Source organism: Streptomyces cellostaticus, assembly GCF_001513965.1.
In the GTDB taxonomy this organism is placed as follows: domain Bacteria; phylum Actinomycetota; class Actinomycetes; order Streptomycetales; family Streptomycetaceae; genus Streptomyces; species Streptomyces cellostaticus.
Genome location: NZ_KQ948027.1, coordinates 1 through 53708, shown reverse-complemented (window position 1 = coordinate 53708; position 53708 = coordinate 1). Strand labels below are relative to the sequence as shown.

Sequence of the window (53708 nt, the reverse complement as noted above, 5' to 3'; positions counted from 1 at the left end):
CAACGGCGGCAAGTGACCCGCGGAACTTCGGCGGCCGCTGAGAGGCAACACCTGTGACTGACATCGACAAGACGGCCGGGGAGCAGCCCGCTCCCCCGGCCGGCCCGGAGGCCATCAGGGCCATCCCGGTCCGGCACTACGGACGATACGTTTCCGCCGTCATCGCGATCGCGCTCCTCGTCGCGATCGTCTACGCGTTCGGCCAGGGCCAGATCAACTGGCACGCGGTTCCGGACTACTTCTTCGACGACCGGATCATGACGGGTGTCAGCAAGACGCTCCTGCTGACGGTCCTGTCGATGCTGATCGGCATCGTCGGCGGCATCGTCCTTGCGGTGATGCGCCTGTCGAAGAACCCGGTGACCTCGTCGATCGCCTGGTTCTACATCTGGTTCTTCCGCGGCACCCCGGTCCTGGTCCAGCTGTTCCTCTGGTTCAACCTGGGCCTGGTCTTCCGCTACATCAACCTGATGCCGCTCTATAAGGACGAGTGGTCGAACTTCATGACGCCGTTGCTGACGGCGCTGCTCGGCCTGGGTCTGAACGAGGCGGCGTACATGGCCGAGATCTGCCGGGCGGGCCTGCTCGCGGTGGACGAGGGCCAGACCGAGGCGGCCCACGCGCTGGGCATGAGCTACGCCAAGACGCTGCGCCGGATCGTCATCCCGCAGGCGATGCGCGTGATCGTGCCGCCCACGGGCAACGAAGTGATCAACATGCTGAAGACGACCTCGCTCGTGGCGGCCGTCCAGTATCCCGAGCTGTTCCGCTACGCCCAGGACATCGGCCAGAACTCCGGCGCCCCGGTGGAGATGTACTTCCTCGCCGCGGCCTGGTACCTGATCATGACCTCGGTGCTGAGCGTGGGCCAGTACTACATCGAGCGGTACTACGCCCGCGGCTCCAGCCGCCAGCTGCCGCCGACCCCGTGGCAGAAGGTGAAGGCCAACATGCTGTCGCTGGGCCGCCCGAAGGGAGCGGTGGGCGCATGACCGACAAGCTGAGCAAGACGGACTCCGTGCCGAAGCAGTCCTCCGTCCCGATGGTGAAGGCGGAGGGCGTCCACAAGTCCTTCGGTCCCGTCGAGGTCCTCAAGGGCATCGACCTGGAGGTGAAGCCGGGCGAGGTGTTCTGCCTCATCGGCCCCTCCGGCTCCGGCAAGTCGACCTTCCTGCGGTGCATCAACCACCTCGAGAAGATCAACGCCGGGCGCCTGTACGTCGACGGCGAGCTGGTCGGCTACCGGCAGCACGGCGACAAGCTGTACGAGCTGCGCGACCGCGAGGTCGCGATGAAGCGCCGGGACATCGGCATGGTCTTCCAGCGCTTCAACCTGTTCCCGCACATGACGGCCGCCGAGAACGTCAGCGAGGCGCCGGTCCAGGTCAAGGGCGTCGGCAAGGCCCAGGCGAAGGAGCGGGCGATGCAGCTCCTGGAGCGGGTGGGCCTCGCGGACAAGGCCGGGAACTACCCCTCGCAGCTCTCCGGCGGCCAGCAGCAGCGCGTGGCGATCGCCCGGGCCCTCGCGATGGACCCGAAGCTGATGCTGTTCGACGAGCCGACCTCGGCCCTCGACCCGGAGCTGGTCGGTGACGTCCTGGACGTCATGCGCGACCTCGCCGAGTCGGGCATGACGATGGTCGTCGTCACCCACGAGATGGGCTTCGCCCGTGAGGTGGGCGACAGCCTGGTCTTCATGGACGGCGGAGTGGTGGTCGAATCCGGACATCCCCGCGACGTCCTGACGAACCCGCAGCACGAGCGGACGCAGTCGTTCCTTTCCAAGGTTCTCTGACGCTCCACCGGGAAAAGGGCGGTACGGACTTCTCCGTACCGCCCTTTTCCAGGAGATATACGGCGCACCTCGGAACCTCTTATGCGCTCAGGACCTTCCTGATGCCCCGGCCCCCTTCTCCCTCGCGGGAGAAACGCGATTCAGGAGTTCACCCGCGAGGGTGTTGAGGAGGCCTTCTTCCGGTTCGTCGTCGGCAATCCTGTCAGCCTTGCCGTCCGTACTGTCGGCGGCAGGCGGCCCAGGCTGGGGGGCCGGCTTCCCGATGGGAGGCTTTTGCCAGGTGGCCGCGGATGCACCGGTCATTCCGATCGTGGCGAGCAGGACAGGGGTGGCGATCACGATGGCCAGGACTCTACGTGCGCGCATGGTTTCCGCCTCGGCTAGGACAACAATTCGCCGCCAAGCTACCCTGGCATTCCTTCCGAAAAACCGCTCACCCAACTAACCACTCGCACGGCCGAGCACCTCCCACCCCACCTCTTGATTTACGGCTGTAATCAGGATCGCGAGCAGTCAAAAGAACTGACTTCTCTTCACGATTCCGGGTGATCGATTCAGGGTGATGCTCTGCGTGGCTGACTACGTGGCCGACTCGGCTACTTGAGTCCGAGGAGCAGCGTGTCGGACGGCGAGCACCACACCGCCCGCGCCTCCCCGAACCCCTTCTCCTTCAGGACCCGCGCGTGCCAGGCCGCCGAGGGCGTGTCCCCGTCGGCATGCTCGCCGTAGATCTCGAAGCGGCGGGCGGTGGGCTCGGCGAGGACCGGGTCCTGGGCCGCCAGCTGCCACCACTCGGCCCAGTCCAGCGCACCGTCCCGCTTGGCCTGATCCATGCGGGCGTGCCGCCGGGCGTGCTCCGCCGCATTGATCCGGGGCGTGCTCTCATCGATCATGTGGTCCGCGTTCATGAAGACACCGCCGTCGCGGACCAGCTCCGCGACCTGACCGTAGAGGGCCGCGAGGGGTTCGCTGTGCAGCCAGTGCAGGGCCGTGGCGGTCAGGACCGCGTCGTAGGAGTCGTACGGCAGTGTCGCCCGCCACTCGGGATCCTTGAGGTCGGCGGTGACGAAGGAGACGCGGTCGTCGCCCTCGAAGGTGCCGCGCGCGATGGCGAGCAGGGCCGGGTCGAGGTCGACCCCGGTGCTGGTGGCCTCGGGGAACCGCGCCAGCAGGCGGGCGGTGATGCTGCCGGTGCCGCAGGCGAGGTCGAGCACGCGCGGGGCCGTGCCGACGAGCGCCTCGACCATGATCCGGAACCGCTCCTCGCGGTCCGGCATGTACCACTCCTGCTGTCGGTCCCAGCTCTCCTGCCAGGCGGCCCAGTCGGTTCCGGTACTGGTGGTCATGGAATCCCCGTCCCCTCACGCGCACGTAATACCCTGGAAGCACGACCGGCTGTTACCCGACCGCAGACACGACCATAGAGCGCCCCGGTAAGGACTACAAGTGGAACTGGCCTATTACTCGGATTACGCCGTACGCCTCGTCAACAGCGAGGAACCGGCCCGGGGCAAGGACTCACTGACCTCGGTCGAGGCCATCCGCGACCTCTTCGGCGTCAACTCTTCGGCGGCCCGCCGCGCCACCGACGCCGACGTCACGCGCTTCCGCTCGGTACGGGGCAGGCTGCGCTCGGTCTTCGAGGCGGCGGACACGGGCGACGAGACGCTCGCCGTGGACCTCCTGAACTCCCTCCTCCTGGAGTTCCCGGTCAGCCCCCAGATCTCCGGGCACGACTACCGCGACGAGGACGGCCGCCCGCTGTGGCACATGCACCTGGCCGACCACCCGTCCAACGCCACCGCCGGCTACGCGGCGATCGCGGCGATGGGCCTGGCCTTCCACCTGACCGAGTACGGCGTCGACCGTCTGGGCCTGTGCCAGGCCGCCCCCTGCCGCAACGCCTACCTCGACACGTCCACGAACCGCTCCCGGCGCTACTGCTCGGACCGCTGCGCGACCCGCGCCAACGTGGCCGCCTACCGGGCCCGCAAGCGCCTGGAGGCCGACCGGTCGGGCAGCAGCGGCCTGGCGGCCGAGAACACCCAGCGCGCCAGCGCCACCGGGGAGCGCTGACCGCGCCCCCTGAGCGGCCGGTACCGGAACCACGCCTTGCCGAGGATCAGCTCCTCGGGCACGACCCCGTAATCAGTGCTGTCCCCGCCCGCGTACGGGTTGTCCCCGAGCACCCACCAGCCGCCCTCGCGCCGCTCCACGGCACGCTTGACGACCAGCAGGTCCTGCTGGAAGGGATGACGCAGGACGACGATGTCCCCCGGCCTGACCGCGGCCCCGTACTGCAGCAGCAGCCGGTCCCCGTGATGCAGCGTGGGCACCATGGACGGGCCCGTCACCTCGGCCAGTCCGAAGAGCGCCCCCGTCCTCCCCCGTTCGGTCTCCTGCGACAGCTCCGGCATCCCCGGCACCTCCCCGGTCCGTTCCTCCACCAGTCTCAGTCTGACCCTGGACTTTTGTCCTAAGCCCTAGGGGGCACTCGCGAAAACCCGTCCCTCAGGGAGTAATGTCCCACCTGAGAAGACGATCACGAGGAAGGAATGCTCCATGCTTTCCCGCCTGTTTGCCCCCAAGGTCAAGGTCAGCGCCCACTGCGACCTGCCCTGTGGCGTGTACGACCCGGCCCAGGCCCGCATCGAGGCGGAGTCGGTGAAGGCCGTGCAGGAGAAGATGGCCGCCAACGACGACGCCCACTTCCAGGCACGCGCCACCGTCATCAAGGAGCAGCGCGCGGAGCTCGCGAAGCACCACGTCTCCGTGCTCTGGAGCGACTACTTCAAGCCCCCGCACTTCGAGAAGTACCCGGAGCTGCACCAGCTGGTCAACGACGCCCTGAAGGCCCTCTCGGCCGCCAAGGCGTCCACGGACCCGGCCACGGGCCAGAAGGCGCTGGACTACATCGCCCAGATCGACAAGATCTTCTGGGAGACCAAGAAGGCCTGAGCATCCCGCCTTCTGCTCTGCACTGCCTTCAGTTGCAGCGTTTGCTTACCCGCACCCGGTCCCCGCGCCGCCCAGCAGGCGTGCCTGACGGACCGGGTGCGGTTTTTTCTGCTCACCCCCGCTCAGCGACGTCGGACCAGAATGGCGCCGGGCAGTTCACGGAATGAACTTCACCTCTGGGAAGGCCGCGCTCGGGCCGTCGAGCAGGTGCCCCCGGCGGCGCAGGTGCAGGTCGAAGAACGCGAGCGGATACGCCTGCTGGATGCGTACTGCCCGGGCCGGATCGAGGGTGCCGATCCAGCTCTGGAGGTCCGCGTCGCTCATCCCGAGGGCTGGTGCCAGCTGGGGGATCAGGACCTGGACGTCGCAGTACGACGAGTGAACCGCGCCCTCCGCCTGGACGTTGAGCCGCCATCCCCGCAGGTGCGACCAGAACTCGGCGACGCTCGGCTGCGTGGCACGGGGGTACGCGGCGGTCATCAGCATGAACGGCCGGTCCAGGTCGGTGGTGATCATCGGTTGCATCGGGCCGTCGAAGCTCAGCCCGGCCCGGACGCGCTGGTCCTCGCTCATGACGAAGGCGGTCGCCGTCGCGCCTTTCGACCAGCCGAACATGCCGATGCGATGCGGATCGAGGGCGTTGCACAGGCCGGCCGGGAGCGGCCGGTGTCCGGCGTCGGGGTTGCGCCCGGCGGCGAGGTCCTCGATGCGGTCGAGCACGAACCGGATGTCTGTCGCGAAGTCCCGCGGTCCCAAGGCGGGGTGGTCGAGCGGGACCGTGAGCCGGCCGTCGGGGAACTCGCTGAATGCGTCGTAGGTGTGGTCCACCGTGACCACCACATACCCGTGGCTGGCGAGCTCCTGAACCACGATGGTGGTGTCCGCACGATGATCGTGCGCGCCGTGCGAGAAGACGATGACGGGCAACCGTCGGCGGGTTCGCCGTACCGGGGCGCTCTGGTGGCCCGCCGTGAGTGGCGCCACTGCCACATCGGCCGGGAAGTCCGCCGCCGTGAGGAGTGCCCGCGTCACGGCGGGGGACGTCCAGGGGGCGAGCGGATACCGCCCGACGTCACGGGCGGGATACCAGACGCCGGCCATCAACGCGCGGTGATGCCCCGGGCCGGCCACGGGATCCGGACGTGAACCGTCGACGAGGTGCAGCGACACCGTGCCCACCGGGTACGGTCCGGTGGGCGCAGGCAGTGTGAGCTGCGCCGGGCTTCGGGTGACCGCAGCCGCCGACGTGTGGCTCGCGAGGCCGAGGGGTAAGACGACCGCGCCTGCCAGCACGGCTCGGCGTGTCAGTGGTGTGCGGCCGATGGATGCCGTGATGGTCATGGACCCTCCCGAGTCTGGGTTTCTTGAACAGAACCGAACTCGCAGCCCGTGCCGCTGGGGGACGGGCCGTTCTGCTACGCCGCGCTCGGCGGGGTTGCCCGGGCGCGGAGGAAGGGCACCGCGCCGCTGAGCAGGACCACGAGCAGGGCGCCCGCGCCCGCGGGGGAGAGCGGGTGCAGCAGCGGCACCGTCGTCTGCAGCGCGGCAGGGAGCACGGCCACCGCCAAGCCCGCGGCGGGCAACCGGTGACGCCTGGTGAAGAGCAGGGTGATGGCGAGGACCCCGGCCCAGAGTGTGTGGGTGGTGCGGGGGCCGCCCAGCGCAGGGGCGTGGTAGATGTCGCCGAGCAGTTGTGCCCCCCACAGCAGGACGGCCAGGGCGGCGGTTCCCGTCATGGCGGCGCGTTGCGGCTGGGAGGTTCCGAGCAGGTCCTTGGGCGCGGCGAGGACGAGGGCGCCGGTGAGCAGCGGCACGGTCAGGTTCAGCACAGCGCCCGTGTAGATGCCGTGGAAGTCGAAGTGGGCGAGCAGGAGCAGGGGGAGGTCGGCCAGCCGGAGCAGCGTCGCCGGCACGACCAGTGTCCGGGCCACGGTCCAGCGCCCGGTCCAGACGGCCGCGAGTGCCGCGAGCCAGATCAGTGGCACGAGGCCCTGGTCGGCGAGGAGGAGCACACCCGGGAGCGAGGACGAGGGCAGGGTCCGGATGCCGGGGGTGAAGAGCCACAACAGGCTCGCCACGCCGCTTCCCGCCGCGACCGCGACAGTCAGCGGTGCCGCCTGCGCCAGGATCTGACCGGCAGTCCGGCCGGAGCCCAGGCCGGTGCGCTGCCGCAGGCCGTGGCCGGCGATGTCGAGCGCCTCGCGCAGCCGGCCGAGCGAGCCGGCGTCCTCCGTGGCCTCGGCGTAGATCGCGGTCAGCTCGGCCTCGTGCTCGGCGCGGTAGGCGGCGGGGTGACAGCGCAGCGCCCAGCGGAGGGCGCGCGGCTGGTGTCGCTCCGTCATGCCAGGGCCCCTTTCGGGCCGGTGGCGAAGGCGCGCCTGGTGGCCATCCGGCGCTCCGCCTCGGCGACGACGGCGCGCAGCCGCTCCGTCTCGGCGACCAGCGCGGAGCGGCCGGCCTCGGCGAGGGCGTAGACCTTGCGGGCCCGGCCGTCGACGACCTCCTCGCGCTCGACCCGGATGAGGCCCTGCTGGAGCAGCCGGTCCAGCGCGCCGTAAAGGGTGCCGGTGCGCATCCGCACGCGGCCCTGGGAGATCGCGTCGATCTCCTGGATCAGTCCGTAACCATGCCTGGGCTCGTCGGCCAGGGCGGTGAGCAGGAGCAGCGTCGGCTCCTGAAGCGGTCGGTCACTCATGCCACCTATATATATCGGTGACCGTCATATATTGTCGAGTGACGTATCAGCTCTCCCGCTCGGCAGCCCGGGCTGCGGCTTTCACGACGGGCGGTCCCGGTCGTCCTCGCCGGCCTCCAGGAGGCCCGCTGCCGCGCCGACGACGCGGGGGTCGGGCGTGCCGACCACCTCCTCGTCCTTGTCGGCGTACGCGAAGCGCGCCAGCACGCTGCGCATCGCCTCGACCCGGGCCCGTTTCTTGTCGTTGCTCTTGACCACGGTCCAGGGGGCGTGCTCGGTGTCCGTCGCGCCGAACATGGCAACCTTCGCGGCCGTGTAGTCGTCCCAGCGGTCCAGCGAGGCCAGGTCCATCGGGCTGAGCTTCCACTGCCGTACCGGGTCGACCTGGCGGATCGTGAAGCGGGTGCGCTGCTCGCCCTGTGAGACCGAGAACCAGAACTTGACCAGGTCGATGCCGTCGTCGACGAGCATCCGCTCGAACAGGGGCGCCTGACGCATGAAGCGCCGGTACTCGTCGTCCGTGCAGAAGCCCATCACCCGCTCCACACCGGCGCGGTTGTACCAGGAGCGGTCGAAGAGCACGATCTCGCCGGCGGTCGGCAGGTGTTCGACGTACCGCTGGAGGTACCACTGGCCCCGCTCGCGCTCGGTCGGCTTCTCCAGCGCCACCACGCGTGCGCCGCGCGGGTTCAGGTGCTCGGTGAACCGCTTGATGGTGCCGCCCTTGCCGGCCGCGTCCCGTCCCTCGAAGACGATGACGAGCCGGCGGCCGGTCTCCTTGATCCAGCTCTGCAGCTTCAGCAGTTCGATCTGCTGGAGCCGCTTGTGCCACTCGTACTCCTTGCGCTCCATCCGGTGGTCGTACGGGTAGTTCTCCCGCCAGGTGTCCACCAAGGTGCCGTCGGGCCGGATCAGTACGGGGTCGTCGTGGTCGGTGTAGTCGACCCGCAGGCCCTCCGTCATCAGAGGTGTCATCTCGTCCGCCCTCGCCTGCGTCAGTGGAACTGCGGAACGATCAGATATATCCCGTACGCCACCACCGCCGCGCACGCCAGGAAGCACAGCGCCGCCTGCGTGAGGCCCAGGGCGCGGGCGCCGTCCGGGTGTTCGCGCGAGTCGTCGGTCCGGGCGAGGCCGAGGACGCCGAGGGCGAAGACGCAGACCACGGCGACAGTGACGCCGATGCTCACCGCGGTGACCTGGCCGAGTGCGGTCCAGTCGAGATGCATGGGGGGTCTCCTTGGCTCAGGTCGGCTCAGGCGGCCGTGCCGACGTGGGTCGGCGCGGCGGTGCGGAGGGTGACCGCTTGGTCGTCGTTGACGTTGTTCGCGTGCACCGGGTTGCGGCGCGAGGCGAGGACGATGACGGTCGCGAGGGCGAGTGCGACCAGGGCGATCACCGCCGTGCCGGCGTTGCCGCCGTGCTTGACCACGCTCGCGGCGAGCCCGCCGACCAGCGCGGCCGCGGGCAGGGTGATCAGCCAGGCGGCCACCATGCGGCCCGCGACGCCCCAGCGGACCTCCGCCAGGCGGCGGCCCAGACCGGCGCCGAGGATGCTGCCCGAGGCGACCTGGGTGGTGGACAGCGCGAAACCGAGGTGGGCGGAGGTCAGGATCACGGTCGTGGAGGCCGTCTCGGCGGCGAAGCCCTGCGGGGACTGGATCTCGGTGAGGCCCTTGCCCATCGTGCGGATGATCCGCCAGCCGCCCAGGTAGGTGCCGAGGCCGATGGCGAGGCCTGCCGAGGCGATCACCCAGACCGGCGGGCCGGCCTCGTGCCCGAGGGCGCCCGCCGAGATGAGGGTGAGGGTGATGACGCCCATCGTCTTCTGCGCGTCGTTGGTGCCGTGCGCCAGCGAGACCAGCGAGGCCGAGGCTATCTGGCCGATCCGGAAGCCCTTGGTGACCGTTTCCTTACGGGCCCGCTCGGTGAGCTTGTAGGCGAGGTAGGTGGCGATCAGCGCCGCGACGCCCGCCACCACCGGCGAGGCCACCGCCGGGATCAGCACCTTCTCGACCACCTTCTCGAAGTGCACGCCGTCGGCCCCCGCGCCGACCCAGACGGCCCCGATGAGCCCGCCGAACAGGGCGTGCGAGGAACTGGACGGCAGTCCGGCGAGCCAGGTCACGAGGTTCCACAGGATCGCGCCGACCAGCCCGGCGAAGATCATCGCCGGGCTGACGAGTGTGTCGTCCACGATCCCGCCGGAGATCGTCCTGGCGACCTCGGTGGACAGGAAGGCACCCGCGATGTTCAGCATGCCGCTCACCAGAACGGCGGTCCGTGGTTTCAGCGCCCCGGTCGCGATGGACGTCGCCATCGCGTTCGCCGTGTCGTGGAATCCGTTGGTGAAGTCGAAGGCCAGCGCCGTGACGATGACGACCGCCACGAGGAACGTGATGTGGTCCATTCCCCGAGGGAAGCAAGCACAGGCCAATGCCAGGCGAACTGGAGGCGAAGGGAGTGTCGAAGTCGGGGGATTGTGTTGTGCGTTCCTGTCCGAAAGCGTTCGGTCTGGCCTGCGTGAAGCGCCCCATGCCCGACTGCCACGCAAGCGTTCGACGCCTGCCTGCGCGAACGCCTCCGTGCCAAGCTGAGCGAATGACCCTGGAGGACCTGGTGCGGCTGCGGCGGGTGCGCGACCGCATGGACCGCGAGTACGCCGAGCCGCTCGACATGACCGAGCTGGCCCGTGGCGCCCACATGTCGCCGGGCCACTTCCAGCGCAGCTTCCGCAAGGCGTACGGGGAGACGCCGTACAGCTACCTGATGACCCGCCGGGTCGAGCGGGCCAAGGCGCTGCTGCGCCGCGGCGACCTCACCGTGACCGAGGTGTGCTTCGCCGTCGGCTGCACCTCCCTCGGCTCGTTCAGCTCCCGGTTCACCGAGCTGGTCGGCCAGACCCCGAGCGCCTACCGGGCCGGCTCCCACGAAGAGAGCGCGATGATCCCGTCCTGTGTGGCCCGCTCGTTCACCCGCCCGCGCCGCAGGCCGTACTGAAGCACTCCCGCGCACGGCGGCCCGGCTGGGCCTAGCGTGAGGCCATGGACCTGAAACTCAAGCAGTGCTTCATCGCCGTGGACGACCACGACAAGGCACTCCACTTCTACTGTGACGTGCTCGGCATGGAGGTCCGCAACGACGTGGGCTTCGAGGGGATGCGGTGGGTCACCGTGGGCTCGCCGCTCCAGCCGGACGTGGAGATCGTGCTCGAGCCGCCCGGCGCGAGCCCGGACATCTCCCCCGCCGACAAGCAGGCGATCGCCGAGCTGCTCGCCAAGGGTCTGCTGCGCGGTGTCATCTTCACCACCGCCGACTGCGACGCGTTGTACGAGCGGGTCCGGGAGGCCGGCGCAGATGTGCTCCAGGAGCCGACGGACCAGCCGTACGGGGTGCGCGACTGCGCCTTCCGCGACCCGGCCGGGAACATGCTGCGGTTCCTCGAGCGGCCCGCGGACTGAGCAGCCCGCGGACTGAAATTCCGCCGGCGCGGCGGGGACCGCTGCCTACGATCCCCGCCATGAACACCATCCGCTGGACCTACGCCTTCATCGACCGCCCCGCCGCCCGCCTCGCCGGGGCCCTCGCCTTCTGGACGGCCGCCACCGGCACCCGGCCGTCCGAACCGCGCGGTGAACAAGGCGAGTTCATGACGCTGCTGCCCGACGGGACCGACGCGTGCGTGAAGCTTCAGGGGGTCGCCGAGGGTGCGGGCGGCGCGCACCTCGACCTCTGCGTCGAGGACCCGGCGGCGCTGGCCCGGGCGGCCCGCGACCTCGGCGCGGACCTGGTCGCGGACCACGGCGACTGGGCGGTGCTGCGCTCGCCCGCCGGGCAGCTGTTCTGCGCCGTGCCGTGGCACGGCGAGACGGTACGGCCGCCGGTGGCCGACGGCAGCCGGCTGGACCAGGTGTGTCTGGACGTCCCGCCCTCCGGGTACGACGCCGAGACCGCCTTCTGGGCCGCGCTGACCGGCTGGGAGCTCCGGGAGGGTTCCCTGCCGGAGTTCCGGGTGCTCAGGCCGCCCGCGGGGCTGCCCGTCCGGATCCTGCTCCAGCGGCTCGGCGACGAACGCCCGCCCTCCGCCCACCTGGACCTCGCCTGCGCGGACATCGCGGAGACTCGCGCCCGGCACGAGCGGCTGGGCGCCACCCGCGTCCACCAGGGCCCGCACTGGGCGGTGATGCGCGACCCGGCCGGTGGCACCTACTGCCTGACCGGCCGGGATCCCGAGACGGGCGGGCTGCCGGCGGCGGCTGTCAGGGAGCCGTAGTCGCGTACGCGCGCCCGGTCACTGCCAGGGTTCCACGTCCACCACGGCGTCGACCGGCACCGGCCCGTACACGTGCGGGAACTCCTCGCCGTTCGGCGGCATGGCCTCGTACTTCACCGGCACCTGGAGCCGGACCGGGTCCACGACCAGGACGACCAGCTCGTCCGGGCCTTCGTAGTCGCCGTACAGGAAGGCCGCGATGCGCGGGAGCTGCTCGCGGGTGGAGAAGTGGACGAAGCCCTCCTCCTGGAGGGTGCGGCCGCGGGTGGACACCTCGTAGGTGCCGGACTCGCGGGCCGCCTCCCACAGGGAGCGCTCGGTGATGTGGACGATGTGCGGAAGTTTCGGCATGCGGCCACGCTACGGACCCAGCCGGGCCGCCCGCATCCGCACATAGTGCCGCCCCGGCAGGCTGAGGGGCACGGCGGCTGCCGACGCGTAGGCGGCGCGGGCGCGGTCGTAGGCGCCCGCCCGCCCCCACAGGTGCCCGCGCGCCGCGTCCAGCCGGTGGGCTCGCGCCCAAGTCCCGCTCCAGTCCTTCCAGTTCCGCGAGGCCGGCCTGTGGGCCGTGCACCATCGCGAAGGCCACAGCGCGGCCGAGGCTTTCCGCCGCGCCCGGGACCCGGCGGGCGAGGAGGTCGTACGGACCGAGGATCTTCCGCCAGTCCGTGGCCTCGGCGGAGGGTGCCTCGTCGTGTACGGCGTCGGCCGAATCACCTCACCGGCCAGGTCGCGCCGCTGGAGGGCGGTGCCGGAGGTCGCGGTGCAGCCCTCGTTGAAGAACAGGTAGAGGGTGTGCGGGAGGGCGGGCAGCCGCGGTCAGGTCGGGGTGGAAGCACAGGAAGTGCAGGCTGGGGGTGTCGTCCTCGCGGGGCGCCCGGTCGGGCGGGGCATCACGGACAGCGAGGGCCGCCGCGAGCAGGGCTTCCTGTACGGCGTCCTCGGCGGCGTCGAAGGGCCCGTAGCGCCGCACCAGCGCGCCGAGGACCTGCGGGCGCATGCAGGCGCAACAGCTCCTCGATGCCCGCCGCAGCGGTCATGGGGGGTCAGATGTCCCCGGCGCCGTCCATGACCGGCCGGATCACCACGGGGTATTCGGTCAGGCCCTCGGGGCCGGGGCAGCGGGTGACGCGCTCGGCGATCTCGGTGACCCGCTCCAGGCTCGCGCAGTCCACCACCCAGTAGCCGGCCATCAGCTCCTCGGACTCGCCGTACGGGCCGTCGGTGATCACGGTCTCGCCGTCCTTGCCGCGCGCGACCAGCCGGGTCCGGGCGGGCTCGGCCAGGCCCTGGGCGTCGACGAGTTCGCCGGACTCGGCGAGGTCGTCGCTGATCGCGCCCATGTACAGGTACATGGCCTTGAGCTCCGCCTCGGTCCAGGCCGGGGCGTGCTCGGAGGGCCTGCCGTGCAAAGCGTCGTAGTCCGCCTGGGTGCCCTGCACCATCACCAGGTACTTCATGGTCCGCTCCTTCGGCTCGGGGCCGCCCTCTCAGGGCGGCTCTCGCAGGGAACGTCGGAGCCGGGCCGGGCTTCTCGACACGGGCTCAGGATTTTTCCGCGGCGGATTCTCCGGGGTGCGGTTGCGCGGTCCCGGCGGCACGGGCCGCGGGCTCGGCCGGCTCCCCGTAGGCCGCGCAGCCGGGGTTGCGGCACGGCCCGGGGCCCCACACCGGCACCCAGGCGCCCAGGGTCTTGTGCCGCCCGACGACCGTTTCGACGGGCTGTCCGCAGACGGGACAGACGTGTCCCTCGCTGTCCATGCCCTCAGGGTAGGGCGGGCCGGGGGTCAGCGCTTCCTGTGGTACGTCCGCACGAGCGCGCCGTTGCCGAAGGTGCGCACCGAGTCCAGGGTGAACTCCTTGATGTCGAGGCCGGTGCCGAACATCGGCATGCCGGTGCCGTAGACGATCGGGTAGGTCTTGATGACGAGTTCGTCGATCTCGTCGAGCAGGGCTCCGGCGACCTGGGAGCCTCCGCAGAGGAAGATGTCCAACCCGCCGTCCTCCGCCTTGAGTTCGCGGACCCGGCCGGTCAGGTCGCCGTCGACGATCTCGACGTGCGGGTCGGGCGACGTGCCCAGGGTGCGCGAGGCGACGTACTCGCGCAGGTGGGCGAAGGGGCTGGTGATGCCCTCCTTCAGCGCCACCTCGTAGCTGGCCCGGCCCTGGATGACGGTGTCGAACCGCCGGTTCTCCAGGTGGTCCAGGCCGAGCTGCCGGCGGACGTGGGTGGGCAGGGTCTCCGCGAACTCCGCCTTGAGGAAGTCGAAGTACTCCTCGTCCAGGAAGCGGAGCATCGCGGTGCCGTCGCCGTGTTCGTCGCCGATGAAGCCGTCGAGCGAGCAGGCGATGAAGTACGTGAGCTTTCGCAAGCTTGGTCTCTTTTCGTAGGCTGCGGAGCGGCGAGATAACCACTCCGGTTGAAGTGCTTCATTTGTAGTACTCCACCTGTAGTGGTGGCAAGGCATTTACGGGATGCAATCGGCACCGAGGAAAAGTGAGGGAAGGGATTCCGTATGGCGGGCAATCCGGAACGGCGGGCGGCGCTGGTGGACGCCGGGATCACGGTGCTGGCGCGGGAGGGTGCGCGCGGGCTCACCTTCCGCGCGGTGGACAACGAGGCAGGCGTGCCCACCGGTACCGCCTCCAACTACTTCACCAGCCGCGACGATCTGCTCCGCCAGATCGACGCCCGGCTGCACCTGCGGCTCGCGCCGGACCCCGAGGTGATGGAGGCGCTGCTGCGCGGACGGCGCGACCGCTCCCTGGTCGCGGCCTTCATGCGGGACCTCATGGACCGCGCGACCCGCGACCGGACGGGCTACCTGGCCCTGCTGGAGATGCGTCTGGAGGCCACCCGGCGCCCCGAACTGCGCGCCTCCTACACCGAGTCGGTGCGCGGAGACCTGGAGCAGGGCATGGAGTTCCACCGGCAGGCGGGCCTGCCCGGCGGCGACGAGACCGTCACCGTGCTCTATCTCGCGATGCTCGGCCTCATCCTGGAACACCTGACCCTGCCCGGCGTCCTGGACGGCATCCTGAACGGGGTGAGCGTGCCGGACGGCCTGGTCGAGAGAATCGTGACGACGATCGTCCCTGAGGCGTAGGGAAGCAGCCGTAACGCGGTGGACCACGGCCCGCAGGCTGGTCGGGCGAGAGCCTCAGGGTGGGGCCATGAAGTGCGCCGGGCCCCGCGCGCCGTGGGGATGCGCGGGACCCGCCGGGCCGGAGCCCCCGGCAGCCGTGCGGGGTCAGGAACCGCACGGCCCCGGTGGCTCCGGGGTCTTTCCTCGGCCGCCGGTCACGGCAGCCTCGGATGTTCGTGGAGGCCGCCCTCCCCGAGGGCCGGCGGACCCGCAACGCCTCCACGGAGACCGACCACACAGCGTGGATCCGCCCCGGGGAGACCACCTCCCGGCACGACCAGGGCGTGTCGGCCGTCGGCCGTCGGCACGGCAGCCGCAGCCGCAGCCGCTGTCGACCGCCCGGACCGGCAGCCTCGGATGTTCGTCGTGGCGGGTACGGCCAGGGCGAGCCCGCTGTCAGTCGCCTGCCCTGACCGGCAGTCTCAGACGGTGCGTCGGGTCACGAACTCGGCCAGGGCCAGCAGGCCGCCCGCATCCTCCGGTGCGGGCACGGCGCGGGCCAGCTCCTGCATCGCCAGGCTCATCCGGTCGGCCGCCTCGGCCTGCGCCCAGTCCCGGCCGCCGGCCCGCTCGACGGCCAGTGCCGTCCGGGCGATCTCACCGCCGTCCCCGGCCTCCCCCTTGACGTACGGCTTCCCGTACAGCGCGGCCAGTTCGGCCGCTGCCGGGGTGCCGGAGGCGAGGGCCGCCACCACCGGCAGGGACTTCTTGCGGACCGCGAGATCCGCACCGGCCGGCTTGCCGGTGCGCTGTGGGTCACCCCATATGCCGATCACGTCGTCGATCAGCTGGAAGGCGAGCCCGGCCTGGCGGCCGAAGCCGTCCAGCGCCACCACGTCCTCGTCACAGGCGCCCGCGTACAGCGCGCCGAGGGCGCAGGCACAGCCGAGCAGCGCGCCGGTCTTCGCCTCGGACATGGCAAGCACCTCGTCCAGGGTGACCTCGTCGGGAGCGCGCAGCTCCATGGCCGTGTCGGTGTGCTGCCCGGCACACAGCTCCACGACACAGTCGGCGAGCCGGGCCGCCGCCGCACCGGAGGCCGGGTGCGGATCCTCGGCGAGCAGCCGCAGGGCCAGTGCCTGCAGGGCGTCCCCGGCGAGGATCGCGTCGGCGTCGCCGAACACGGTCCATGCGGTGGGCCGGTGCCGGCGGGAGGTGTCCCGGTCCATCACGTCGTCGTGCAACAACGTGAAGTTGTGGACCAGTTCGACCGCGGCGGCCGCCCGGACGGCCGCCACCCTCGCCCCCGGCCCGCCCAGCGCGGCGGCCGCGGCGAGGACCAGGGCGGGCCTTATCGCCTTGCCCGCGTTGCCCGCCGCCGGGCTGCCGTCCACGTGCTCCCAGCCGAAGTGGTAGAGCGCGACCCGGCGCATCGAGCCGGGCAGCGACTCGACGGCCGCCCGCAGCTCCGGGTCGACGAGGGCCCGGGTCCGCTCCAGCAGTGCCGCCGCCTCCTGCCCGTCGAGCGGACCGGCCCCGGCGTCACCCCCCGCCCCACCGGACCGCGTCGCCCCGGGCGAACGCTGTTTGGTCCCCGTCATGAACTCGGCCATGAGCCCCCCTCGCACAGTCCGCGGACCGTGGCGCTTCCGCTCCGGCTGGACGCATACCCCGAGGATGTACCCGCCCCGAAGGGCGGGAACACGGCCGCGAAGTGCGGAAACGTCACCTCCACCGGCCGATCTCGACGTTTTCCAGCACCCCGAGCGCGTCGGGCACCAGGACCGCGGCCGAGTAGTACGCCGTCACCAGGTACTTGATGATGGCCTGTTCGTTGATGCCCATGAACCGCACGGACAGGCTCGGCTCGATCTCGTCCGGGAGGCCGGACTGCCTGAGCCCGACGACGCCCTGGTCGGCCTCGCCGGTACGCATGGCGATGATCGAGGTCGTACGGGCCTCGCTGACCGGGATCTTGTTGCACGGGTAGATCGGCACACCGCGCCAGGTGGGGATGCGGTTGCCGCCGATCTCGACGCTCTCCGGGACCAGCCCTCGCTTGTTCAGCTCGCGCCCGAACGCGGAGATGGCGCGCGGGTGGGCCAGGAACAGCTTGGTGCTGCGCCGACGGCTGAGCAGCTCGTCCATGTCGTCCGGGCTGGGCACGCCGTCGTGCGGCTGGAGCCGCTGGTCGTACTCGCAGTTGTGCAGCAGCCCGAACTCCCGGTTGTTCACCAGCTCGTGCTCCTGGCGCTCCTTCAGCGCCTCGACCGTGAGCCGCAGCTGCTGCTCGGTCTGGTTCATCGGCTGGTTGTACAGGTCGGCCACGCGCGAGTGGATGCGCAGCACGGTCTGGGCGATGCTCAGTTCGTACTCGCGCGGCCGGGCCTCGTAGTCCACGAAGGTGTGCGGGATGTCCGGCTCACCGCTGTGGCCGGCCGCCAGCGCGACCTCTTTCTCGCCGTACTTGTTGGTCTGCTGAGCGGGAATCGAGCGCAGCCGCTGGAGGTGTTCGCGCAGCGAGTCGGCGCGCTCGGCGACCTGCCCGAAGTCCTGGCGGCTGAGGATCAGCACTGTGCACGCGGTGTCCGCGCGGGCGGTGTACTCCCAGATGGCGTCCGGGTCCAGCAGCGCCTGCTCACCGAAGTAGGAGCCGTCGGCGAGGACCCCGAGGACCGCGTCGTCGCCGTACGGACCCGTGCCGATCTTCTCGACCCTGCCGTGGGCCAGCAGGTACACCTCATTGGTCTGGTTGCCGAAGTCGGCGATCACCTCGCCCGGCGCGAAGTCGCGCTGGCGGCAGCGCCGGGCCAGCTCCGTCAGCACCTCGTCGTCCTCGTACGACCGCAGGGCCGGCAGCTCGCCGAGCTCGGCCGGGATGACCTCGACCTGGTCGCCGGTCTTCACGAAGGTGATACGGCCGTCGCCGACGGCGAACGTCAGTCGCCGGTTCACCCGGTACGTGCCGCCCTGTACGTCCACCCAGGGCAGCGTCCGCAGCAGCCAGCGGGAGCTGATCTCCTGCATCTGCGGAACGGACTTGGTCGTGGTGGCCAGGTTCCGCGCCGCCGAGGTGCCGAGAGACTGCTGCGGCTTGCCCTGTTCGGTGCGGACCTCATCGCCTACCGACATAAGAAAATGCCCTCTCCTGTATGCCCGGCGCCGCATTGCACACCGGTCTCACGAGCGAGCCTTCCATCACGGACCGCACCCGCACCATTACCCGAACGAGCGGGAATGGATCATCGCACTACTGGGCAGAAAGAGGGACCTTGTCCACCTCCCGCTCGATGCACCTTCTGTCCGGATCGGCTCGCACAGCATCCGAACGATTTAGCCAAAGACGTCCGGTTTCGGTAGAAGCAGCGGTACGAGAAGGCCGCGACCGGCGGCCACCGGGCACGAAGGAGGGCGGCCATGGCCCCACCCATGTCCGCAAGCGGGTTCCTGGACGCGCTTCGAGCGGAGGGCGTCACCGTCGTCGAGGTCGGCGACTGGCGGAACCACAACCGCAACCACAAGGGCCCCTGGGGGCCCGTCCACGGCGTGATGATCCACCACACGGTGACCCACGGCAGCGCGCAGACCGTGGAGATCTGCCGGGACGGTCACACGGAGCTGCCGGGCCCGCTGTGCCACGGCGTGATCACCAAGGACGGCACGGTCCACCTGGTCGGCTACGGCCGCGCCAACCACGCCGGCGCCGGCGACGACGACGTCCTGCGGGCGGTGATCGCCGAGCAGGCGCTGCCGCCGGACAACGAGGCGAACACCGACGGCAACCGGCACTTCTACGGCTTCGAGTGCGAGAACCTGGGCGACGGCGAGGACCCCTGGCCCGAGGCGCAGCTGGAGACGATCGTGCGGGCGGCCGCGGCCGTGTGCCGCCGCCACGCCTGGTCGGCACGCTCGGTCATCGGCCACCTGGAGTGGCAGCCGGGCAAGGTGGACCCGCGCGGGTTCACGATGCAGCGGCTGCGCGAGCGGATCGGCGAGCGGCTCCAGGAGGCCTAGGACCGGCCTAGGACCTGTCCGCCGGATCATGCCGGAATCGGCGGGGCCTGCCCGATCCGCCGGACAGGCTCTGGCCGCAAGGCGGCGCCGGGCGACAATGAGGGCGTGACCAGCACCGACTCGCTCGCCCCGCGCCTGCCGTCTCCCCTTCAGGAGCTGCGGGACGACCGTTTCTCCCGGCACGGCGTCCGGCTGCTGCTCAAGCGGGACGACCTGATCCACCCGGAGCTGATCGGCAACAAGTGGCGCAAGCTGGTGCCGAACATCGAGGCGGCCCAGGGCCGGGCGCTGGTCACCTTCGGCGGGGCCTACTCCAACCATCTGCGGGCCACGGCCGCCGCGGGCCGGCTGCTCGGGCTGGGGACCACCGGCGTGGTCCGCGGCCAGGAGCTGGCCGGCCGCCCGCTCAACCCGTCCCTGTCCCGGTGCGCGGCCGACGGCATGCGGCTGCACTTCGTCGACAGATCGACGTACCGGCACAAGAGCGAGCCGGAGACCCTGGCCGCGATCCTGCGCGCGGCCGGCGCGGAGGGCGCGTACGTCGTCCCGGAGGGCGGCAGCAACGCGCAGGCCGTGCGCGGCTGCCGGGCCCTCGGCGAGGAGCTGCGCGGCCGCGCCGACGTCGTGGCCGTCGCCTGTGGCACGGGCGGCACGCTCGCCGGACTCGCCGCCGGGCTGGCCGCCAGGCAGCGCGCCCTCGGGATACCGGTGCTCAAGGGCGGTTTCCTGGCGCACGACATAGAGGCCCTCCAGGAGCGCGCCTTCGGCGCCCGCACCGGCGCCTGGTCCCTCGACGACCGCTTCCACTTCGGCGGCTACGCCCGCACGGCCCCCGCACTCGACGCCTTCGCCGAGGACTTCGAGCAGCGGCACGCACTGCCCGTCGAGCGTCTCTATGTCGCCAAGTTGCTGTACGGACTTGTGGCCCTGGCCGAGGAGGGCGCCTTCGCGCGCGGGACGACGGTCGCGGCGGTCGTCACCGGGCGGCCGTTCCCGCAGCCCTAATCGACCTCCCTGTAGGCGGCCGCTTCCTCCAGGTCGAGCCTGCGCAGGAGCGCGCGGAGCATCTCGTCGTCGATGTAGCGGTGGTCGCGGAGCTTGACGAAGACCTCGCGCTCGGCACTGATCATCTCGCGGGACAGACGGCGGTAGGTGTCGTCCACGGACTCGCCGGTGATGACGTTGACCTGGCCGAGCCGTTCCCAGACGGCGTTGCGGCGGCGCTCCAGGACGGTGCGCAGGCGGTCGGCGAGCGGCGGGGGCAGGGCGTTGCGCTCGTCGGCGAGGAGATCGTCCAGGCGGCCCTCGGCGGCCCGGGAGGCCTGTGCCTGGGCGTTGGCCTCGGCGAGCGTCTCGGCCTGCCGGTCGCGGCCGGGGAAGCGCATCAGGCGGATCACCAGCGGGAGCGAGAGGCCCTGCACGACCAGCGTGCCGATGACGGTGGTGAAGGTCAGGAAGAGGATCAGGTTGCGCTGCGGGAAGGCGCCGCCCCCGTGCACCGTGGCCGGGATCGAGAAGGCGATGGCCAGGGAGACCACGCCCCGCATGCCGGCCCACGACGTCACGGCCGGGGCCCGCCAGGTGGGGTTGTCCTCGCGCTCCCGGATGCGTCCGAAGAGCATCCGCGGCAGGAAGGTCGCGGGGTAGACCCACACGAACCGGGCCGCGACGACCACGAGGAAGACGGCGACCGCGTACCAGGCGGCGTCGACGCCCTCGTACTCGCCGAGGCCCTTGAGCACCCGTGGCAGCTGCAGGCCGATCAGCGCGAACACCGCCGACTCCAGGAGGAAGGCGACCATGCGCCACACGGCGTCCTCCTGGAGCCGGGTGGCGAAGTCGACCTCCCATGCGCGGTGTCCGAGGTAGACCGCGACCACCACGACGGCGAGGACGCCGGAGCCGTGCAGTTGCTCGGCGACGCCGTAGGCGACGAACGGGATCAGCAGCGAGAGGGTGTTCTGGAGCAGCGCCTCCTTGAGGTGCGTGCGCAGCCAGTGGATCGGCACCATGAGCACGAGTCCGACCGCGACACCGCCGACCGCCGCCAGCAGGAACTCCTCGATCCCGCCCGCCCAGGTGGCGCCCGCGCCGACGGCGGCGCCGAGGGCCACCTTGTAGGCGGTGATCGCGGTGGCGTCGTTCAGCAGGGACTCGCCCTGGAGGATCGTGGTGATCCGCGACGGCAGCCCGACCCGGCGCGCGATGGCCGCGGCCGCGACCGCGTCCGTCGGCGCCACCACGGCGCCGAGCACCAGCGCCGCGGGCAGCGGCAGCCCCGGAACGACCAGGTAGGCGGCCCAGCCGACGACGAAGGTCGCGAAGAGCACGTACCCGACCGACAGCATTCCCACGGGCCGCATCTGGGCCCGCAGGTCGAGGTACGAGCTCTCGGTGCCCTCCTTGTACAGCAGCGGGGGCAGCACCAGGGGCAGGACGACGTCGGGGTCGAGCGTGTAGTGCGGGACACCCGGCAGGTACGAGACCGCGAGGCTGACCGCCACGAGCAGCAACGGCGCCGGCAGCGGGGTGCGCCGGGCGGCCCCCGCCACCGCGGCACTGCCGGCCACCAGCAAAAGCAGCGGCATCACGTCCATGGTCCTCGCCCGCCCTCTTTTTCCGCGCGGTCACCCGCACGCCCGTCGTAATCTGGCAATCATGAAACAGTGCACGCATGCCGACGCGCTGCCGCACCCGGACCCGGAGCCGCGCAGCGAGACCTGCCCGGAGTGTCTCGCCGACGGGACCCATCCGGTGCAGCTGCGGATCTGTCTGACCTGCGGCCACGTAGGCTGCTGCGACTCCTCGCCGGGGAGGCACGCGACGGAGCACCACGCGACGTCCGGTCACCCGGTGATGCGGACCTTCGAGCCCGGTGAGGACTGGCGGTGGTGCTTCGTCGACCACGTTCTCGTGTGACACTGCACTGACGCGGCACACACGGCCGCGACCGACGACGGTTCGGGTGTCTGACACCGGGGTACGTCAACCCGGCGCGCGCTCTTCCCATTTGGGCCCGCAAACCCTCTAGACACGGAGCGTATCCACAGCTTTACTGTGAGTGACGCCAGGGGGTTGGGGCCCCGGGGACAGGACCGTTCGGAGCGCGATAGCGTCACCGCGGAACCACGTACGCGTTACCCCGGGGGGCGACCCTCGGCCCCGTAAAGCTTGTACCACCATGGAGGTGAGGGTGTCCCAGATCGCAGGCGAGCCCGCGACCCAGGACTTCGTGGAAGTCCGGCTGCCGGCTGCGGGTGCCTACCTGTCGGTGCTGCGGACGGCCACGGCCGGTCTGGCGGCCCGTTTGGACTTCACCCTGGACGAGATCGAAGACCTGCGCATCGCCGTGGACGAGGCCTGCGCGATCCTGCTCCAGCAGGCCGTGCCGGGCTCCGTCCTCAGCTGCGTCTTCCGGCTCGTCGACGATTCGCTGGAGGTCACGGTGTCGGCGCCGACCACCGACGGCCACGCCCCCTCACGGGACACCTTCGCCTGGACGGTGCTCTCGGCCCTCGCGGGCAAGGTCTCGTCCGCCGTGGACGAGGACAAGACCGTGTCGATCAGCCTCTACAAACAGCGCGGCGCGGGCCCCGGGCCGGCGTGAGGAACGGGGACGGGCCGGTGCGGGACGAAGAGCGCGGCACACGGGAGCTGCCGACGGGGGCCACTGACCCCGCGGACGGTTCCCGACGCATGGCGGACGGCATCGACGGCATCCCCGAGCAGGCCAGACCGCATCCGGAGGACGACTCCGCGCAGGCCGGCCGGGACGGTGCCGTGCAGAGCGCGCCTTCGGAGGGACGCGGCGGGGTCGGGTCCGCCACCCCCGCGGAGGCGAGGGCTCGGGGAAGGGCTACGGGCGGGACGATGAGCGAGCACGAGCGATACGCCGAGGACGAGGCGCGGGGCGCGGAGGCCGTGCAGGCCACCCGGCACGACCCCCAGGACCGCAGCGGGGCGCGTGCGATGTTCATCGAGCTGCGCAAGCTGAACCAGGGCAGCCCCCAGTACGCGGAGCTGCGCAACCAGCTGGTCCGTATGCACCTGCCGCTCGTCGAGCACCTGGCGCGCCGCTTCCGCAACCGCGGCGAGCCGCTGGACGACCTCACCCAGGTCGCCACGATCGGCCTGATCAAGTCCGTCGACCGCTTCGACCCGGAGCGCGGCGTGGAGTTCTCCACGTACGCCACCCCGACCGTCGTCGGCGAGATCAAGCGGCACTTCCGCGACAAGGGCTGGGCGGTCCGCGTGCCGCGCCGCCTGCAGGAGCTGCGGCTCGCGCTGACCACGGCGACGGCCGAGCTGTCCCAGCTGCACGGCCGCTCCCCCACGGTGCACGAGCTGGCCGAGAAGCTCGCCATCTCCGAGGAGGAGGTCCTGGAGGGCCTGGAGTCCGCCAACGCGTACTCCACGCTGTCCCTGGACGTCCCCGACACCGACGACGAGTCCCCGGCGGTCGCCGACACCCTCGGCGCCGAGGACGAGGCGCTGGAGGGCGTGGAGTACCGCGAGTCCCTCAAGCCGCTGCTGGAGGACCTGCCGCCGCGCGAGAAGCGGATCCTGCTGCTGCGGTTCTTCGGGAACATGACGCAGTCGCAGATCGCACAGGAGGTCGGCATCTCCCAGATGCACGTCTCCCGGCTGCTCGCCCGGACCCTGGCCCAGCTGCGGGAGAAGCTCCTGGTGGAGGAGTAAGGAGTGGCTACTCGGCCCGGCCCGGTCCCTTGATCCCGAGGGCCTGGGTCGTCGCCGGGTGCACCAGCAGCACCAGCGCGGCCACGGCGACCACCGCGAGGGCGATGCCGCCCGGGATGGCCATGCTGTCGGCCTTGAGCAGGTTGTAGGCCACCGGGAGGGCCATGACCTGGGTGATCAGCGCGGGGCCGCGGCTCCAGCTACGCCGCAGCAGCAGTCCGCGCGCGGCGAGCAGCGGCAGCAGTGCGAGCGCGACCAGCGTGATGCCCAGAGTCACGGCCTGCTGCCGGCCGTCCGGGTCGCCGGTGAGCCCGAGGACGAGCACCCACAGGCCGCCGGCCACCAGCGCGACGCCCTCCAGCGCGGCCAGTACTGCGGCGTACGTCAGCCGACGCGGACGGGTTCCGGCGGCACCGGCTTCAGCGGTGACCGGGGCGGTGTCCGGGGCGGTGTTCTGCTCACTGCTCACCCCAGCAGGGTAGCCGTCGGCTCCGCCGCGTGGGCGCGGCCGGCCCTCCACGGACCCGCACCCGGCGACGTCCGCACGCCCGCGGCGCGCCGCCGTGTCCAGGCTCACGCCCCCCTCTCTTACCGGATCCCTACCTCGGGCTGGGCCGGGTACCCCCCAGTAGGTACGCTGCCATCCATGCGTGCACTTCTCGTGGTCAATCCGGCGGCAACCACCACCAGTGCACGCAGGCGTGACGTGCTCATCCACGCGCTGGCGAGCGAGATGAAGCTGGAGGCGGTCACCACCGAGTACCGCGGCCATGCGCGCGACCTGGGCCGGCAGGCGGCCGAGAGCGACGACATCGATCTGGTCGTGGCCCTCGGCGGCGACGGCACCGTCAACGAGGTCGTCAACGGCCTCCTGCACGCCGGCCCCGACCCGGACCGTCTGCCCGGCCTCGCCGTGGTCCCCGGCGGCTCCACCAACGTCTTCGCCCGCGCCCTGGGCCTGCCCAACGACCCGGTCGATGCCACCGGAGCCCTGCTGGACGCCCTGAGCGAGGGCAGCGAGCGGCTGGTCGGTCTCGGTCTGACCTCGGGCACGCCCGGCACCGAGGACGAGGCGGTCCCGGACCGCTGGTTCACCTTCAACGCCGGACTCGGTTTCGACGCGGGTGTGGTCGGCCGGGTCGAGCAGCAGCGCGAGCGCGGCAAGAAGTCGACGCACGCGTTGTACGTACGTCAGGTGGTCCGGCAGTTCCTCGGCGAGCAGCACCGCCGGCACGGCCCGATCACCCTTGAGCAGCTCGGCGCGGACCCGGTCACCGATCTTGTCGTCGCCATAATCTCGAACACGTCCCCGTGGACGTATCTCGGCAATCGCCCGATGTACACGTCACCTAAGGCGTCGTTCGATACGGGCATCGACGTACTCGGTCTCAGCCGCCTCTCGACGGCCGCGGTTGCCCGGTATGGCACGCAGTTGCTCACTTCGTCCCCCGAGCGGGGACCCCACGGCAAGCACGTCCTCTCCCTGCACGACCTGGACCAGTTCACCTTGCATTCGAAGGTCCCCCTCCCCCTTCAGATGGACGGCGACCACCTGGGACTGCGTACGAGCGTGACGTTCACAGGCGTACGCCGCGCACTGCGTGTGATTGTGTGAGCGGAACGGGCGAAAGTCCTTTCACTCGAACGTTTAGGCCAGGATCCACCCCATGGAAGTACGGCTGTGACCCAGTCGACACCGAGGAATCAAAAAAAACTTTCCGGAAGGGGTTGTATCCGTCGCTGAGGTTTGCGAGTCTCTACGTGGCGATCGGGACGGCCCGCAACACCGGCCTCCACTGATCACCGGAACCCCTCTTCAAACCACAGGACCACGCCGGGGAGACTCGGCGGTCGGCCCTTCACTTGTTGAGGGATTCGTGAAAGCGTTCACATTCACAAGCAACGTGCATGTAATACCAAGGAGAGGTAGCAGCCATGGACTGGCGTCACAACGCCGTTTGCCGCGAGGAAGACCCCGAGCTCTTCTTCCCCATCGGCAACACCGGTCCTGCGCTGCTGCAGATCGAGGAAGCCAAGGCCGTCTGCCGTCGCTGCCCCGTCATGGAGCAGTGCCTGCAGTGGGCGCTCGAGTCCGGCCAGGACTCCGGCGTCTGGGGTGGCCTCAGCGAGGACGAGCGCCGCGCCATGAAGCGCCGCGCCGCCCGCAACCGGGCCCGTCAGGCCTCCGCCTGACACTCCCACCCCTGCTGACAGCCTGAGCTTGGCGGCGCGTACAGCGAGTACGCATCTCCCGCCCCCGAGCCGCAGCGCGCAGTACCCCCGATGCGCTTAGCGACATAGCAGAGCAGCAACGAGCTTTAAGCCCCGGAGCACCAAGTGCTCCGGGGCTCAATGCTGTTCGGTGAGCTCCGGGGCTGATCCCTACTTCTGCGCCCGCACCGGAACATCCAGGATCACCCGCGTCCCCCGTCCGGGCGCCGGCACCATGTCGAAGGTGCCGCCCAACTCGCCCTCCACCAGCGTTCGTACGATCTGCAGACCGAGGTTGCCCGAGCGGTGCGGGTCGAAGTCCTCGGGCAGGCCGACTCCGTCGTCCTGGACGGTGACGAGGAGGCGGGCCTCCTTGGTGGTGCCGCCGCGGACCGCGGAGACCTCGACCGTGCCGGTGTCACCCTCGCGGAAGCCGTGCTCCAGGGCGTTCTGCAGGATCTCGGTGAGGACCATCGACAGCGGGGTGGCGACCTCGGCGTCGAGTATCCCGAACCGCCCGCTGCGCCGGCCGGTCACCTTGCCGGGCGAGATCTCGGCGACCATCGCGAGGACCCGGTCGGCGATGTCGTCGAACTCCACCCGCTCGTCCAGGTTCTGGGACAGCGTCTCATGGACGATCGCGATCGAGCCGACCCGGCGTACGGCCTCCTCCAGGGCCTCCCGGCCGCGCTCGGAGTCGATGCGCCGGGCCTGCAGGCGCAGCAGCGCCGCGACGGTCTGGAGGTTGTTCTTCACCCGGTGGTGGATCTCCCGGATGGTCGCGTCCTTGGTGATCAACTCGCGCTCGCGGCGGCGCAGTTCGGTGACGTCCCGGAGCAGCACCAGGGAACCGATGCGGGTGCCCTTGGGTTTGAGCGGGATGGCCCGGAACTGGATCACCCCGTCGTGCGCCTCGATCTCGAACTCGCGCGGCGCCCAGCCGCTCGCCACCTTGGCGAGCGCTTCGTCCACCGGGCCCCGGGTCGGGGCGAGTTCGGCCGTGGTCTGCCCCAGGTGCTGTCCGACCAGGTCGGCGGCGAGGCCCATACGGTGGAAGGCGGACAGGGCGTTCGGGGAGGCGTACTGGACGATGCCGTCCGCGTCCAGCCGGATCAAGCCGTCGCCGACCCGCGGGGAGGCGTCCATGTCGACCTGCTGGCCGGGGAAGGGGAACGATCCTGCCGCGATCATCTGCGCGAGGTCCGAGGCGCTCTGGAGGTAGGTCAGCTCGAGGCGGCTGGGGGTGCGGACGGTCAGCAGGTTGGTGTTGCGGGCGATGACACCGAGGACGCGGCCCTCACGCCGTACGGGGATGGACTCGACCCGGACGGGGACCTCTTCGCGCCACTCCGGGTCGCCCTCGCGCACGATCCGGCCCTCGTCCAGCGCCGCGTCCAGCATGGGCCGCCGGCCGCGCGGGACCAGGTGGCCGACCATGTCGTCCTGGTAGGAGGTCGGGCCGGTGTTGGGGCGCATCTGGGCGACCGAGACGTACCGGGTGCCGTCGCGGGTGGGGACCCACAGGACCAGGTCGGCGAAGGAGAGGTCGGAGAGCAGCTGCCACTCCGAGACCAGCAGGTGGAGCCACTCGAGATCGGAGTCACCGAGGGCCGTGTGCTGGCGTACGAGTTCGTTCATGGAGGGCACGTCTGCGAGCGTACCCGGGGCCTCGCACCTGGCCGAAAAACACCCGCGGGCCGCGGCGCCTGAGAGGGACCCTCAGCCCTCCCGGCACCGCAGCCCGGAGCATCATCGGCCGCGGGGTGTGCGGTCCCGGCCGGCCGAAGGCCGAGGATCCGGGGCAGTCAGGGCAGAGAGCTCCGGTTCCTCGGTCCGCCTTCCTGTGCGGGGAAGACGGAAGCTGTTCAGTTTTCCCTACGATGGCACGCTGCACATTCTGGACTAGACCACGATGGCGTGTCCATGCGCGTGGGGGTAGGTGTTGAAGTTTGTGGGCACGCGATGCCACGCAGCCTAGCCCGCCCGGGTCAGTCGCGGGGCCAGATGGCCATGGCAATTTCCGCGAGCGCCTCCAGTTCCGCCCGGCCGGCCCCGTCCCGGGCCTGCTGGGACATGCCCTGGATCATCGCTCCGGTGTGCCGGGCGAGGGCCGCGGAGTCGGTGCCGGCCGGCAGCCGCCCCCCGGCCACGTCGGCCCGGATTCGGGATTCGAGGGCGGCGATGCTCGCGTTGCGCCGCTCCCGCAGTAGCCGCTCGACCTCGGGGCTGGTGCAGTTGGTCGCCGCGTGGACGACCAGGCAGCCGTAGGGGTGGGCGGGGTCGGTGTACTCGGCGGCGGCTTCGCGCAGCGTCCGTTCGACGGCGGCCCGGGCGGTGGGTTCCCCGGCGAGGGCGCGGTCGCCGAAGGCGCCGTAGGTGTCGGTGTAGACGCGCACGACCTCCTCGAACAGGGTCCGCTTGTCACCGAAGGCCGCGTAGAGACTCGGGGCGCCGATGCCCATGATCCGGGTGAGGTCGGAGACCGAGGTCGCCTCGTAGCCGTGCTCCCAGAAGGCCATGAGCGCCTTCTCCAGCGCGGCGGCACGGTCGAAGGAGCGCGGACGGCCACGGGGCCTGTCCGTCCCGGCCTGCCGTTTCGTCTCCTGACCGGTCACCATGGAGGGCATTTTATAGCGCCTCCTAGAGAAATGTCGGCGGGACGGCGAGAGCCCTTCCCGCACTCCCCCTTCCGACCCCGGCTCTGTTAGATTGGTCTAAACCACATAGCGACTTCAGAACGGCAGGCCCAGCGTGGAAGTTGTCATCGTTCCGGACGCCGCGGCGGGCGGCGAGCTGATCGCCGAGGCCATGGCCCGGCTGCTGCGGCGCAAGCCCGACGCCCTGCTCGGTGTGGCCACCGGCTCCACGCCGCTGCCCGTCTACCAGGCGCTGACCGCCAAGGTGCGCTCCGGCGCCGTGGACGCCGCGCGGGCCCGGATAGCCCAGCTCGACGAATACGTCGGACTGCCCGCCGAGCATCCCGAGTCCTACCGCTCGGTGCTGCGCCGGGAGGTGCTGGAGCCGCTCGGCATCGGGATGGACGCGTTCCTGGGCCCGGACGGCACGGCCGAGGACGTCCAGGCGGCGTGCGAGGCCTACGACCGGGCGCTCGCGCAGGCCGGCGGAGTGGACCTGCAACTGCTGGGGATCGGGACGGACGGGCACATCGGGTTCAACGAGCCGTGCTCCTCGCTCGCCTCGCGCACCCGGATCAAGACGCTGACCGAGCAGACCCGGATCGACAACGCGCGCTTCTTCGACGGCGACATCTCACAGGTGCCGCACCACGTGATCACGCAGGGCATCGGCACCATCCTGGAGGCCCGGCACCTGGTACTGCTCGCGACGGGCGAGGGCAAGGCGGACGCGGTCGCCGCCACCGTCGAGGGACCGGTCGCGGCCGTCTGCCCGGCCTCCGCGCTCCAGCTGCACCCGCACGCCACGGTGGTCGTCGACGAGGCCGCCGCCGCCAAGCTCAAGCTGGCCGACTACTTCCGGCACACCTACGCGAACAAGCCGGACTGGCAGGGCATCTAGTCCGGGGTGCCGGTCCTGGCACCGGCGCTCGCCCCGTTGGACTAGACCAACACCGGGTCCGACGGTATATAGAGGAGATCACGGAGCGTGCGGGTGGAGCCCTGACCCACGAAGCCGTGCCACGATGTGAGCCGTGGCCGATGGGATGTCGGTCGCTTTCGGCATCAGGAGCCGGGAAGGCAGAGCATGAGCACCGACGTCGGCAGTGCGGAGAACGAGGCCGGGGCGACGGTCCGTACCGCGCGCGTACCCAAGTACTACCGCTTGAAGAAGCACCTGCTCGACATGACGGAGACGCAGGCGCCGGGCACTCCGGTCCCGCCCGAGCGCACGCTGGCGGCCGAGTTCGACACCTCCCGCACCACCGTCCGCCAGGCCCTGCAGGAACTCGTCGTCGAGGGCCGCCTCGAGCGCATCCAGGGCAAGGGCACCTTCGTCGCCAAGCCGAAGGTGTCGCAGGCGCTGCAGCTGACCTCCTACACCGAGGACATGCGCGCCCAGGGCCTGGAGCCCACCTCGCAGCTGCTGGACGTCGGCTACATCACCGCCGACGACCGGCTCGCCGAACTGCTCGACATCACGGCCGGCGGACGCGTGCTGCGCATCGAGCGGCTGCGCATGGCCAACGGCGAGCCGATGGCGATCGAGACCACCCATCTGTCGGCCAAGCGCTTCCCGGCCCTCAGACGCTCGCTCGTGAAGTACACGTCCCTGTACACCGCCCTCGCCGAGGTCTACGACGTCCATCTCGCCGAGGCCGAGGAGACCATCGAGACCTCGCTGGCCACCCCGCGCGAGGCGGGCCTGCTCGGCACCGACGTGGGCCTGCCGATGCTGATGCTGTCCCGCCACTCCCTGGACCGCGAGGGCAAGCCGGTGGAGTGGGTGCGGTCCGTCTACCGAGGCGACCGGTACAAGTTCGTGGCGAGGCTCAAGCGCCCGCAGGACTAGGCGTCGTCGGGGTCTTCACACCTCAACTCCCAAATCGACATACCGATATGCGGACGAGGTCTTCCGCTGCCGTGACACCGTCACCTAGATTGCCTGCGCATTACACAGGTGATCAGCGAGGGGACGGAGCCGTGGCATGTCCGAAACACCTGAAGTGAGACCACCGGTCGTGACACCGGCCCGCGTGGTCATCGGCCTGTGTCTCGTCGCACCCTTCGTGGCGATGCTGTGGGTCGGCTCGTACGCCAAGACGGACCCCGCCTTCATCGGGATCCCGTTCTTCTACTGGTACCAGATGCTGTGGGTGCTGATATCCACCGCGCTCACGATGCTGGCGTACCAGCTGTGGCAGCGTGACCAGCGCACCCGCAAGGGCACGGACGGGGGTGCGGCGAAGTGAAGGACGGCGTCAACGGCGTCGCGCTCGGCGTCTTCATCTTCTTCTTCCTGGCCGTCACGGTCATGGGCTTCCTGGCCGCCCGCTGGCGCAGGCCCGACAACGAGCAGTCCCTGGACGAATGGGGCCTGGGAGGACGGTCGTTCGGCACCTGGATCACCTGGTTCCTGCTCGGCGGCGACCTGTACACGGCGTACACCTTCGTCGCCGTGCCCGCAGCGGTCTACGCGGCGGGCGCGGCCGGCTTCTTCGCGGTGCCGTACACCATCCTGGTCTACCCGCTGATCTTCACGTTCCTGCCGCGCCTGTGGTCGGTGTCCCACAAGCACGGCTACGTGACGACCTCGGACTTCGTGCGCGGCCGCTTCGGCTCCAAGGGCCTGTCGCTGGCCGTGGCGCTCACCGGCATCCTCGCGACGATGCCGTACATCGCGCTCCAGCTCGTCGGCATCCAGGCGGTGCTGGACGTGATGGGCGTGGGCGGCGGGGAGAACACGAACTGGTTCGTGAAGGACCTGCCCCTGCTCATCGCCTTCGGTGTGCTCGCGGCCTACACCTACTCCTCGGGCCTGCGCGCCCCCGCGCTGATCGCGTTCGTGAAGGACGGGCTGATCTACATCGTGATCGCGGTCGCGATCATCTACATCCCGATCAAGCTGGGCGGGTTCGACGACATCTTCGCCAAGGCGGGCCACGCCTTCAGCCAGGTCAACCCGGCGACGGGCAAGCCACGCGGCGCGCTCGCCCCGCCGGAGGCGAACCAGTGGACGTACGCCACGCTGGCGCTCGGCTCGGCGCTCGCCCTGTTCATGTACCCGCACTCGATCACCGCGACGCTGTCGTCCAGGAGCCGTGAGGTGATCCGCCGCAACACCACGATCCTGCCGCTGTACTCGCTGATGCTGGGCCTGCTGGCCCTCCTCGGCTTCATGGCGATCGCGGCCGGAGTGAAGGTCACCAACGGCCAGTTGGCCATCCCGCAGCTGTTCGAGGACATGTTCCCGGACTGGTTCGCGGGCGTGGCCTTCGCGGCGATCGGCATCGGCGCGCTCGTGCCCGCGGCCATCATGTCCATCGCGGCGGCGAACCTCTTCACCCGCAACATCTACAAGGACTTCATCAAGCCGGATGCCACGGCCGAGCAGGAGACCCGCGTCTCCAAGCTCGTCTCGCTGCTGGTGAAGGTGGGCGCGCTGGTCTTCGTCCTGACGATGGACAAGACGGTCGCCATCAACTTCCAGCTGCTGGGCGGGATCTGGATCCTGCAGACCTTCCCGGCCCTGGTCGGCGGCCTGTTCACCCGCTGGTTCCACCGCTGGGCGCTGCTGGCCGGCTGGGCGGTCGGCATGGCGTACGGCACGCTCGCCGCGTACGGGATCGCCTCCCCGACCCAGGCGCACTTCGGCGGCAACGCCAAGGAGATCCCGGGCATCGGCGAGATCGGCTACATCGGCCTGACGGCGTTCGTCCTGAACGCCGTCGTCGCGGTGGTCCTGACCTTCGTCCTGAAGGCCGTAAAGGCCCCTGAGGGCCTCGACGAGACCAGCCCGGAGGACTACACGGCGGACGCGGGCGACCAGGGGGTCCAGGTGGAGCTTCCCCCGGCCACCGCAGGAAGCGCTCACTGAGCCGACCACGCACAACCCGCAGCGGGCCGCCGACAAGCAACAACGGCGGCCCGCTCTCCTGCCCCCTGCCATACGGAAGTTGACGCTCTGAAGCCACCGCAACACACAACAGACACAACATCTGGTGGTGACACGACAGCCCGGCACTAGATGTATGCTCATCCTCGCTGTCGCCGCAGGGGAATCCGGTGCGAATCCGGAACTGTCCCGCAACGGTGTACTTGTGTGCATCCGCACGCCTGTGTCAGTCCGAGGACCTGCCGCCAGCACGCACCCGGCCGTCCGGTCCGGGTGCCTTGAGACGTCCGGGCCTCGTGGAATGGGCCGGTGGACGCGACGCCGTGCGCGCTCGTGCTGCCCCCTGCCCTCCGCAAGGCCCCGTGCCGAGCGAGGGAGAGCCCCACGTGACCATCGCGCCAGCCGACCCGGCTTCAGTCAGCGACCTGGAGACCGACGGTCCCGGTACCGCGCTGCTGCGGACCCTGACCGAGCTGACCGCCGACCTGCCCGACGCCGACCCCGGCCGGGTCGCCGCGGCCGCGCTGCGGGGCCGGTCGGCGCGGGCCGACGAGGCGGAGTTGCGCGAGCTGGCCACGGAGGCGGCCGCCGGCCTCATCTCCGAGGACCCCGCCTACTCCCGGCTGGCCGCCCGGCTGCTGACCCTCACCATCCGCGCCGAGGCCGCCTCGCAGGGCGTGACGTCCTTCACCGAGTCCGTCGCCGTGGGCCACCGCGAGGGTCTCGTCGCCGACCGGACCGCCGAGTTCGTCCGGCTGCACGCCGGCCGGCTGGACTCCCTGATCGACCCGCTCGCCGACGACCGCTTCGGCTACTTCGGCCTGCGCACCCTGCACAGCCGCTACCTGCTGCGTCACCCGATCACCCGCCAGGTGATCGAGACGCCCCAGCACTTCATGCTGCGCGTCGCCGCCGGCCTCGCCGAGGACGACAGCACCCGCGCGCTGGACGAGGTCGCGGCGCTCTACGGGCTCATGAGCCGCCTCGACTACCTGCCCTCCTCCCCCACGCTCTTCAACTCCGGTACGCGTCACCCGCAGATGTCGTCCTGCTACCTGCTGGACTCCCCGCTGGACGAGCTGGACTCCATCTACGACCGCTACCACCAGGTCGCCCGCCTCTCCAAGCACGCCGGCGGCATCGGTCTGTCGTACTCCCGGATCCGCAGCCGCGGTTCGCTGATCCGTGGCACCAACGGGCACTCCAACGGCATCGTCCCGTTCCTGAAGACCCTGGACGCCTCGGTGGCCGCGGTGAACCAGGGCGGCCGGCGCAAGGGTGCCGCGGCCGTCTACCTGGAGACCTGGCACTCCGACATCGAGGAGTTCCTGGAGCTGCGGGACAACACCGGTGAGGACGCCCGCCGTACGCACAACCTGAACCTCGCGCACTGGATCCCGGACGAGTTCATGCGCCGCGTGAACGCTGACGGACAGTGGTCCCTGTTCTCCCCCGCCGACGTGCCCGAGCTGGTCGACCTGTGGGGCGAGGAGTTCGACGCGGCGTACCGCAGGGCCGAGGAACAGGGCCTCGCGAAGAAGACGATCCCGGCCCGCGATCTGTACGGCCGCATGATGCGCACTCTCGCGCAGACCGGCAACGGCTGGATGACCTTCAAGGACGCCGCCAACCGCACCGCCAACCAGACGGCGGTCCCGGGCCATGTCGTCCACTCCTCCAACCTCTGCACGGAGATCCTGGAGGTCACGGACGACGGGGAGACGGCGGTCTGCAACCTGGGTTCGGTCAACCTCGGCGCCTTCGTGAGCGACGGGGAGATCGACTGGAAGCGGCTCGACGAGACGGTCCGCACGGCCGTCACCTTCCTCGACCGCGTGGTCGACATCAACTTCTACCCGACCGAGCAGGCGGGGCGGTCGAACGCCAAGTGGCGCCCCGTCGGCCTCGGTGCGATGGGTCTGCAGGACGTCTTCTTCAAGCTGCGCCTGCCCTTCGACTCGCCCGAGGCCAGGGCCCTGTCCACGCGGATCGCCGAGCGCATCATGCTCGCCGCGTACGAGGCCTCCGCCGACCTGGCCGAGCGGAGCGGGCCGCTGCCGGCCTGGGAGAAGACCCGTACGGCCCAGGGCGTCCTGCACCCCGACCACTACGACGTCGAGCTGAACTGGCCCGAGCGCTGGGCGGCCCTGCGCGAGCGGATCGCCGCGGTCGGCATGCGCAACTCGCTGCTCCTCGCCATCGCCCCGACCGCCACCATCGCCTCCATCGCGGGCGTGTACGAGTGCATCGAGCCCCAGGTCTCCAACCTGTTCAAGCGCGAGACCCTGTCCGGCGAGTTCCTCCAGGTCAACTCGTACCTGGTGAAGGACCTGAAGGAGCTGGGCGTCTGGGACGCGCGGACCCGGGAGGCGCTGCGCGAATCCAACGGCTCGGTGCAGGACTTCGTGTGGATCCCCGCGGACGTGCGGGCGCTGTACCGCACGGCGTGGGAGATCCCGCAGCGCGGGCTCATCGATATGGCCGCCGCCCGGACCCCGTTCCTCGACCAGGCTCAGTCCCTGAACCTGTTCCTGGAGACGCCGACCATCGGCAAGCTCTCCTCGATGTACGCGTACGCCTGGAAGTCGGGCCTGAAGACCACGTACTACCTGCGCTCGCGCCCGGCGACCCGGATCGCCCGCGCGGCACAGGCGCAGACGCAAGCGACCATCCCCGTCCAGCAGGTGGCCGACCCCGACGCCGTCGCCTGCTCCCTTGAGAACCCCGAGTCCTGCGAGGCCTGCCAGTAATGTCCACCCGTAACACGAATCTCCTCGACCCGGGCTTCGAGCTGACCCTGCGCCCCATGCGCTACCCGGACTTCTACGAGCGCTACCGGGACGCCATCAAGAACACCTGGACCGTGGAAGAGGTCGACCTCCACTCGGACGTCGCCGACCTCGCCAAGCTGACTCCGGGCGAGCAGCACCTGATCGGCCGCCTGGTGGCCTTCTTCGCGACGGGCGACTCGATCGTCGCGAACAACCTGGTGCTGACGTTGTACAAGCACATCAACTCCCCGGAGGCGCGCCTGTACCTGTCGCGCCAGCTGTTCGAGGAGGCCGTGCACGTCCAGTTCTATCTGACGCTGCTCGACACCTACCTGCCCGACCCGGAGGACCGCGCCGCCGCCTTCGCGGCCGTGGAGAACATCCCGTCCATCCGTGAGAAGGCCGGGTTCTGCTTCAAGTGGATCAATGAGGTCGAGAAGCTGGAGCGCCTGGAGACCAAGGCGGACCGCCGGCGCTTCCTGCTCAACCTCATCTGCTTCGCCGCGTGCATCGAGGGTCTGTTCTTCTACGGCGCCTTCGCGTACGTCTACTGGTTCCGCAGCCGGGGTCTGCTGCACGGTCTCGCGACCGGCACCAACTGGGTGTTCCGCGACGAGACGATGCACATGTCCTTCGCCTTCGACGTGGTCGACACCGTCCGCAAGGAGGAGCCGGAACTCTTCGACGACGAGCTCCAGCAGCAGGTCACCGACATGCTGCGCGAAGCCGTCGAGGCCGAGTTGCAGTTCGCGCGCGACCTGTGCGGTGACGGCCTGCCGGGCATGAACACCGACTCGATGCGGCAGTACCTGGAGTGCGTGGCCGACCAGCGCCTGACGCGCCTCGGCTTCGCCCCGGTCTACGGCTCGGAGAACCCCTTCTCCTTCATGGAGCTGCAGGGCGTCCAGGAGCTGACCAACTTCTTCGAGCGCCGCCCGTCCGCGTACCAGGTGGCGGTGGAGGGCACGGTCGACCTCGACGAGGACTTCTGAGCCGTCTCGCGGGAACTTCTACCGGCGCGCGTTCGGGGGCCCCTGGGCCGTCTGAGCGCGCACCGGTAGCCGGCGTCCTACCAGGGCTGCGGCGTGAGCAGCAGCCGGTGGGGCCGCAGCGTGATGCCCACGCGCGTGGTGTCGTTCGACCCGCTGACCTGCTCGAAGCGGTACTTCGCCGAGATCGCCGCGGTGATCAGGCTCAGCTGGGCCATGGAGAAGTGGTCGCTGGGGCACTTGCGGTTGCCGACGCTGAAGGGACTCATGGCGTACTTCGGCACGTCCTTGGCCCGCTCGGGCAGCCAGCGGTCGGGGTCGAAGTCGAGGTGGCGGTCGTAGGAGCGGCCGTCGCGCTGGATGGCGTAGGGGCTGTAGACGATGTCCGCCCCCGCCGGAATGCGATAGCCGCCGAGCGCGGTGTCGGTCACCGCGCGCCGCGTCAGAATCCACACGGCGGGCCGCAGCCGCATGGCCTCCACGACGACATTGTTGGTGTGCCTAAGGGCCCGGACGTCCGCGAATCCGACCGGCCGGCCGCCGGTGACGGATTCGACCTCGGCACGCACCTTCTCGGCGTGTTCCGGATGTTCCGCGAGGACCTGGAGCAGCCACATGATCGTGGAGGCGACTGTTTCGCTTCCGGGGGTGACTATCGCGACCACCTGGTCGTGGATCTCCTGTTCCCCGATGGGGTCGCCATTGTCGTCCTTCGCCTCCAGCAATGCCGTCAGCAAATCGTCCGGCTTTTGACCAGATGCCCTCCGCTCGGCGACGATCTCGTCGACCAGCAGATGCAAATCGGCCAGTGCGCGGTTGAATTCGCGGTTGGCCGGGAACGGCAGCCGGTACAAGGGCCCGAGCGGGATGACCATCCTGCGGTACATACCACGGAAGAGCGTGGCGAGGTCGATGCTCAGCCGCTCCGCGCGCTCGTCCATGAAATCGCCGCGCAGCAGGCAGCGGGCCGCGATACGCACGGCGACCCGGAACGACTCCGAGGTGCAGTCGATGGTCTCGCCGGGCTGCCAGCGCTCGGTCAGCCCGTGCGCCTCCTCCTCCATGACCGGCCCGTAGGCGGGGATCGCGTCGAGCCGGAACGCGGGCTGGATGGTGCGCCGCTGGCGGCGGTGGCGCGGGCCGTTGGCGGTGGCGACGCCCTCCTTGCCGAGCAGCCCTTCGAGGGACTCCCACAGCGGCCCGTCGATCTTGTAGTCGGGGCTGAGGGCAAGTGCGCCGGTGAGCGCCGGTGCGGTGACGGCGTACACCGTCTTGGGGCCGAGCTTCAGGCGCACGACGTCGCCGTGCGCGCGCAGCCCGGACATGAAGGCGAGCGGGTCGCGGACCAGTTGCAGGCCGTGGCCGAGGATCGGGAGGGCACCGCCGGCGAGAGGCGGTTCGCGCAGTTCCGTCGTCTCGGAGGTCACGGGCTTCACAGACTCGACGGTCATTTCTCACCTGCCGCTTCGTTGTTGACGTACGGGGGCGTGGACCGGTCGTCCCAGTTGTCGACCATGTACCGGCCCGACTCGTGGTGGAACCAGTAGACGGCACTGAACCAGTTCCGCATGCTGCCGACGCAGGCGCGCACGGCGGCGCCCAATTCCCTTCCCAAGACCGTGCCGTCGGCGAGTTCGTCGGCGAATCGCAGGGCGTCCCGCTCGGCGTCGAGGAAATCACGGATGCATTTCTCGACGCGTCGCCTGACTTCGTCCACGGCTTCTTCGAGGGTCAGTGCCTCATGGGTGATGAGACTGATTCCGAGATTGTGCACCTCGTCGCCCGCTATTTCTTTCGGCAGCGAGCAGAGGTCGTTGTACCAGGCGGCGAATTCCTGGCTCAGCAGCGCCGGACGGCGATAGGCCGGATGTTTCCTTACGCGGTCCGGGAGTTCACGCCCGGCGCTCGGCTCCAGCAGGTCCGTCCATATCCAGTGCGCAAAGGTGTGCCGCCTCAGGGCGAGATATTCCTCGACCTTCGGAATATGCCCTGTGATCCTGTTGCGGAACTCGCGGTCGTAGGCCTCGATCACCGCGTGGAAGTGCCGGGCGAACCGCCGGTTCCAGGTGCCCGGCAGGAACGAGTACAGCCGCAGCACGCTGTCCGCGAACCCCGCCACCAGGGGGGCCGGGTGGTGCAGATGGTGCCGGGGGGCATCGAGGGCGGTGTGCAGGCGGTACCTCAGGCGCCGCCAGTCGGCCGGCCTCCGGTGCACGATGTCACGGTCGTGGCGGTCGTCCCAGATGAAGAACCAGGCGCTGTAGTCCGCTATGGCCTGCAGGACCTCGTCGGGCGCACTGGTGTAGTACCCGGCCATCAGGTCGGTGTAGCAAAGACCATCGGCATATTCCCGTACCTTGTCCGCCGGCATGAGCCGTTTTTCCAGGAGCCACTGACGGGTCTTCTCCTGAAGCTTTGGCCAATACGGGTGGAGTTGTCGGGGAAACATGTCCTCGATCACCGGGAGGGCAAGCGACGGCGGTACTGCGACCGCTGTCGACGATGTGGTGCCGTGTGAGAAAGCGTGCACGAACAGTCCCCTCTCAGCCGCCTGAAGCGCCCGCCCCTCCGATGCGTGCCGGGCGTGCGCCGTTGCGTATCCCCGCACTTCCCATTCAGCACCACAACTGACCGCTATGGGAACGGATTTGCTTCCATCACCACCCCAAGATGCCGGGATTCTTGCGGCGAACAAACGAACGACGCCCGGTCGGGAAGGATCCCGACCGGGCGTCGCAGCGGGCGTCATGGCTGCTCCGCAGGGTCGCCGTACGTCTCGGCTGGACGCCTCAGTCGTTGGCGACCACCGGGTAGCGTGGCTCATTCTCGGCCATCTGCCGCAGGGCGTCCTTGCGGTCGCGCTTGGAGAGGCGGTCGATGTACAGGTAGCCGTAGAGGTGGTCGGTCTCGTGCTGCAAACACCGTGCGAAGTACCCGGTGCCGCGGACCTTGATCGGGTTGCCCTGCTCGTCCTGGCCGGTCACCTCGGCGTAGTCGGGACGCGCGAGCGGCGCGTACGCGGTGGGTACGGAGAGGCAGCCCTCGTTGCTGTCGTCGAGGCGGCGCCTGTCGGCGGGCAGGTCGACCAGCTTGGGGTTGCAGACCACGCCGGTGTGGCGGACGCCCTCGTCGTCCGGGCAGTCGTAGACGAAGACCTTCAGATCGACACCGATCTGGTTGGCGGCCAGGCCCACGCCCTCGGCGGTGTGCTGGCTGGCGAACATGTCCGCGACGAGCTGCTGGAGCTCCTCGCCGAACTCGGTGACGTCCTTGCACTCCTTGTGCAGCACCGGGTTGCCGACGACCGTGATCGGCCGCGAGGTGCCGCGCTCGCGCCAGGCCTGCTCGCGCTCCTCGCAGTCCTCCGTGTCGACGACATACCCCTCGTCGTCGACGGGGAGCACGCCCGCGTGCTGCTGATCGGTGTCCTGCTGCGCCATGACCGACGTACGCCTTCCTCAGGAAAACAGGTGGTGAAGTTGCTGATACAGGGTACGGGGCGCGCCCTGAAGGGGCGCGGTCTGCGTCAATATGCGGCTCCGCCGCATGGGCGCGACCAGCCACGACGACGCAGCCGCAGGACGGCCTCAGCAGACCTCTTCGAGATCCCGCCAGTCCCGCGAGTCCGGGCTGTCCGCGACCCACCCGTCCAGCAACCCTCGAACCAGCGCGGCCGGCGCGGCCACCCCGCACTCCCGCTCCGGCACCCACAGCTGCCCGTCCGTGCGGTGCCCCAGCGGTCCGGGATGACCCGGCTCACTGTGGTCGTGCGGATCCAGATGCACACCCTCGCCCTCGTCGGAGGGCATCCGGGACTCGGAGCACATCCGGCACAGCAGCCGCACCGAAGACGACCAGTCCTCCGCCGCGAACCCCGCGTCGGCGGCCAGCTGCTCCAGCGCGTCCCGGTCGGCCTCGGTGGCTGCCTCCAGCAGCACCACCCAGGTGGGCACGGGCGAGGGCGCCCACAGCTCGATCTCGTCGAAGACCGGGTAGCTGTGTCCCGCGGACGTCGTGCGCTCGCCGTGCGGGACGCCGTCGTGCAACACGACCTCGCCCCAGCGCCGCCCGGACGAGGGCAGCGGAATGGACAGCACCTCGATCCGGGCCGGATCCAGCCTGCGGCCCCACACGACCTCGGCCTCGCCTTCCGGGGAGAGCCGTACGGCCGCGCTGCCCAGCTCCATGCCGAGCGGCTCGTCCGAGGCGGTGGCGCCTCCCCCGGTCTTCGACCGGGAGGGGCTCCCGGGCACCTTGAGCCCGTAGGCCTGCCAGGCGCGGCGGGCCAGCGGCCAGTCCTGCAGGGCGGTGGCGGCGATGCCGACGTTCCACCAGTCGGGGGCGCCGGTCTCCCTCTCCAGGAGGGCCACCGCACGCAGTCCGGCGGCGCGGGCCTGCTCCCAGTCGTGCCGGAACTTGTGCAGCAGGGCGAGGTTGAACCAGGACTCCGACAGCCAGGGTTCCAGGTCGGCGGCGCGTGTCAGCAGCTCGCCCGCGTCCTCGTACCGGCCGTCGCCGATGAGCGTGAACGCGCGGTCGGTGGCCTGCCGCCAGGAGGCGGAGGGCCGGTGCCGTCCCTTGCCGAAGATCCTCACGATTCCCGCCTGCCAGTTCCAGTTCCGCACAGTGGGCTGGCTTGTGCCCCCGGACACCCTCTCCCTCGCATCCAACCACGTACGCCGGGAAGGTCGCTCATTACCCATGGGTTACCCCGCCACGGGCAGGGTCAGACAGTCCCGGGACAGAACCCGGGCCAGCGACTCCACGACCTCGGGAGCGTAGTCCCCGGCGGTGGCCAGGCGCAGCTCCTCCAGTGCCCTGAGCGGCCCGTCGGACCCGGCCTCGCGGGCCTTCTCCTCGTAGGCGTTCACGGCTCTGACGATCCGGGCGGCGAGCGGCTGCTCCCGGCAGGGGTCGGCCTGCCGCTCCACGACCACGGCGACCGCCGCGTCCACCCCGGTCTGCCGTACGACGGCCCCGCCGAGCAGTGCGATGCGCCGCTGCTCCTGCGCGGGCAGGGCGGCGGTGGCGCCGGCCGGGACGGGGTCGACCAGGCTGAGCTGGCCGATGTCGTGCATGAGGGCTGCGTACTCCAGGACGGTCAGTTCGGCTTCGGTCAGGCCCAGGTCCCGGCCGACGGCCAGGCTGAGCGCGGCGACCCGGCGGGCGTGCCCGGCGGGGGTGTACCCGGCAATCTCGGTGGCCCGGGCGAGGGAGGCGATGGTCTGCCGGTAGGTGGCGCGCACGGCGGCGTAGCGGCGCACGGACAGCTGGGTGAGCAGCAGCGGCAGGCAGAACACCGGCAGCGCCCACAGTCCGGCGACGGCGACCGCGAGCGCCATCACCGCGCCGGTCGCGCACACGGCGGATCCGATGCCGAGCAGCCCGCGCAGTTCGTCGCGCAGCAGCGGGCCGAAGGGCCAGCGGGTGCGGGAGTGGGCGAGGGCGGCGGCGAGGACGGCGTCGCACAGGGCGGTGAGCACGAGCAGGGCGACGAGCAGCACGGCGTAGGCGGGGCCGCTCCACTGCGTGAACACGCCCTTGTTGTAGAGGGGCTGGAAGCAGACGGCGGCGAAGCCGACGGTCAGGACGCGGCGGGCGAGGTGGTCCAGGGTCGGGCTGCGGCCGCACCAGATGTGCGGGACGCCGCCCAGCAGGGAGGCGGCCAGGACGATGGTGACGACCTGGGGGGCGTCGTGCTGGGTCGGCTGTCCCGCGTCGGCTCCCAGCAGGGCGTACGACAGCGATCCGGCGGTGCCCAGCGGCGCGGCCTGGCGCACCTGCGCACCGCTCCAGCGGGTCAGCTCGCCGACGGCTATGAGCACGCCGAAGGCGAGCCCCACGCCCCGCTCGTGGATGCCGCTCCAGAAGGTGACGGCGAGGGCGGCGGCCGCGACCAGGGCGGCGGAGCCATGGATGAGCCGGAGGGCGGTCATCGGGGTGCCCCGCTGCGGCTGCCGGTGACCGGCTCCTGGGCCGGGATCCCGCAGGGCGCCTCGTCGGCCGTGACGGCCGGGTGCCAGCCGTGGCGGCCGAGGGCCCGGGCGAGCGCCGCGACCATGCGCGGGTCGAACTGGGTTCCCGCGCACCGCTCCAGCTCCGTGACCGCCGTCTCGACGGGCCGGGCCCTGCTGTAGGAGCGGGTGGAGGTCATCGCGTCGAAGGCGTCGGCGACGGCCACCACCCGGGCGCACTCGGGGATCTGACCGCCCGCCAGCCCGTACGGGTAGCCGCTGCCGTCGAGCCGTTCATGGTGATGCAGGATCGCGGTGCGGGCCTCACCGAGGAAGGAGATCCCGCGGACCATCTCGTGGCCGTACTCGGGATGCAGTTCGATGATCCGCCGCTCCTCGGGAGTCAGCGGGCCGTCCTTGCGCAGCAGCCGGGTGGGCACGCCGAGCTTGCCGACGTCGTGCAGGATGCCGGCGAAGCGCAGCACCTCGACGCGCTCGTCGTCCATGCCCAGTTCGCGGGCGATCATCACGGAGGCCTGTCCGACCCGCTCGCTGTGGCCGCGGGTGTAGCCGTCCTTGATGTCGACGGCCTGCACCAGCGCGCGGATGGTGGCCTGGTGGGCGGCCCTCTCCCGGTGGTACTGGGCGAAGACCCAGCAGGAGACGCACATCGGCAGCAGCACGAGCAGCGCGGCGACGGGCCCGTAGGGGCTGCGCCACAGCACGGCCATCATCAGCCCGGCGAGTCCGTGCACCGCGACCGGCGCAAGCGAGCGGGACAGCAGCCCGCGCCAGGCCCTGCGCAGCGGCACGTGCTCGGCCGTGGCGAGGATCCCGCCGTCGAGTGCGGCGAGCACCAGGCAGAAGGCGAGGACGGCCGCCCCGGCGGGCACGAGGGCGTAGGGGAAGTCGCAGCCCACGACGGCGTCCCGGCCGCCGAGCGCCCCGTGCACCCGGGCCGCGGCCCACACGGCGAGCGAGGGCTGCGCGGCCCGCCAGACGCGACGTAGCCACACGGGGCGCTGTTCGACGCGGGCGAACAGGGCGGCCGGCAGCGGGACGAGCGCGGCGGCGGCCGGCGGCAGCAGGAACGCCCCGGCGAGCAGAACGGGGTAGAAGGTGCCGCCCAGACGACGCCCTACGACGTGCTCGCAGGCCGCGTACAGCGCGGCGAGCAGGGCGAGCGCCCACCAGGGCGCGTGGGTGGCCGGCAGAGGCAGGACGCAGAGCACGGCCAGCAGGGCGACACAGGCGACGTAGCCGCGTGCCCTCGCCGGAACCGCCTCCATCACACCCTCCCCCCGACCATGCCTGTCCAGGCTCGGAGCCTAGGGCGGGAATCGGAGGGGACGGGGGATTATGACCCGAGGATTAGCACGTTCGGGTGACGGCCGGCGCTCGGCTCTTTCGAGCCGTGCGGCTCAGCTCTCCTGCGGCGTGGCGGTCACGTCGTGCTCGGGGACGGCCTGGCCGGAGCGGATCAGGTCGATCCGCCCCATGACCTTGGCGCGCAGGTCGGCGGGCACGTCGTCATGCCCGCAGCACCGCTTGACCAGCTTCTTCACGGCCTGCTCCAGGCCGTACTTCTCCAGGCACGGAGAGCATTCCTCGAAGTGGTGCTGGAACTTGTCGCGATCGACGTCCGGCATCTCGCTGTCGAGGAACTCGTACAGATGGTCGAGGACCTCACTGCAGTCCGTCTCGTGCGGATCTCCGCAGCTCATGAGCCCGAACCTTTCGCTTCGTTCGACTCTCCGGCGCCCGCCGGGACCAGCCCGCGCTCACGGGCGTAGTCCTCCAGCATGCCGCGCAGCTGACGGCGGCCCCGGTGCAGCCGGGACATCACCGTACCGATGGGTGTCCCCATGATGTCCGCGATCTCCTTGTACGCAAAGCCCTCCACATCCGCCAGATAGACGGCGATGCGGAACTCCTCGGGGATCGCCTGCAGCGCTTCCTTCACGTCCGAGTCGGGCAGGTGGTCGAGCGCCTGCGACTCGGCGGAGCGCAGACCTGTCGACATGTGCGACTCGGCGCGGGCGAGCTGCCAGTCCTCGATCTCCTCGGCCGCGCTGCGCTGGGGCTCGCGCTGCTTCTTGCGGTACGAGTTGATGAAGGTGTTGGTGAGGATCCGGTACAGCCACGCCTTCAGATTGGTGCCCTCGCGGAACTGGTGGAAGGACGCGTACGCCTTGGCGTACGTCTCCTGCACCAGGTCCTCGGCGTCGGCCGGGTTGCGCGTCATGCGCAGCGCGGCCGAGTACATCTGGTCGAGGAATTCGAGCGCGTCCCGTTCGAAGCGCGCACTGCGCTCCGCGTTCGACTCGGAGCCGGTCTCCGTGTCCGCCTCCGCGCTCACGCCCTGGCCCTCGGGCAGCTCCGCCTGGCCGTTGTCGGTCCCTGCGTCGGTCCCAGTGACCGGACCCACCTCCTCAAGATCCCGGGCAGGACCGAAACCGGTCCCACTCGTTTCGGAGGATAGAACACGACCCGTGCCTGCCGCCCCTCGAATAGGAGCGGTCTTGGCCGCGTGCAGCACCGTCCAGTCCAGGTCAAGGCGGCTGCTACGGCTCGGGCAGGTGGTCGAACCCATGCGGCGGACTTCCTCTCCTACGACGTCGGTGCCGTTGCTCAGCACTTCTGTCCGCCACAACAGCACTCCGCCGCGCAACATTCCCTGGCCTCACCCGAGTGACGCGACCCACTCCACGACGCCGTCGGTGACGATCTCCAGCGCCCGCTCCTGGGTGATCTCCGCACGCTTGGGCACGGCGAACCCGTGATCGCCGTACGCCACCTCGACCAGCTCGTACGCCCCCTCGGGGAACTCCTCCGGCTTCCCGAAGGGATCGTTCCCGCCCTGCACGACCAGCGTGGGGACTCCGGCACCGAGCAGCTCGTCGGCGCGGGAGCGCTCCGGCTTGCCCGGCGGGTGCAGCGGGAAGCTCAGCGCGAGCACGGCGTGCGCGCCCAGCTCGGTGGCGGTCCGGCAGGCGACCCGGGCGCCCGCGCTGCGGCCGCCGGAGATCACCGGCAGCTCCATCCCGGCCAGTGCGGGCCAGATGCCGCGCCAGCCGGTGTCCAGGGTCTTCGGTGCGGGCGCGACCTTCTTGCCCGCGACCCGCCAGGGCTGCTCGACGAGGGCCACGGTCACACCGTGCCCCGGGAGCACCCGGGCGAGCGCCTGCACGTCCGGCGCCTCGATGCCACCGCCGGCCCCATGGCTGAGGGCCAGCACCAGCCGCGCCTTCTTCGCCCGGTGCCAGGTGACGCGTGCGGTCCCGGCGTCGGTCTCGACAATCTCGATCACGCTAGAAGAGTGTGCCCTCTTCCGGCGCCTCCAGCTCCTTCAGCAGCTCCGGGCCGTTGTTGCGGACGTTGCTGACAGCGGTGGAGACCGGGTAGGCGCGCATCAGGCCGGGCCCGGGCGGGGTCAGCAGGCCGAGCAGGTCGTCCGGGTCCGTGCGGGACGGGTCCAGCCAGGCGTCCCAGCGGTCCGGGGTGAGCATCAGCGGCATGCGCGGATGGATCTCGGCGAGGGAGTACGGGCCCTCGGCGGGGGCGACGGCCAGCGGGGTCTGCTCCGCCTCGGTGGTGATCACCGAGCAGGTGACCCACCACGCCTGGGGGTGATCTTCGGGCAGGGTCCGGTCCCGCCAGAACTCGTACAGCCCGGCCATCGCGAAGACCGAGCCGTCGGCGGGCAGCACGAAGTAGGGCTGCTTGCGCGGCCGCTTCTTCTTCCCCTCCACCTCCAGCTCCCGCTCGTCCTTGCCGGTGACCCACTCGTAGTAGCCGTCGGCGGGCAGGATGCAGCGCCGGGCGGCGAAGGCGCGCCGGTAGGCCGGCTTCTCGTGCACGGTCTCCGCGCGCGCGTTGATCATCCGGGCGCCGCCCTCGGGCGTCTTGGCCCAGGAGGGCACCAGTCCCCACTTCAGCCTGCGCAGCTGCCGAACCGGCCGCGGCTCGGCCGCGTCTTTCAACGGACGGTCGAGGACGGCGTAGACCTCCTTGGTCGGAGCCACGTTGTAGTCCGGCTCCAGGGTCTCTTCGGGCTCCCACTTCTCGATCTCGAAGACTCCTGCGAGATCCTCGGGCCTACGACTGGACGCATACCGTCCGCACATCTGTGACCACCCCTCCGACCTGCGAAAACGGTCGCCTGGAGGTGAGCTGCCCGTCCATGTCCACCGTCTCCCTGATGTTCTTGCGTCCCAGCCACCGGGACACGTCCAAGAGTGGCAGACCGCTGCTGGGCGCGGTTCCCCGTGCTGATCAACCCGTCAGACGCCGGTCCAGGTCGGTCAGGCGGTCGGGGGTGTCGTAGAGGAGGAGCAGCAGACGCGGGGCGGCACTGTCGTTGCCCGCGGCCTCGCTCAGAACGGACAGGAGGACGGGCATCTCGTGCGGCGGTGCGGCGGTGCGTCGGCGAGGAGGTCCGCGGCCTCGCGCAGTCCGGCGGCCCACTCGGTGAACAGGTCCTGGCGGGTACGGCTGCGGGAGCCGCGCACTTCGTACGACGCGGAGGCGTCCGGCACCTCGGACAGGGGGCGCAGCCAGGCTGTCGTACGGATCATGACGGTGGTCTCCTTCACACGCTGACGCGGATTTCCCCTTCAGTCCCTGCTCAGTACTTGGTAGTGGTCCCAGGTCGCGAAGACGTTGCCGGTGAGCGGGTTGCGGATGATGCGCCGCAGGCCGCGGTCCGGTGAGCGCGTCGAGGTGTGCTCGTCGATGTCGTACTCGACGTAGGGGGCCGTCCGGCCGTTGCCGGTCGAGAAGGCGCGGGACGGCGGCTCGTGGCGCGCCTGCTGCTCGAACGCGGCGAGGTCGCCGCTGCGGTCGTTGAACGTGCCGTGTCAGGACGCGTTCCCTGGGGTGGTCTCAGGTGCCTCCAGGCCGGCGCACAGTCAGTACAGGCAGCGTCAGAGCCCCGGATCACTCCGGGGCTCTAACGCTGTGACCTGCATGTTTACCGTCCAGGAACGATTACTGCGACGTCGGCGTCTCAGATACCGTCCGCCCATACGTGTCACACTGCCAGACTCCGTACGACGACAGGAGCCACTGCCGGACATGGACAGCCTCGCCGCCACCGCGCTGCCCGACCTCTGGGACCGGCTCACCGGCACCCAGCCCGACCCCGACCTGTGGGTGGTGCTCGCCACGGCCGCGGCTGCGTTCGCCGCAGTCGCCCCGCACGCTCTCTGGCGCGTCTCCCGCAACGCCATCACCATCGCCCACGAGGGCGGCCACGGCCTGGTGGCCCTGCTCACCGGCCGGCAGCTGACGGGCATACGCCTGCACTCCGACACCAGCGGCCTCACGGTCAGCCGCGGCAAGCCGTACGGCCTGGGCATGATCCTCACGGCGGCCGCGGGGTACACGGCACCCTCGCTGCTGGGCCTGGGCGGAGCCGCTCTGCTGGCCGCGGGCCGCATCACGCTGCTGCTGTGGGTGGCGACGGCCCTGCTGGTGGCGATGCTGGTGATGATCCGCAACGCGTACGGGGTCCTGACCGTGGTCCTGGCCGGGGGCGCCTTCCTGCTGGTGTCCTGGCTGGCGGGCCCCCAGGTACAGGCCGCTTTCGCGTACGCGGTGGTGTGGTTCCTCCTGCTCGGCGGAGTACGGCCGCCGTTCGAGCTCCAGGCCAAGCGGGTCCGGGGCCAGGCGGGCGACTCGGACGCGGACCAGCTGGCGCGGCTGACGCACGTACCGGCGGGGCTGTGGCTGTTCCTGTTCTATGCGGTGTCGCTGTGCTCGGTGATCGGCGGAGGACGCTGGCTCTTGCAGGGATGAGGGTGCCGGGCCCGTAGGGGCAGCCCCCTCAGGGGCGGGACCGTATCGCTGTGCCGCCCCGCGTCAGCGCGACCGGCCCCCACGGCCCGCGGACGACGACGGCCCCTTCCTTGCCCTCCTTATAAAGTGGCCCCATGGCCCCGAACACTGCCCCCGCCCTCTGGCCCGCCCCGCACGCGAGCGGAGCCGTCGACGCGACGGTCCACGTGCCCGGGTCCAAATCGGTCACCAACCGCGCCCTCGTCCTCGCCGCCCTCGCCTCCGAGCCCGGCTGGCTGCGCCGTCCGCTGCGCTCGCGCGACACCCTGCTGATGGCCGGCGCCCTGCGGGCCATGGGCGTGGAGATCGAGGAGGGGGTCGGCCCGGACGGTTCCGGCGAGGCCTGGCGGGTGCTGCCCACGGGTCTGCGCGGTCCGGCCACGGTCGACGTCGGCAACGCCGGCACGGTGATGCGCTTCCTGCCGCCGGTGGCCGCGCTGGCCGACGGCCCCATCCGGTTCGACGGGGACCCGCGGTCGTACGAGCGCCCCCTGAACGGCGTGATCGACGCGCTGCGCACGCTCGGCGCCCGGATCGACGACGACGGCCGCGGCGCGCTGCCGCTGACCGTGCACGGCGGCGGGGCCCTGGACGGCGGCCCGGTGTCGGTCGACGCCTCCTCGTCCTCCCAGTTCGTGTCGGCGCTGCTGCTGTCCGGCCCGCGTTTCAACCAGGGTGTCGAGGTGCGCCACACCGGCGCGAGTCTCCCCTCCCTGCCGCACATCCGGATGACCGTGGAGATGCTGCGCGCGGTCGGCGCCCAGGTGGACACCCCGGAGTCGGGCGGCGAGCCGAACGTGTGGCGGGTGACGCCGGGCGCGCTGCTCGGCCGGGACCTGACGGTCGAGCCGGACCTGTCGAACGCCCAGCCGTTCCTGGCGGCGGCCCTGGTCACCGGCGGCAAGGTGCTGATCCCGGACTGGCCGGCGCGCACCACCCAGCCGGGTGACCGGCTGCGGGAGATCTTCACCGAGATGGGCGGCACCTGCGAACTGACCGAGTACGGGCTGGAGTTCACCGGCTCGGGTGCCATCCACGGCATCGACGTGGACCTGGGCGACGTGGGCGAACTGACCCCGGGCATCGCGGCGGTGGCCGCCCTCGCGGACTCCCCCTCCACCCTGCGCGGCGTGGCCCATCTGCGGCTGCACGAGACGGACCGGCTGGCCGCGCTCACCAAGGAGATCAACGAACTCGGCGGCGACGTCACCGAGACGGCCGACGGCCTCCACATCCGCCCGCGCGCGCTGCACGGCGGGGTCTTCCACACCTACGAGGACCACCGCATGGCGACGGCCGGTGCGATCATCGGCCTGGCGGTCAAGGGCGTGCAGATCGAGAACGTGGCGACGACGGCGAAGACCCTGCCCGACTTCCCCGACCTGTGGACCGGGATGCTGGGGAACTGACGGGCGGACTGGGACCATGCGCCGTTACGGCAAGCACACCGACGAGGACGACATCCGCAGCCGTCCCAACCGCAAGGGCAACCGGCCGCGTACCAACATCCGGCCCAAACACGAGGACGCGGCCGAGGGCCTGGTCCTCACGGTCGACCGGGGCCGGCTGACCTGCCTGGTCGAGGACCGTCCGGTCATGGCGATGAAGGCCCGCGAACTGGGCCGCAAGGCGGCCGTGGTGGGCGACCGGGTGGCCCTGGTCGGCGATCTGTCCGGCCAGAAGGACACGCTCGCGCGGATCGTGCGCATCGAGGAGCGCAGCTCGTTGCTACGTCGTACGGCCGATGACGACGATCCGTACGAGCGGGTGGTCGTGGCCAACGCCGACCAGCTGGCGATCGTCACCGCGCTCGCCGACCCGGAGCCGCGCCCGCGCCTGATCGACCGCTGTCTGGTCGCGGCCTACGACGGCGGTCTGGAGCCGCTACTGGTGATGACCAAGTCGGACCTGGCCCCGCCGGACAAGCTGCTGGAGCTGTACGGCCACCTCGACATCCCCTATGTCGTCACCAGCCGCGAGGAACTGGAGAACGGCGACGCGGCGGACCGGGTGCGCGAGTACCTGAACGGCAAGATCACCGCCTTCGTGGGTCACTCGGGCGTGGGCAAGACGACCCTGGTCAACGCGCTGGTCCCGGAGGACCGCCGCCGTACGACGGGCCACGTCAACGCGGTGACCGGCCGCGGCCGCCACACCACCACCTCGGCGCTCGCCCTCCCCCTGAGCGGTGCGCAGGGCTGGGTCGTCGACACCCCGGGCGTGCGGTCCTTCGGCCTCGCGCACATCGACCCGTCGCGGGTGATCCACGCCTTCCCGGACCTGGAGCCGGGCACGGAGGGCTGCCCGCGCGCGTGCAGCCACGACGAGCGGGACTGCGCGCTGGACGCGTGGGTCGAGGAGGGCCATGCGGACCCGGCGCGGCTGTACTCGCTGCGCCGGCTGCTGTCCACGCGGGAGCGCACGGAGGGCGACTGAGCACCGCGTTGTTTGCCGGGGTGCGAGCCCGGTAAGTGCATACTCGCACCGAACCGGTGATCCGGACCTACGGGAGGACAGCACATGGCGTGGCTGCTGGTCGTCGTGGCCGGGATCCTGGAGACCGGTTTCGCCGTGTGCCTGAAGCTCTCGCACGGGTTCACCCGCCTGTGGCCGACGATCGCCTTCGCCGCCTTCGCACTGGGCAGCTTCGGCCTGCTGACCCTCTCGCTGAAGAAGCTCGACGTCGGCCCCGCGTACGCCGTGTGGACCGGGATCGGTGCGGCGGGCACGGCGATCTACGGCATGGTCTTCCTCGGTGACCTGGTGTCGACCCTGAAGATCGTCTCGATCTCCTTCGTCATCGTCGGTGTGATCGGCCTCCAACTGTCGGGCTCGGCCCACTAGACGGCCTCGCGGACGGGCCGGCCGAGGGCCGCGAACCGGCCCAACTGACGGCGTACGACAGCCACTTCTTCATGCCGGACCAGGCGGGCGAGCTGCCGGACGCGGCCGGCTGGAACCTCCAGGGCGCCCACCGGCCCGTCAGATCACCTGTCCGGGGAGCGCGCCGCGCACCAGCTCGGCGATGCCGCCCTCCCCCGGCGGCGCGGCCACACAGGACAGCGCGAGCCGCACGACGAACTCACAGGACCGCGCGAGCTCGCAGTCGTCGGCCTTCGCCGTGCCGGGTCCGCCCAGCACCATCACCGCCCGGTCCCGCACGATCCGCACCAGGTCGCCGGGCGAGGGCAGCGGCCCGTCCGCCCGGCGCTGCGCGGGTACGGCTGAGGAGGACGGCACGGCGGCGAGCGTCGGCGCGGGCAGACGCTCGCTCCAGCAGCCGGTGAGCATGGCCCGCACCAGCGCGTTGTCCCGGGCGGCCGACGCCGTCCACTCGGCGGCGGCGGTGAGCCGGCCGCACGGGTCGGTGTGCGTGGCGAGCGCCCGCTCCACCCCGGCGAGATACCCGTCGGCCTCCCGCCGCACCAGCGCCCGGGCCAGCCCCTCCTTGCTACCGAACTCGTTGTACAGCGTCTGTCGGGACACCCCGGCCGCCGCGGCCACGTCGACCATCCGCACGGCGGACCACGGCCGGCGCGCGAGGGCCGTATAGGCGGCGTCCAGTAGGGACTCCCGGGCTGCAGGCATCATCGCCTCCCTGGGGCAAGCGGCACTGCGCCCAGATTTGACGCGCATACATGCACTGTCAAGGGTTCTCGGGCGTGCGAGGGGGCGCGCATCGGCCACGGTGCACCCATGCGACCGTGCCCTACGGCACACCGTTGAACGGCAGACCGTGCCCGACGGCACACCGTTGAACTGCGGACCGTCCCGGGGTCCGGCTCCGTGGGGCTGATCGCGCAGTTCCTCGCGCCCGGCGTCGGCGCCGGTGAGCGGCGACCCCTCCTCGTCCAGGCTCAGCCGACCCGTACCTCTCCACACGGCCCAGCCGACCCGCCCACCCACGGCCCCCTGTAGCCCGCTATCGGCCACGGAAGATACCGTTCGTCACATGCCGGACTACCTTGACGACCTCCGTCTCGCCCACGTCCTCGCCGACGCGGCCGACGCGGCCACCATGGCCCGCTTCAAGGCCCTCGACCTGAAGGTGGAGACGAAGCCGGACATGACCCCGGTGAGCGAAGCGGACAAGGCGGCGGAAGAGCTCATCCGCGGTCAGCTCCAGCGCGCCCGCCCCCGGGACGCCATCCTCGGCGAGGAGTACGGAGTCGAGGGCACCGGCCCCCGCCGCTGGGTCATCGACCCGATCGACGGCACCAAGAACTACGTCCGCGGCGTGCCCGTCTGGGCCACGCTCATCTCCCTGATGGAGGCGGGCGAAGGCGGCTACCAGCCCGTCGTCGGCGTCGTCTCCGCCCCCGCCCTCAACCGCCGCTGGTGGGCCGCGCAGGGCCACGGCGCCTTCACCGGCCGCAGCCTGTCCTCCGCGAGCCGCATCCACGTCTCCCGCGTCGGCAAGCTGACGGACGCCTCCTTCGCGTACTCCTCGCTCAGCGGCTGGGAGGAGCAGGGCCGTCTGAACGGCTTCCTCGACCTCACCCGCGAGGTGTGGCGCACGCGCGCGTACGGCGACTTCTGGCCCTACATGATGGTCGCCGAGGGCTCGGTCGACCTCTGTGCGGAGCCGGAGCTGTCGCTCTGGGACATGGCCGCCAACGCGATCATCGTCACCGAGGCCGGCGGCACCTTCACCGGCCTCGACGGCCGCCCGGGCCCGCACAGCGGCAACGCGGTCGCGTCCAACGGCCTGCTGCACGACGAGTTGCTGGGGTATCTCAACCAGCGCTACTGAGCACCATGGGAAAGCTGCGGCACGCCCCTCAACTAGCCGCGCGCGCCCTCTTGTTGACCTCCGCTTTACCTGGCACTCTGAGGCCACCCTCACTTGTGAACTTGTGAATCTCCGCACACGCCGGAGATTCGTAGGAGGTGGCCCCAGTCATGCTCGTCCGCGACGCCATGAGCACCGTGATCCTCACCGTCGGCCCCGCCCACACCCTCCGCCAAGCAGCCGCCCTGATGTCCGCACGCCGCATCGGCGCCGCCGTGGTCCTCGACCCCGACGCCGGCGGCATCGGCATCCTCACCGAACGCGACATCCTCAACTCCGTGGGCCTGGGCCAGAACCCGGACACGGAACGCACGCACGCCCACACCACCACCGACGTCGTCTTCGCCGCCCCGACCTGGACCCTGGAGGAGGCGGCCCGGGCCATGGCGCACGGCGGCTTCCGACACCTGGTCGTCCTCGACCGCGGCGAGCCCGCCGGCATCGTCTCGGTCCGCGACATCATCCGCTGCTGGGCCCCGGCGCGGGAGCCGGCGCCCGCGCTCTGAGCACGCCGGGCGGGCCGGACCCCACAGGGAGCCGGCCCGCCCGGTGAGGTTCTTGCCCCCCTCACCCTGATTAGATATTGTCTAAATCAAATAAAGTTCCAAAGTCACACCTGATCGGAACCTGGTCTCCTTGCTGTTAGGCTGGTCTCCATGAGCGACCTTCTGGAACGGCTGCGCGGACGCGGATGGCGGATGACCGCGCAGCGGCGCGTCGTGGCCGAGGTCCTCGACGGCGAGCACGTTCACCTGACGGCCGACGAGGTCCACGCACGGGCCGTCGCGAAGCTGCCCGAGATCTCCCGGGCGACCGTCTACAACACGCTGGGTGAGCTGGTCTCCCTCGGTGAGGTGCTCGAGGTCACCACGGACAAGCGCGCCAAGCGGTACGACCCGAACGCGCACCAGCCACACCACCACCTGGTCTGCGCCCAGTGCGGCGCGATCCGTGACGTGCACCCCACGGGCAACCCGCTCGCCGACCTCCCCGACACGGAGCGCTTCGGCTTCACGGTCTCGGACGTCGAGGTGACGTACAGGGGGCTGTGCCCGAACTGCGCGGGCGCGTGACACTCGGCTGACACTGGGGGGCGTAAGCCC

Annotated in this window: 60 protein-coding genes, 1 pseudogene and 1 riboswitch (1 of these 62 running past the window's edge); of the genes and pseudogenes, 29 read left to right on the top strand and 32 right to left on the bottom strand. The window is 70.7% G+C overall.

Annotated elements, in window-relative coordinates:
- The 3 genes in view from AQI88_RS23900 to AQI88_RS23890 are tightly spaced (at most 37 nt apart) and all read left to right on the top strand, a layout consistent with a single transcriptional unit that may run on beyond the window.
- On the top strand, positions 1 to 16 hold the 3' end of the coding sequence (locus AQI88_RS23900; protein WP_067002867.1) for an ABC transporter substrate-binding protein. The gene continues 944 nt to the left of window position 1, outside the view; 16 of the gene's 960 nt are visible here — the last part of the coding sequence; its start codon lies off the left edge, out of view; its stop codon occupies positions 14 to 16.
- 37 nt (positions 17 to 53) lie between these two features.
- The gene (locus AQI88_RS23895; protein ID WP_067002865.1) at positions 54 to 992 is read left to right on the top strand and encodes an amino acid ABC transporter permease; all 939 of its coding nucleotides are present in this window, start codon (positions 54 to 56) and stop codon (positions 990 to 992) included.
- A complete protein-coding gene (locus AQI88_RS23890) occupies positions 989 to 1795 on the top strand; it encodes an amino acid ABC transporter ATP-binding protein (protein ID WP_317933591.1) in 807 nt (268 codons plus the stop codon). Before AQI88_RS23895 ends, AQI88_RS23890 begins: the two co-directional genes overlap by 4 nt.
- Positions 1796 to 2391: 596 nt before the next feature.
- Here AQI88_RS23890 and AQI88_RS23885 read toward each other — a convergent pair.
- On the bottom strand, positions 2392 to 3141 hold the full coding sequence (locus AQI88_RS23885) for a class I SAM-dependent methyltransferase (RefSeq protein WP_067002863.1): 750 nt from the start codon (positions 3139 to 3141) through the stop codon (positions 2392 to 2394).
- A 100-nt stretch (positions 3142 to 3241) separates the two neighbouring features.
- Between AQI88_RS23885 and AQI88_RS23880 the strand changes: the two genes are divergently transcribed.
- Positions 3242 to 3871 (top strand): CGNR zinc finger domain-containing protein, encoded by a 630-nt coding sequence (locus tag AQI88_RS23880; RefSeq protein WP_067002861.1) that lies wholly within the window; start codon positions 3242 to 3244, stop codon positions 3869 to 3871.
- Here AQI88_RS23880 and sodX read toward each other — a convergent pair.
- Complete coding sequence (gene sodX, locus AQI88_RS23875) at positions 3775 to 4212, bottom strand: nickel-type superoxide dismutase maturation protease (RefSeq protein ID WP_067003187.1); 438 nt, start codon at positions 4210 to 4212, stop codon at positions 3775 to 3777. The genes AQI88_RS23880 and sodX overlap by 97 nt on opposite strands.
- A gap of 145 nt (positions 4213 to 4357) precedes the next feature.
- Between sodX and sodN the strand changes: the two genes are divergently transcribed.
- On the top strand, positions 4358 to 4753 hold the full coding sequence (sodN, locus tag AQI88_RS23870; RefSeq protein WP_030790542.1) for a superoxide dismutase, Ni: 396 nt from the start codon (positions 4358 to 4360) through the stop codon (positions 4751 to 4753).
- Positions 4754 to 4909: 156 nt separating this feature from the next.
- On the opposite strand, the gene AQI88_RS23865 is transcribed toward sodN, so the two are convergent.
- The 6 genes from AQI88_RS23865 to AQI88_RS23840 all read right to left on the bottom strand — a co-directional run bounded on the left by AQI88_RS23865 (position 4910) and on the right by AQI88_RS23840 (position 9858).
- Entirely contained in the window at positions 4910 to 6094 is a 1185-nt protein-coding gene (locus AQI88_RS23865; protein WP_067002859.1) for an alpha/beta hydrolase family protein, read from the bottom strand.
- A gap of 74 nt (positions 6095 to 6168) precedes the next feature.
- Entirely contained in the window at positions 6169 to 7095 is a 927-nt protein-coding gene (locus AQI88_RS23860) for a hypothetical protein (RefSeq protein WP_067002857.1), read from the bottom strand.
- Positions 7092 to 7448, bottom strand: coding sequence for a PadR family transcriptional regulator (locus AQI88_RS23855; RefSeq protein ID WP_067002855.1), 357 nt, complete (start codon positions 7446 to 7448; stop codon positions 7092 to 7094). The genes AQI88_RS23860 and AQI88_RS23855 overlap by 4 nt, the downstream gene beginning before the upstream one ends.
- 81 nt (positions 7449 to 7529) lie before the next feature.
- The gene (gene ppk2, locus AQI88_RS23850) at positions 7530 to 8423 is read right to left on the bottom strand and encodes a polyphosphate kinase 2 (RefSeq protein WP_067002852.1); all 894 of its coding nucleotides are present in this window, start codon (positions 8421 to 8423) and stop codon (positions 7530 to 7532) included.
- 20 nt (positions 8424 to 8443) lie between these two features.
- Positions 8444 to 8677 carry a hypothetical protein gene (locus tag AQI88_RS23845; RefSeq protein ID WP_067002850.1) on the bottom strand — a complete coding sequence of 78 codons (234 nt, stop codon included), beginning with the start codon at positions 8675 to 8677 and terminating at the stop codon, positions 8444 to 8446.
- Positions 8678 to 8703: 26 nt separating this feature from the next.
- Complete coding sequence (locus tag AQI88_RS23840) at positions 8704 to 9858, bottom strand: inorganic phosphate transporter (RefSeq protein ID WP_067002848.1); 1155 nt, start codon at positions 9856 to 9858, stop codon at positions 8704 to 8706.
- Positions 9859 to 10049: 191 nt separating this feature from the next.
- On the opposite strand from AQI88_RS23840, the gene AQI88_RS23835 reads away from it, so the two are divergent.
- The 3 genes from AQI88_RS23835 to AQI88_RS23825 are packed head-to-tail and all read left to right on the top strand — an operon-like array spanning position 10050 to position 11721.
- Complete coding sequence (locus tag AQI88_RS23835; protein ID WP_067002846.1) at positions 10050 to 10448, top strand: helix-turn-helix transcriptional regulator; 399 nt, start codon at positions 10050 to 10052, stop codon at positions 10446 to 10448.
- Positions 10449 to 10492: 44 nt separating this feature from the next.
- The gene (locus tag AQI88_RS23830) at positions 10493 to 10909 is read left to right on the top strand and encodes a VOC family protein (RefSeq protein ID WP_067002843.1); all 417 of its coding nucleotides are present in this window, start codon (positions 10493 to 10495) and stop codon (positions 10907 to 10909) included.
- A 59-nt stretch (positions 10910 to 10968) separates the two neighbouring features.
- Positions 10969 to 11721, top strand: coding sequence for a VOC family protein (locus AQI88_RS23825; RefSeq protein ID WP_067002841.1), 753 nt, complete (start codon positions 10969 to 10971; stop codon positions 11719 to 11721).
- A gap of 18 nt (positions 11722 to 11739) precedes the next feature.
- Here AQI88_RS23825 and AQI88_RS23820 read toward each other — a convergent pair whose 3' ends face one another.
- From AQI88_RS23820 to AQI88_RS23800, 5 genes and pseudogenes are all read right to left on the bottom strand, one after another.
- On the bottom strand, positions 11740 to 12072 hold the full coding sequence (locus tag AQI88_RS23820) for a DUF952 domain-containing protein (protein ID WP_067002839.1): 333 nt from the start codon (positions 12070 to 12072) through the stop codon (positions 11740 to 11742).
- 9 nt (positions 12073 to 12081) lie between these two features.
- Positions 12082 to 12761: pseudogene (locus AQI88_RS46025) on the bottom strand (RNA polymerase sigma factor).
- Between the two features lie 6 nt (positions 12762 to 12767).
- Entirely contained in the window at positions 12768 to 13181 is a 414-nt protein-coding gene (locus AQI88_RS23810) for a YciI family protein (RefSeq protein ID WP_067002835.1), read from the bottom strand.
- A gap of 85 nt (positions 13182 to 13266) precedes the next feature.
- The gene (locus AQI88_RS23805) at positions 13267 to 13482 is read right to left on the bottom strand and encodes a hypothetical protein (RefSeq protein WP_067002832.1); all 216 of its coding nucleotides are present in this window, start codon (positions 13480 to 13482) and stop codon (positions 13267 to 13269) included.
- Positions 13483 to 13508: 26 nt separating this feature from the next.
- Positions 13509 to 14093 (bottom strand): dihydrofolate reductase family protein, encoded by a 585-nt coding sequence (locus AQI88_RS23800; protein ID WP_067002830.1) that lies wholly within the window; start codon positions 14091 to 14093, stop codon positions 13509 to 13511.
- A 144-nt stretch (positions 14094 to 14237) separates the two neighbouring features.
- Between AQI88_RS23800 and AQI88_RS23795 the strand changes: the two genes are divergently transcribed.
- Positions 14238 to 14828, top strand: a complete 591-nt coding sequence (locus tag AQI88_RS23795) for a TetR/AcrR family transcriptional regulator (protein WP_067002828.1) — start codon at positions 14238 to 14240, stop codon at positions 14826 to 14828.
- Positions 14829 to 15289: 461 nt separating this feature from the next.
- Here AQI88_RS23795 and AQI88_RS23790 read toward each other — a convergent pair whose 3' ends face one another.
- Complete coding sequence (locus tag AQI88_RS23790; protein WP_067002824.1) at positions 15290 to 16420, bottom strand: family 2 encapsulin nanocompartment cargo protein polyprenyl transferase; 1131 nt, start codon at positions 16418 to 16420, stop codon at positions 15290 to 15292.
- A 112-nt stretch (positions 16421 to 16532) separates the two neighbouring features.
- Positions 16533 to 17939: a family 2B encapsulin nanocompartment shell protein gene (locus tag AQI88_RS23785; RefSeq protein WP_067002822.1), complete on the bottom strand. Its 1407-nt coding sequence runs from the start codon at positions 17937 to 17939 to the stop codon at positions 16533 to 16535.
- A gap of 285 nt (positions 17940 to 18224) precedes the next feature.
- Here AQI88_RS23785 and AQI88_RS23780 point away from each other — a divergent pair, with 285 nt between their 5' ends.
- Both AQI88_RS23780 and AQI88_RS23775 read left to right on the top strand, forming a co-directional pair.
- Positions 18225 to 18821: an N-acetylmuramoyl-L-alanine amidase gene (locus AQI88_RS23780; protein WP_079057758.1), complete on the top strand. Its 597-nt coding sequence runs from the start codon at positions 18225 to 18227 to the stop codon at positions 18819 to 18821.
- A 105-nt stretch (positions 18822 to 18926) separates the two neighbouring features.
- A complete protein-coding gene (locus AQI88_RS23775) occupies positions 18927 to 19826 on the top strand; it encodes a 1-aminocyclopropane-1-carboxylate deaminase/D-cysteine desulfhydrase (RefSeq protein ID WP_067002817.1) in 900 nt (299 codons plus the stop codon).
- On the opposite strand, the gene AQI88_RS23770 is transcribed toward AQI88_RS23775, so the two are convergent.
- Positions 19823 to 21418: a Na+/H+ antiporter gene (locus tag AQI88_RS23770; RefSeq protein WP_067002815.1), complete on the bottom strand. Its 1596-nt coding sequence runs from the start codon at positions 21416 to 21418 to the stop codon at positions 19823 to 19825. The two genes, AQI88_RS23775 and AQI88_RS23770, sit on opposite strands and share 4 nt — an antisense overlap.
- Positions 21419 to 21479: 61 nt before the next feature.
- Between AQI88_RS23770 and AQI88_RS23765 the strand changes: the two genes are divergently transcribed.
- The 3 genes from AQI88_RS23765 (at position 21480) to AQI88_RS23755 (ending at position 23519) form a co-directional block, all read left to right on the top strand.
- On the top strand, positions 21480 to 21740 hold the full coding sequence (locus AQI88_RS23765; RefSeq protein ID WP_067002813.1) for a UBP-type zinc finger domain-containing protein: 261 nt from the start codon (positions 21480 to 21482) through the stop codon (positions 21738 to 21740).
- A 274-nt stretch (positions 21741 to 22014) separates the two neighbouring features.
- A complete protein-coding gene (locus AQI88_RS23760; RefSeq protein ID WP_004925829.1) occupies positions 22015 to 22428 on the top strand; it encodes an ATP-binding protein in 414 nt (137 codons plus the stop codon).
- A gap of 17 nt (positions 22429 to 22445) precedes the next feature.
- Positions 22446 to 23519, top strand: coding sequence for an RNA polymerase sigma factor SigF (locus tag AQI88_RS23755; protein ID WP_208615881.1), 1074 nt, complete (start codon positions 22446 to 22448; stop codon positions 23517 to 23519).
- Between the two features lie 7 nt (positions 23520 to 23526).
- Here the strand turns inward: AQI88_RS23755 and AQI88_RS23750 are convergent, their stop codons facing one another.
- The gene (locus AQI88_RS23750) at positions 23527 to 23988 is read right to left on the bottom strand and encodes a hypothetical protein (RefSeq protein WP_067002811.1); all 462 of its coding nucleotides are present in this window, start codon (positions 23986 to 23988) and stop codon (positions 23527 to 23529) included.
- 177 nt (positions 23989 to 24165) lie between these two features.
- Between AQI88_RS23750 and AQI88_RS23745 the strand changes: the two genes are divergently transcribed.
- The gene (locus tag AQI88_RS23745; RefSeq protein WP_067002810.1) at positions 24166 to 25134 is read left to right on the top strand and encodes a diacylglycerol/lipid kinase family protein; all 969 of its coding nucleotides are present in this window, start codon (positions 24166 to 24168) and stop codon (positions 25132 to 25134) included.
- A gap of 320 nt (positions 25135 to 25454) precedes the next feature.
- The gene (locus AQI88_RS23740) at positions 25455 to 25712 is read left to right on the top strand and encodes a WhiB family transcriptional regulator (protein ID WP_016639615.1); all 258 of its coding nucleotides are present in this window, start codon (positions 25455 to 25457) and stop codon (positions 25710 to 25712) included.
- Between the two features lie 189 nt (positions 25713 to 25901).
- Here AQI88_RS23740 and AQI88_RS23735 read toward each other — a convergent pair whose 3' ends face one another.
- Entirely contained in the window at positions 25902 to 27377 is a 1476-nt protein-coding gene (locus AQI88_RS23735) for a sensor histidine kinase (protein ID WP_067002808.1), read from the bottom strand.
- Positions 27378 to 27718: 341 nt separating this feature from the next.
- Positions 27719 to 28348, bottom strand: a complete 630-nt coding sequence (locus AQI88_RS23730; RefSeq protein WP_067003184.1) for a TetR/AcrR family transcriptional regulator — start codon at positions 28346 to 28348, stop codon at positions 27719 to 27721.
- A gap of 133 nt (positions 28349 to 28481) precedes the next feature.
- Between AQI88_RS23730 and nagB the strand changes: the two genes are divergently transcribed.
- The 6 genes from nagB (at position 28482) to AQI88_RS23700 (ending at position 36024) form a co-directional block, all read left to right on the top strand.
- Positions 28482 to 29267 carry a glucosamine-6-phosphate deaminase gene (gene nagB, locus AQI88_RS23725; RefSeq protein ID WP_067002806.1) on the top strand — a complete coding sequence of 262 codons (786 nt, stop codon included), beginning with the start codon at positions 28482 to 28484 and terminating at the stop codon, positions 29265 to 29267.
- 186 nt (positions 29268 to 29453) lie between these two features.
- Complete coding sequence (locus AQI88_RS23720; protein WP_067002804.1) at positions 29454 to 30218, top strand: GntR family transcriptional regulator; 765 nt, start codon at positions 29454 to 29456, stop codon at positions 30216 to 30218.
- A gap of 136 nt (positions 30219 to 30354) precedes the next feature.
- Positions 30355 to 30618 carry a DUF3311 domain-containing protein gene (locus AQI88_RS23715; protein ID WP_067002803.1) on the top strand — a complete coding sequence of 88 codons (264 nt, stop codon included), beginning with the start codon at positions 30355 to 30357 and terminating at the stop codon, positions 30616 to 30618.
- The gene (mctP, locus tag AQI88_RS23710) at positions 30615 to 32243 is read left to right on the top strand and encodes a monocarboxylate uptake permease MctP (protein ID WP_067002801.1); all 1629 of its coding nucleotides are present in this window, start codon (positions 30615 to 30617) and stop codon (positions 32241 to 32243) included. Before AQI88_RS23715 ends, mctP begins: the two co-directional genes overlap by 4 nt.
- Before the next feature lie 150 nt (positions 32244 to 32393).
- A riboswitch (cobalamin riboswitch) is annotated at positions 32394 to 32522 on the top strand.
- A 125-nt stretch (positions 32523 to 32647) separates the two neighbouring features.
- Positions 32648 to 35011, top strand: coding sequence for a ribonucleoside-diphosphate reductase subunit alpha (locus tag AQI88_RS23705; protein ID WP_067002799.1), 2364 nt, complete (start codon positions 32648 to 32650; stop codon positions 35009 to 35011).
- Positions 35011 to 36024, top strand: coding sequence for a ribonucleotide-diphosphate reductase subunit beta (locus tag AQI88_RS23700; RefSeq protein ID WP_067002797.1), 1014 nt, complete (start codon positions 35011 to 35013; stop codon positions 36022 to 36024). Before AQI88_RS23705 ends, AQI88_RS23700 begins: the two co-directional genes overlap by 1 nt.
- A gap of 77 nt (positions 36025 to 36101) precedes the next feature.
- Here AQI88_RS23700 and AQI88_RS23695 read toward each other — a convergent pair whose 3' ends face one another.
- The 12 genes from AQI88_RS23695 to AQI88_RS23645 all read right to left on the bottom strand — a co-directional run bounded on the left by AQI88_RS23695 (position 36102) and on the right by AQI88_RS23645 (position 46552).
- A complete protein-coding gene (locus AQI88_RS23695) occupies positions 36102 to 37472 on the bottom strand; it encodes a bifunctional albaflavenone monooxygenase/terpene synthase (protein ID WP_067002795.1) in 1371 nt (456 codons plus the stop codon).
- Positions 37469 to 38551 (bottom strand): epi-isozizaene synthase, encoded by a 1083-nt coding sequence (gene cyc1 / locus AQI88_RS23690; RefSeq protein WP_107118645.1) that lies wholly within the window; start codon positions 38549 to 38551, stop codon positions 37469 to 37471. Before cyc1 ends, AQI88_RS23695 begins: the two co-directional genes overlap by 4 nt.
- Positions 38552 to 38810: 259 nt before the next feature.
- Complete coding sequence (gene def / locus AQI88_RS23685) at positions 38811 to 39461, bottom strand: peptide deformylase (protein WP_067002791.1); 651 nt, start codon at positions 39459 to 39461, stop codon at positions 38811 to 38813.
- A 147-nt stretch (positions 39462 to 39608) separates the two neighbouring features.
- Positions 39609 to 40616 (bottom strand): tetratricopeptide repeat protein, encoded by a 1008-nt coding sequence (locus AQI88_RS23680; RefSeq protein WP_067003182.1) that lies wholly within the window; start codon positions 40614 to 40616, stop codon positions 39609 to 39611.
- A 111-nt stretch (positions 40617 to 40727) separates the two neighbouring features.
- Positions 40728 to 41957 carry an HD-GYP domain-containing protein gene (locus AQI88_RS23675; protein WP_067002789.1) on the bottom strand — a complete coding sequence of 410 codons (1230 nt, stop codon included), beginning with the start codon at positions 41955 to 41957 and terminating at the stop codon, positions 40728 to 40730.
- Positions 41954 to 43264, bottom strand: coding sequence for an HD-GYP domain-containing protein (locus AQI88_RS23670; protein WP_067002788.1), 1311 nt, complete (start codon positions 43262 to 43264; stop codon positions 41954 to 41956). The genes AQI88_RS23675 and AQI88_RS23670 overlap by 4 nt, the downstream gene beginning before the upstream one ends.
- A 132-nt stretch (positions 43265 to 43396) precedes the next feature.
- Complete coding sequence (gene rsrA, locus AQI88_RS23665) at positions 43397 to 43699, bottom strand: mycothiol system anti-sigma-R factor (RefSeq protein ID WP_067002787.1); 303 nt, start codon at positions 43697 to 43699, stop codon at positions 43397 to 43399.
- Positions 43696 to 44403 carry a sigma-70 family RNA polymerase sigma factor gene (locus AQI88_RS23660; protein WP_067002785.1) on the bottom strand — a complete coding sequence of 236 codons (708 nt, stop codon included), beginning with the start codon at positions 44401 to 44403 and terminating at the stop codon, positions 43696 to 43698. Before AQI88_RS23660 ends, rsrA begins: the two co-directional genes overlap by 4 nt.
- Before the next feature lie 255 nt (positions 44404 to 44658).
- A complete protein-coding gene (locus tag AQI88_RS23655) occupies positions 44659 to 45285 on the bottom strand; it encodes an alpha/beta hydrolase family protein (protein ID WP_067002783.1) in 627 nt (208 codons plus the stop codon).
- A gap of 1 nt (position 45286) precedes the next feature.
- Positions 45287 to 46102 (bottom strand): SOS response-associated peptidase, encoded by an 816-nt coding sequence (locus AQI88_RS23650; protein WP_067002781.1) that lies wholly within the window; start codon positions 46100 to 46102, stop codon positions 45287 to 45289.
- Positions 46103 to 46250: 148 nt separating this feature from the next.
- Positions 46251 to 46376 carry a hypothetical protein gene (locus AQI88_RS48550; protein WP_279616565.1) on the bottom strand — a complete coding sequence of 42 codons (126 nt, stop codon included), beginning with the start codon at positions 46374 to 46376 and terminating at the stop codon, positions 46251 to 46253.
- A complete protein-coding gene (locus AQI88_RS23645; protein WP_159050382.1) occupies positions 46352 to 46552 on the bottom strand; it encodes a hypothetical protein in 201 nt (66 codons plus the stop codon). The genes AQI88_RS48550 and AQI88_RS23645 overlap by 25 nt, the downstream gene beginning before the upstream one ends.
- Positions 46553 to 47051: 499 nt before the next feature.
- Here AQI88_RS23645 and AQI88_RS23640 point away from each other — a divergent pair, with 499 nt between their 5' ends.
- The 4 genes from AQI88_RS23640 (at position 47052) to AQI88_RS23625 (ending at position 50657) form a co-directional block, all read left to right on the top strand.
- Complete coding sequence (locus AQI88_RS23640; protein ID WP_067002777.1) at positions 47052 to 47774, top strand: M50 family metallopeptidase; 723 nt, start codon at positions 47052 to 47054, stop codon at positions 47772 to 47774.
- Positions 47775 to 47908: 134 nt separating this feature from the next.
- On the top strand, positions 47909 to 49222 hold the full coding sequence (gene aroA / locus AQI88_RS23635; protein WP_067002775.1) for a 3-phosphoshikimate 1-carboxyvinyltransferase: 1314 nt from the start codon (positions 47909 to 47911) through the stop codon (positions 49220 to 49222).
- 16 nt (positions 49223 to 49238) lie between these two features.
- Entirely contained in the window at positions 49239 to 50249 is a 1011-nt protein-coding gene (gene rsgA / locus AQI88_RS23630; protein WP_067002773.1) for a ribosome small subunit-dependent GTPase A, read from the top strand.
- Positions 50250 to 50333: 84 nt separating this feature from the next.
- Positions 50334 to 50657, top strand: coding sequence for a DMT family transporter (locus tag AQI88_RS23625; protein WP_067002771.1), 324 nt, complete (start codon positions 50334 to 50336; stop codon positions 50655 to 50657).
- Positions 50658 to 50795: 138 nt separating this feature from the next.
- Here the strand turns inward: AQI88_RS23625 and AQI88_RS23620 are convergent, their stop codons facing one another.
- Complete coding sequence (locus AQI88_RS23620) at positions 50796 to 51401, bottom strand: TetR/AcrR family transcriptional regulator (RefSeq protein WP_067003180.1); 606 nt, start codon at positions 51399 to 51401, stop codon at positions 50796 to 50798.
- 364 nt (positions 51402 to 51765) lie between these two features.
- Between AQI88_RS23620 and hisN the strand changes: the two genes are divergently transcribed.
- The 3 genes from hisN (at position 51766) to AQI88_RS23605 (ending at position 53678) form a co-directional block, all read left to right on the top strand.
- Complete coding sequence (hisN, locus tag AQI88_RS23615; protein WP_067002769.1) at positions 51766 to 52566, top strand: histidinol-phosphatase; 801 nt, start codon at positions 51766 to 51768, stop codon at positions 52564 to 52566.
- A gap of 149 nt (positions 52567 to 52715) precedes the next feature.
- Positions 52716 to 53111: a CBS domain-containing protein gene (locus AQI88_RS23610; RefSeq protein WP_067002766.1), complete on the top strand. Its 396-nt coding sequence runs from the start codon at positions 52716 to 52718 to the stop codon at positions 53109 to 53111.
- A gap of 150 nt (positions 53112 to 53261) precedes the next feature.
- The gene (locus AQI88_RS23605; RefSeq protein WP_067002764.1) at positions 53262 to 53678 is read left to right on the top strand and encodes a Fur family transcriptional regulator; all 417 of its coding nucleotides are present in this window, start codon (positions 53262 to 53264) and stop codon (positions 53676 to 53678) included.
- Positions 53679 to 53708: the final 30 nt, after the last annotated feature.

What these genes read in the sequence shown, in the direction of transcription:
- AQI88_RS23790 (WP_067002824.1), bottom strand. Translation starts at nt 16,420, where the DNA reads ATGGCCGAGTTCATGACGGGGACCAAACAGCGTTCGCCCGGGGCGACG.
- rsgA (WP_067002773.1), top strand. Translation starts at nt 49,239, where the DNA reads ATGCGCCGTTACGGCAAGCACACCGACGAGGACGACATCCGCAGCCGT.
- AQI88_RS23835 (WP_067002846.1), top strand. Translation starts at nt 10,050, where the DNA reads ATGACCCTGGAGGACCTGGTGCGGCTGCGGCGGGTGCGCGACCGCATG.
- AQI88_RS23785 (WP_067002822.1), bottom strand. Translation starts at nt 17,939, where the DNA reads ATGTCGGTAGGCGATGAGGTCCGCACCGAACAGGGCAAGCCGCAGCAG.
- AQI88_RS23805 (WP_067002832.1), bottom strand. Translation starts at nt 13,482, where the DNA reads ATGGACAGCGAGGGACACGTCTGTCCCGTCTGCGGACAGCCCGTCGAA.
- AQI88_RS23670 (WP_067002788.1), bottom strand. Translation starts at nt 43,264, where the DNA reads ATGGAGGCGGTTCCGGCGAGGGCACGCGGCTACGTCGCCTGTGTCGCC.
- ppk2 (WP_067002852.1), bottom strand. Translation starts at nt 8,423, where the DNA reads ATGACACCTCTGATGACGGAGGGCCTGCGGGTCGACTACACCGACCAC.
- AQI88_RS23745 (WP_067002810.1), top strand. Translation starts at nt 24,166, where the DNA reads ATGCGTGCACTTCTCGTGGTCAATCCGGCGGCAACCACCACCAGTGCA.
- AQI88_RS48550 (WP_279616565.1), bottom strand. Translation starts at nt 46,376, where the DNA reads ATGCCCGTCCTCCTGTCCGTTCTGAGCGAGGCCGCGGGCAACGACAGT.
- AQI88_RS23645 (WP_159050382.1), bottom strand. Translation starts at nt 46,552, where the DNA reads ATGATCCGTACGACAGCCTGGCTGCGCCCCCTGTCCGAGGTGCCGGAC.
- AQI88_RS23795 (WP_067002828.1), top strand. Translation starts at nt 14,238, where the DNA reads ATGGCGGGCAATCCGGAACGGCGGGCGGCGCTGGTGGACGCCGGGATC.
- AQI88_RS23625 (WP_067002771.1), top strand. Translation starts at nt 50,334, where the DNA reads ATGGCGTGGCTGCTGGTCGTCGTGGCCGGGATCCTGGAGACCGGTTTC.
- AQI88_RS23650 (WP_067002781.1), bottom strand. Translation starts at nt 46,102, where the DNA reads ATGTGCGGACGGTATGCGTCCAGTCGTAGGCCCGAGGATCTCGCAGGA.
- AQI88_RS23825 (WP_067002841.1), top strand. Translation starts at nt 10,969, where the DNA reads ATGAACACCATCCGCTGGACCTACGCCTTCATCGACCGCCCCGCCGCC.
- AQI88_RS23620 (WP_067003180.1), bottom strand. Translation starts at nt 51,401, where the DNA reads ATGCCTGCAGCCCGGGAGTCCCTACTGGACGCCGCCTATACGGCCCTC.
- AQI88_RS23845 (WP_067002850.1), bottom strand. Translation starts at nt 8,677, where the DNA reads ATGCATCTCGACTGGACCGCACTCGGCCAGGTCACCGCGGTGAGCATC.
- AQI88_RS23700 (WP_067002797.1), top strand. Translation starts at nt 35,011, where the DNA reads ATGTCCACCCGTAACACGAATCTCCTCGACCCGGGCTTCGAGCTGACC.
- aroA (WP_067002775.1), top strand. Translation starts at nt 47,909, where the DNA reads ATGGCCCCGAACACTGCCCCCGCCCTCTGGCCCGCCCCGCACGCGAGC.
- AQI88_RS23810 (WP_067002835.1), bottom strand. Translation starts at nt 13,181, where the DNA reads ATGAAGTACCTGGTGATGGTGCAGGGCACCCAGGCGGACTACGACGCT.
- AQI88_RS23640 (WP_067002777.1), top strand. Translation starts at nt 47,052, where the DNA reads ATGGACAGCCTCGCCGCCACCGCGCTGCCCGACCTCTGGGACCGGCTC.
- def (WP_067002791.1), bottom strand. Translation starts at nt 39,461, where the DNA reads ATGGCGCAGCAGGACACCGATCAGCAGCACGCGGGCGTGCTCCCCGTC.
- sodX (WP_067003187.1), bottom strand. Translation starts at nt 4,212, where the DNA reads ATGCCGGAGCTGTCGCAGGAGACCGAACGGGGGAGGACGGGGGCGCTC.
- AQI88_RS23720 (WP_067002804.1), top strand. Translation starts at nt 29,454, where the DNA reads ATGAGCACCGACGTCGGCAGTGCGGAGAACGAGGCCGGGGCGACGGTC.
- AQI88_RS23820 (WP_067002839.1), bottom strand. Translation starts at nt 12,072, where the DNA reads ATGCCGAAACTTCCGCACATCGTCCACATCACCGAGCGCTCCCTGTGG.
- AQI88_RS23605 (WP_067002764.1), top strand. Translation starts at nt 53,262, where the DNA reads ATGAGCGACCTTCTGGAACGGCTGCGCGGACGCGGATGGCGGATGACC.
- AQI88_RS23865 (WP_067002859.1), bottom strand. Translation starts at nt 6,094, where the DNA reads ATGACCATCACGGCATCCATCGGCCGCACACCACTGACACGCCGAGCC.
- AQI88_RS23740 (WP_016639615.1), top strand. Translation starts at nt 25,455, where the DNA reads ATGGACTGGCGTCACAACGCCGTTTGCCGCGAGGAAGACCCCGAGCTC.
- hisN (WP_067002769.1), top strand. Translation starts at nt 51,766, where the DNA reads ATGCCGGACTACCTTGACGACCTCCGTCTCGCCCACGTCCTCGCCGAC.
- AQI88_RS23890 (WP_317933591.1), top strand. Translation starts at nt 989, where the DNA reads ATGACCGACAAGCTGAGCAAGACGGACTCCGTGCCGAAGCAGTCCTCC.
- AQI88_RS23855 (WP_067002855.1), bottom strand. Translation starts at nt 7,448, where the DNA reads ATGAGTGACCGACCGCTTCAGGAGCCGACGCTGCTCCTGCTCACCGCC.
- AQI88_RS23695 (WP_067002795.1), bottom strand. Translation starts at nt 37,472, where the DNA reads ATGACCGTCGAGTCTGTGAAGCCCGTGACCTCCGAGACGACGGAACTG.
- sodN (WP_030790542.1), top strand. Translation starts at nt 4,358, where the DNA reads ATGCTTTCCCGCCTGTTTGCCCCCAAGGTCAAGGTCAGCGCCCACTGC.
- AQI88_RS23830 (WP_067002843.1), top strand. Translation starts at nt 10,493, where the DNA reads ATGGACCTGAAACTCAAGCAGTGCTTCATCGCCGTGGACGACCACGAC.
- AQI88_RS23770 (WP_067002815.1), bottom strand. Translation starts at nt 21,418, where the DNA reads ATGGACGTGATGCCGCTGCTTTTGCTGGTGGCCGGCAGTGCCGCGGTG.
- rsrA (WP_067002787.1), bottom strand. Translation starts at nt 43,699, where the DNA reads ATGAGCTGCGGAGATCCGCACGAGACGGACTGCAGTGAGGTCCTCGAC.
- AQI88_RS23730 (WP_067003184.1), bottom strand. Translation starts at nt 28,348, where the DNA reads ATGGTGACCGGTCAGGAGACGAAACGGCAGGCCGGGACGGACAGGCCC.
- AQI88_RS23840 (WP_067002848.1), bottom strand. Translation starts at nt 9,858, where the DNA reads ATGGACCACATCACGTTCCTCGTGGCGGTCGTCATCGTCACGGCGCTG.
- AQI88_RS23885 (WP_067002863.1), bottom strand. Translation starts at nt 3,141, where the DNA reads ATGACCACCAGTACCGGAACCGACTGGGCCGCCTGGCAGGAGAGCTGG.
- AQI88_RS23765 (WP_067002813.1), top strand. Translation starts at nt 21,480, where the DNA reads ATGAAACAGTGCACGCATGCCGACGCGCTGCCGCACCCGGACCCGGAG.
- AQI88_RS23860 (WP_067002857.1), bottom strand. Translation starts at nt 7,095, where the DNA reads ATGACGGAGCGACACCAGCCGCGCGCCCTCCGCTGGGCGCTGCGCTGT.
- AQI88_RS23675 (WP_067002789.1), bottom strand. Translation starts at nt 41,957, where the DNA reads ATGACCGCCCTCCGGCTCATCCATGGCTCCGCCGCCCTGGTCGCGGCC.
- AQI88_RS23715 (WP_067002803.1), top strand. Translation starts at nt 30,355, where the DNA reads ATGTCCGAAACACCTGAAGTGAGACCACCGGTCGTGACACCGGCCCGC.
- AQI88_RS23780 (WP_079057758.1), top strand. Translation starts at nt 18,225, where the DNA reads ATGGCCCCACCCATGTCCGCAAGCGGGTTCCTGGACGCGCTTCGAGCG.
- AQI88_RS23610 (WP_067002766.1), top strand. Translation starts at nt 52,716, where the DNA reads ATGCTCGTCCGCGACGCCATGAGCACCGTGATCCTCACCGTCGGCCCC.